Raw genomic sequence first — 57671 nt, 5'->3', positions numbered from 1 at the left:
CATTTACAGTTACAGTTTCATTTAAACTTGTACCACAATTATTGTTTCCAGGATAAGTACTCGCTTGATACCTTACTCTGTTTAAAGTATATGTGGTTGTAGATGTTGGGTTAACAGTTATAGTTGCAAATCCGTTATTGTCAAGTGTTAGCCAAGGTAAATTTCCAGAGCCGTCATTATAACGGATTTGAGCATTTGGTGTCCCAGAAAATGTAATATTAGTAGAATCTCCTTCACAAATTGTAACTTCGGAAGATGTTATTTCAGCCTCAGGTACTTCTAAAATATGAATTTGCATTGTGCTTTCTAATGGAGCACACCAACCAAAACTATCCGCTAACAATGAAATTGTTATCACATCTCCAGGTTGAGCTGAAGCAGGAATTGTATAAGTACTAGTTTCTGAATAATCATAAACATCATTACAATCATCATAACCATCAATACACCAAATCCAAAAATAATCTGTACAAATATATTCGCAAATTTCTCCAATATATTCCGTAGAAAAAGATCCTCCAGCACCATTGTCGTCCCAAGTCCATTCATCATAATTTAAACCACCAGCATCTCCATCCATGGTTACTGAAGTAGTTCCTGCACATACGTAAATGTCATTTCCAGCATCAATATCGTTTAATGAGAAATTTAAAAAGATAGTTTCAGAATTACTTGATGAGGTTCCACAATCATTAGTTGCAGTAACACTTATGGTTTCGAACAAAGCAAAACCACCATTTAATGATATTACCACTTCATTTGTACCTTGTCCAGAATCAATTGATAAGCCTGTAGTTGTTGACCAAGTATAAGTTTCAACGTTTGGATCTAAGGGTACTGAATAATTTAATTGAGCAACAGGACAAAATAAAGATGATGGGCCAGAAATTCCTGTTGGCTGATTGGGCACTCCATCATAAACTTTTATAATACCAGAAATCGAATCTCCTGGACCGCAACCTGTTGTTGTTGCAGTATAGTTGTAAATTCCTGACTGATTTGTTGAACCACTAATGGTGTATATTCCTGAACCACTATTATATGAACCAGTTAATCCAGCTGGTAATGCAGGTGCACTTGTTAAAGTAACTCCAGTAGCTCCTGTATTTAATTGAAATTGAATTGGAGACATTGCTGTGTTATCATTGCATAAACTTTCATTTTCTGAAGCAGAAATTAGTGAAATTGTAGCATCTGGTCCAACAGAAATTGTACCTGTAGCTGTAGCATTTCCACAACCAATTGGAGCAATTGTATAATTGAATACACCTATTTGAGTAGGTGTGCCACTAATTGTAAACGTTCCAGAATTATAGTTTCCTGTTATTCCAGCTGGTATTCCGGTAATTGAAGCATTAGTAGCATTACCGATTGTATAATTAATATCAGTCATTGCTGTACCATTACAAACGGTTTGTATATCGTTTCCAGTCAATAAATTAAAAGTGACATCTGGATTTACGGTCATTGTTATACTTTCGCTAGCTGTTAATGGGTTAGCACAAAGTAAGCTTGAAGTTACTTCAACAGAAATTACTTCGCCATCCGTAACGCTGGTCGAAGCGTAAGAGTTTGTGTTTGCACCAACAGGAATTCCGCCTTCAAACCATTGATAAATAGGTGTTGATCCTCCATTTGTCAAACCTGTTATAAAGAAAGTTAAATTGTCTCCTAAACAAGCTGGATTTGCTGAAGCATTCAATGTAAATGATACAGGCAAAAGCGGATTTACAGTCATTATAATCGTATTACTTGTAGTAACCGTATTACATGGGCCAGATGTGATTTCTACATAAACATCATCACCATTGCTTAATCCAGTAGTGGTATAAATTGTATTATTGTTTCCAACAGATGTACTTCCAACAAACCATTCATATTGCGGGTTTGTACCTAAATTAACTCCTGAAGCCGTAAAAGTAACAGATTCTCCTTGGCATATTGGTGACGCTGGATTAGAAGTAATAGAAGCTGTTGCGCTTTGTACATTATCTAAAACTGTTACAGTGGTGCTACAGCTAGATGAATTTCCATTACCATCAGTAACTGTAAGAGTTACGTTATTTACACCAATATTGGAACAGTTAAAATCTGTGGTATCAGTGTCAAAATTTAAACTTCCACAAGCGTCTGTAGATAGGTCGTTGATAGCATCTTCAGCTATGCTTGCATTCCCAGAAGCGTCTAGCGTTATTGTGATAGGTTGACAATCAGCAATTGGCGCTTCATGATCTTCAACTATTACATCAAAACTACATGTTGAAGTTAATCCGTTTCCATCATCAGCTATAACATCTACTGTAGTTGTTCCAATAGGGAAATCATATGGAAAACTAATCGTTGAACTACTAATCTCATAATTTATTATAGGTGAAGCATTACAATTATCGGTTGCAGTTGCAGTAAATGATAATGTTGCATCACATTCTCCAGCATCAGTATTATAAAATGCATTTGGAGTTGGACAACTTATTACAGGTGGATTATTATCAATAACTGTGACCAATTGTGTACATGTGTTTGTTAAACCAGCATTGTCTGTTACAGTCCAAATTACAGAATGATTACCAACAGGTAAAGGTAGTTGTGCTGCTAAATTGTTTGTTACAGTAGCAATACCACAATTATCATTTGTAACAGGTGTTCCTAAAGTTACACTTGTAACTTCACAGTTAATATCAGCATTAATAGTGATGTCTGTCGGACAAACTATTGTTGGAATTTCATTGTCAATAACAGTTATGGTGAAGCTACAAATAGAAGTGTTACCATGTCCATCATTAGCAGTATATTCTAAGGTTGTTGTTCCAATAGGAAAAAAGTCACCAGTAGTCAATCCAGTAGTATCAGTTTGAGTAACAGTTGTAGTTCCACAAGTATCAGTTGCTGTAGGGATTGTATAATTTACAATGGCGTTACAATTTCCAAGATCATTATTAACAGATGTATTTGATGGACAAGAATTAAATGTTGGTGCTGTCACATCATTAATAATGATATCTTGATCTTGAGTAACCGTGTTTCCGTGGCCATCGTCATAAGTCCAAGTAATAGTTGTAGTTCCTTGAGTAGTAATAGGAAGCGTTGCATTATTTGTAACAGTAACAATTCCACCACAATTATTAGTTGCGGTTGGAGGAATTAAAGAAGTGACTTCACATTCAGCAGTTACATCAGCTAAAGTTGCCAAATCAGGAATAGGATTTGTTATATCATCAATAACAATATTTTGATTTTGAGTTACTGTATTTCCATTACCATCATCATACGTCCATGTTATAGTTGTAGTCCCTTGAGCTGTAATTGGAAGTGTAGCATTGTTTGTTACAATGACCGTTCCACAGTTATCAGCAGCAGCAGGAGGTGTTAAGCTTGTAACTTCACATTCGACAGTTACATCTGTCAAAGTAGCTACGTCAGGAATGGGATTAGTCACATCATCAATAACAACATCTTGATTTTGAGTTGCTGTGTTTCCGTTTCCATCATCATACGTCCATATAATAGTTGTAGTTCCTTGAGTCGTAATAGGAAGCATTGCATTGTTTGTTACAGTAACGGTTCCACAGTTATCAGTAGCAGTAGGAGGTGTTAGAGCTGTAACTTCACATTCTGCAATTACATCAGCTAAAGTAGCCACATCAGGAATAGGATTCGTTATATCATTAATAACAATATTTTGATTTTGAGTAACCGTATTTCCGTGGCCATCATCATATGTCCAAGTAATAATTGTTGTCCCTTGAGTTGTAATAGGAAGTGTGGCATTGTTTGTAACTGTAACAGTTCCTCCACAGTTATCAGTAGCAGTAGGAGGTGTTAGAGTTGTAACTTCACACTCAGAAGTGATGTCAGCTAAAGTAGCTACATCAGGAATAGGATTCGTTATATCATCAATAACAACATTTTGATTTTGTGTAACCGTGTTTCCATTGCCATCGTCATAGGTCCAGGTAATTGTTGTAGTACCTTGAGTCGTAATAGGAAGCATTGCATTGTTTGTTACAGTAACAGTTCCACAGTTATCAGTAGCAGTAGGAGGTGTTAGAGTTGTAACTTCACATTCTGCAGTTACATCGGCTAAAGTTGCCACATCAGGAATAGGATTCGTTACATCATCAATAACAATATTTTGATTTTGAGTTACTGTATTTCCATTGCCATCATCATACGTCCAAGTAATGGTTGTAATCCCTTGAGTCGTAATAGGAAGCATTGCATTGTTTGTTACAGTAACAGTTCCACAATTGTCAGTAGCAGTTGGAGGTGTTAGAGCTGTAACTTCACATTCCGCATTGACATTAGCTAAAGTTGCAAAATCAGGAATAGGATTCATTATATCGTCAATAACAACATTTTGATTTTGAGTAATTGTATTTCCATTGCCATCATCATACGTCCAAGTGACAGTTGTTGTTCCTTGTGTTGTAATAGGAAGTGTTGCGTTGTTTGTAATAGTAATAGTTCCACTACAATTATCAGTAGCGGTAGGAGGTGTTAGAGTTGTAACTTCACATTCGGCAGTTACATTAGCTAAAGTAGCCACATCAGGAATAGGGTTAGTTATATCATCAATAACGACATTTTGATTTTGTGTAACCGTGTTTCCATTGCCATCATCATAGGTCCATATAATAGTCGTAGTACCTTGTGCTGTAATAGGAAGCGTTGCGTTGTTTGTAACGGTAATAGTTCCACTACAATTATCAGTAGCAGTAGGAGGTGTTAGAGTTGTAACTTCACATTCGGTAGTAACATCAGTCAAAGTAACAGCATCTGGAGTTGGTGCAATATTATCAACAACATTAACAGTAGCTGTACAAGTATCGGTATTTCCATTGCCATTATCAATGGTTAAGGTTACGATATGACTTCCTATATCTGCGCAAGTAAAAGCTGTTTGAGATAAGCTTAAACCTAATGTTCCACTACCACAAGTATTAGATCCGTCATCAATATCACTTTCTAATAATATAGCATTTCCACTAGCATCTAAGTTGATTGTAAAAGGAGCAGAAATACAAATAGCTATAGGTGGGCTTACTCCTCCATCAATAATTGACCAGCCATCTGAAGCTATCATATTAGCTCTAGCATTTGTTGCGGCAACCGAGCAGTATTTACTATTTCCTCCGTCAAAATTAACATTGTTTTGCAGAGTTAAGTTATTCCATGCGATTAGCATATTATCATAACTTGGGGTCGAGAGTGTAACATTTTCAAACATCGTTAGCATATCAGTAACATTAGATACATCCCAATTACTTAAGTCTTGATCAAAAGAAGTTGCATTCCTAAATGTGCTACGCATACCAGTAACATTAGACACATCCCAATTACTTAAGTCTTGATTAAAAGAAGATGCTGTAAAAAACATACCACTCATAAAAGTCAGACTAGAAGTAGTCCAACCACTTATATCTTGATTAAAAGATGTTGCAGCGTTAAACATCCTTGACATATTAGTAACATTAGACACATCCCAACTACTTATATCTTGATTAAAAGCACTTGCGAAACCTAACATATTTGACATATTAGTAACATTTGACACATCCCAATGACCTATGGGACTATTGAAATTAGTAGTGTTTCTTAGCATATCGCGCATAGAGGTCACATTACTTAAATCTGGTGCATCAAAAGGGAGGTAGGTGTTAAATTGTAAATTAATACACCCGCTAAATGATTCATACATAGTGTTCCAGGCAATAGTTCCCCATTGATTTACTTCAAGAATTTTCTCTCTATCTCCACCAAAATTGAAATGAATTGTTGGAAAAGCACCTCGTATTCGTATCGTTTTAATTCCGGCAGTTCCGAAATCATGAGTAATACCACCAGTAATTCCAAATTGATCAAAAATACCATCGTCATTCCAATCTACATCATAATTATAGCCTCCTCCTACAGTTGGAATGGTTATCGATGTAGCATTTGAAGTACCTGGATTGTCTGTTTTCCAAGTTGTTATAAACTCGTTTTGAGCAGTTAAACTTATAGAAAAAGTTAAAGCAATTAAACATTGAATTAACAAGAAGTAACTTTTTTTCATGATCGCAAAAGATTATTAATAGCTAATACTTATTTAGTCCTATACGTTTAGTCTTTAATTCAGTGGATTGATAAATAATAATTTTATAATTAACTTTTGAGGGAGTCAAATATATAATAATAAAAACTTTTTTCAAAACAAAATAATCGATAAAAAGCAGTTTATCATCGATAAAGTGTATTTAAAATGTAGATTTTTCGTAATTACTATTTGTTGTTTATATAGAATTACAGAGGTTATTGCGGTAACATCCTGTAAATTAATTCGTTAAAATTAATAAAATTGTATATGTTATAATAGAAAACTCGATTAAGAGCAATTATATACTTTGTATGAAAATAAAAACGTTTAATTGCTATCTTATTGGTTGAAAGGAGGTTAAATGTTATTGGAAACCTGAAGAGTAACTTTAATTATAAATTAGGATTATTAGTTATGTTTAAGAAATGATATCTCTTTATAATAATTATTAAGAGCAGGCTCTACAAATAGTATATAAAAAAAGTCCTACACTTTCGTACTAGACTTTCACTGTTGTAGCGAGAACGAGATTTGAATTCGTGACTTCTGGAAAAATTCACTTTATACTTAGTCGTGTTCCAAACGTGTTCACTAGTTATAAATAATAAATCTTAGATTAAATATAATATTGATAGTTGAGGGTGTCAATTTTATAAATTAATAATATATTGAGTTGGTGGCATTTTTACATTTTAATTAAATCTAGTTGAATACTAAATAAATTACGTATACAATTTAAAGCAAATAATCTCATTCATTTAGTCTCCACGGCTAAAGATTTTGGATTAATATAGACTTTAGTAATATACCTAATATTGGGTATGTGCAATAATTTTTTTTATAATTAGATTTCGAGTTGATTTTTTGAAAAGAATCAAAAATAGATTTAGCTAATAATTATGATTATTTCATTATTGAGTTTACGGTTTTCGGCAAAGTAAAACTATTGAATAGATTTATGTTTGTCGAATATTAGATCATATTGAAATAGTACCAATTAAAATAAAAAAGATACTTAAAAGAAATAACAAATCACTTAAGGTTATTAAACTAGCAATTATATGGCTATTGTTTCCTAGTATAATTGCTTTTATTTATATGAGTGCTTTTTATTAATGTTATTTTAAGGAATCTCAAACGATTTAATAGGGTAGTTTTTAACTTCAAACAGTTAAAAATTTGATTATCTGATCTTGATTTTTTTTAAGAAAAGAATCAAATAATGAATTAATCGATAATTAGATTCGTTTATCGAAAAAGATCCTTTCATAGATTTTATTAGTATAAATTGAAAAATTAATGTAAAAGATTAATCAGCAATAGGTTATGAAGAACAATAAATATGTTTATTTAGGAATTACTTTTTTTATTCTAGTAACTTCGGCAATTGCTTTTAATATAAAGTATGAGGAATCTTTATTTGCTCCTCCAGTAGTAGATTTTACATTCAACAATAATAATACTTGCTCAGGACAAAGTATATCTTTTACTTCTACAGTAACAGGTGATGGTCCTTTTGATTATGAATGGAATTTTGGAGATGGTTCAACATCTACACAACCAAACCCTAATCATGCATTTCAGACTTTTGGATGTGGAGGAACTCAAACTTTTAATGTAACTCTAACAGTAACTGATGACAACGGAGATTCTACTAATATTTCACATACCGTAACTGTAAAAAGAAAGCCAAATATTAGTTTTGAAGATCTTAATGCAGGGTTTGGTGTTCCATTTGAAAATTGTAATGCTGCTGCAATAGAGTATACAGTTTCTGTAGGGAATACTTCAAGTTCAGATAGCTGTGTTACTTCTTATTCTATTAATTGGGGTGATGGAAATTCTGAGAATAATGTGTCTTTTCCTATAACGCATACTTATACGAGTCTTGGTTCATTTAATATGGTGATTAGTGCTACTGGAGCTAATGGTTGCCATTCACAAATTACGTATACAGTAAAAAACTCTAGCAATCCGACTGGAGGTATAGTAACACCTGGAGCTACAGTAGATTTGTGTGCGCCTATTGTGCCATTAGAATTTGCTGTAAGTAATTGGGGATTAAACCCTCCAGATACTATATATGATATAGATTTTGGTGATGGTACAACTTTTGTATTAACACAAAGTGAATTAGAATCATCAACATATTACAACAGTTCTGACCCAGCAGCTTCGATAGATTATCCAATTCCACATGCTTATACAGCATCTAATTGTCCAAACTCAAGTTATACCGTTCTTTTAGACATAATAACATCATGTGGAACTTCTAATCTAACAGCAGGACCAATTACCATTCTTGAAAAACCAGAAGTGAGTTTTGATGCTGAAGATTCTACGTGTGTCAATGAAAATATACAAATAAGTAACACTTCTAGCAGTGGTTATAACCCTGGCTGTAGTACTGTTGTTGATTGGTTTTGGGATATGGGTGATGGAACATCTTATACTGATTTTGAACCTACCCATTCTTATTCAACTCCAGGCACTTATACAATTTCGCTATATGCGGTAAATTATTGCGGACAAACCAGTCCTGTCACACAAGAAATATGTGTAGAAGCACCTTTAACCCCTGAATATACTGTCAATAATATAGAAGGTTGTGCACCTTACACTAGTGTTTTTAATAACACTACAGATTTAACAGATCAATGCGGAGTACCAACTTTTGAATGGGTTATTAATTATATTCCAGGTTTTTGTGGTACAACAAGTGGTGCTAATTTTATTAATGGTACAACTGCTAATTCTGAAACTCCAGAAATTGAATTTACAAATTCTGGAACTTATGAAATTATTCTTCAAGGAACAAACTCATGTGGAGTGACGACTAGTTTACCTCAAGAAATATTTGTTAAATCGCCACCTCAAGCAGAGATTTCTGAAATAATAGATTTTTGTGGTTCATCAGCATTAGTTTCGCCAACATCTACCGTTGTTAGTTGTGGTCCAGATATGGTAACTTATAATTGGAGTCTTGATGTTGGCGTGTCTCCCACTGATTGGGAATTTATAAATGGTACTAATGCAACTTCTGAATTTCCTGAAATTAATTTTAATACACCTAACAGCTATATTTTGAGTTTAGAAGTGTCTAACAGTTGTGGGACACATATAGATATTGAAGAGTTTGTAATTTCACCAGTGCCTACAATCACTAATACAGATGTCAGTCAAACCATATGTTCTGGTGCAGATACAGTTGCTATAAACTTAATGTCTGATACAGCTAATACAACATATACTTGGACATCTAATAACCCTTCAGGATTAACTGGGTTTTTGACTTCAGGAGTAACAGATGAAATACCAGTGCAAACTTTAATAAATTCAACGAACGGTACGATAACACTTACATATACAGTTACACCACAAATTGGTAGTTGTATCGGAGCTTCTCTTGATTTTAGTATTATAATAGAACCTGCTCCTATTATAACGGTACAACCTATACCTGATGAAGTTTGCCTTAATGGTACAACTCTAGATTTAACAGTTGCTTATCAAGGTACAGGAACTCCAAATTATCAATGGTACGAAAATACTGTTGATAATACTGCTACAGGCACTCCTATTGCAGGTGCTACATCTCAAACATTTTCTCCTCCAACAGATACAGTCGGTGATACGTATTACTATATAATCATTACGTTTTCAACTGGTGGTTGTAATGAAATCATTTCTGAAACAGCATTAATAGAAGTTAAAGAAGTGTCTCAAATTGATACACAACCTATTAGTACGCAATCCATTTGTGTTGGTGGTCTGGCTGATGAATTATCAATAACGACTACTGGAGGAGCAGGTATTCCAACATACCAATGGTATAGTAATTTAACAAACAGTAATACTGGCGGAACCCTTATTGCAGGTGCTACAAATGCAACATTCACACCTTCTGCTTTTACATCATCTGGAACCTATTATTTTTATGTAGAAATTAATTATGGAGTAAGTGGTTGTTCAAATTTAGTAAGTGATGTCGCAGAAGTTATCGTTGTAGACGATCCAATAGTAACTAATCAACCAGAAGCGTCTCAAAGTTTATGTCAAAATTCAATACCTATAAACTTAGAAGTTACTATTTCAAATGGTTTGGGTAACATTTCGTATCAATGGTATGTAAATACAACTAATTCCACTGTAGGCGGAACATTGATTGCAGGTGAAACATCTAATCTATTTGCGCCTCCAACAACAGTAGTTGGAACATTGTTTTACTATTGCATCATCACTCAAGACGTATCAGGTTGTGAAGTTACCAGTTCAATAAGTGAAGTTGAGGTAACAGCAGCTGCACAATTTACAAGTCAGCCCATATCAGATGAATTATGTTTAGGTGAAACGACTGCAGATTTATCGGTGTCTTATGTAAATGGTTCTGGTACACCAACATATCAATGGTATGAAAATATAACGAATGATATAACTTCTGGAGTTCCTATAGCAGGTGCAACTACTTCCACATACAGTCCTGATGTTAGTGCCATTGGAACGACCTATTACTATTGTATAATTACACTAAGTTCAGGCGGTTGCTCTGAAATTAGTTCAGAGGTGTCAGAGATAATTATTAATGTAACACCAAGTATTAGTGATGCTGATGTTTTAATATGTAGTGATAATTCATTCGAATACATTCCAGATACGTCTAACGGAGATGTTGTTCCTGCAAATACAACCTATACTTGGACTACACCAATTATTAATCCAGCAGGAAGTATTACAGGCGCAACAGAACAATTAACAGATACGTCAAACATTTCTCAGTTATTAATTAATACCACTACAAATCCAGCTACTGTTACATATACTGTTACACCAACATCTGGAGATTGTATTGGAGCCGATTTTGAAGTCGTGGTAACAGTCAATCCTTCAATTTCAGTAACATCTAATGCAACAAATAATAATTGTTTTCAATCGAATAATGGATCTATTGAAATTGCAATAGTTGGAGGAGTACCATTCTCAACAGGAAACCCTTATAACATTATTTGGACTGGCCCAAATGGATTCTCTAGCACAGATGAAGATATCTCTAGTCTTGAGATAGGAACATATATCTTAAATATAGAAGATGATGGTGGTTGTCCATATTCTGAAACATTTACCATTACTGAACCTGATGAATTAGTGTTTAGTGCTATTGATTTTGACCCAGAGACGATTTCATGTTTTGGAGCTAATGATGGTGAAATAGGTATTTCTATTGAAGGAGGAACCTTACCATATACGTTCACGTGGACGTTAAACGGGTTGCCATTTTCCACAGACGAGGATATCTTAAACTTAGCTCCTGGAACGTATGAAATATCAGTAACTGATGATAATAATTGCGGACCAATAACTCAAAGTTTTTCAATCGTTGAGCCTCCACTTTTAGAGGTGACATTAGATATTCAAACTAATGTATTATGTTTTGATGAATCTACTGGTGCAATTGAAGTTAGTATAACTGGAGGGCGACCAGATTATATCTTTAGTTGGGTTGGGCCAAATGGCTTTACAAGTTTAAATCAAAACATTGATAATTTATCAGCAGGAACCTACCAACTTGAAGTAATCGATGCATCTAATTGTATAGATACTCTTGAGGTTGTAATCATTCAAAATGATGAAATTATGATTGATGTTACGGCTACAGAAATTGAATGTTATGGTGATAATGATGCGTCCATAACAATCAACAATATTTCTGGTGGAGTCTTACCTTATACTATTGCTTGGAGTAACTTCGGAACAGGAAATAGTCAAACCAATTTATCAGGAGGAACTTATACCATAACAATTACAGATGCCGAAAACTGCTCTAAAGCTTTTCCTATTATAATCAATGAACCTCCTATATTTTTAATAGATCCAGTCGTAACTCAAATGTCTTGTTCTGGCGAGAATGATGCAAGTATAATACTTAATTTTCAAGGAGGAATCGATCCTGTAACTGTAGTTTGGGATGATGATGCTTCAGCAGGTGTAGAGCGTAATAATTTAGCACCTGGTACCTATTCTGTTACGATAACCGATGGCAAACCTTGTACAATTCAAGATAGCTTTACCATATTTGATATTCTGCCACTACAAGTATCAGCAAATGTGACCAATGCGCTCGATTGTGAGGATACGAATAGTGGTGCTATTAATTTATTGATTCAAGGTGGTACGCCTCCTTTTGATGTGGTTTGGTCTAATGGCACTACAGCTGAAGATTTAGAAAATGTGCCTCCTAACAATTATACTGTTGTCGTTACTGATGCTAATGGTTGTGATATCGAAGGAAGTTGGAATGTTAGTAGGTTTGAACCTTTAGTACTTCAAGTCGATACACAATCTGAAGTAGATTGTGAAGCGCACACAGTAGATCAAACATTTGTTGCAGTAGCCAGTGGAGGAGTGCCTCCTTTTATGTATAACTGGTCTAGCGGAATAGTAAGTGGTTTAAATAATGAACTGATGACGACAGATGAAAATGGTCTAGTCATTTTAGAGGTGACAGATAGTTTAGGCTGCTCAATTAGTTATGATTTCAATGTGGAAACGCCTGTTCTTGGAGATCCCGATTTTGAAACAACTTCGTTCGGTTCTACTAATTATGGCATTTTTGCTATCCAAGACCCTATTCAATTTACCAATACTGCAACTGGTGACTATGTAAGTGTGTTATGGGATTTTGGAGATGGTAGTTTTACAGGAGATGAAAACCCAACACATACGTATTTACAAGTAGGAAACTATGTTGTAACTCAAACAGTGACCTATCCTTTTGGCTGTGTGTATACCAAAGTAGTCACACTAATTGTCGAAAAAGGATACAAACTCATCATGCCAAATGCTTTTACACCAAATCAAGATAATCTTAACGATTATTTTGGTCCTGAGTATATTGGATTAAACAGATTAGAACTTAATATATACGATACATGGGGAAGTCTCATTTATTCCGAATCTGGCGACGATATACGAGGTTGGGATGGTAAGGTTAATGAAGAGGAAGCCGAGAATGGAAATTACTATTACACGTTTTCTGCCAGTACATTCTATGACGATGTAATTAATCAACAAGGTGCTTTTGTATTTATTAAATAATCTAATTAGAATGAATTTAAAAACAATCCTCACTATAGCATTCTTTGCAATCGTATATTCAGTAAAAGCACAAGATCCTATTTTTTCACAATCCAATTATGTTCAAGAAACTTTAAATCCAGGGTTTTCAGGGTTTGAAGATAACGAGCGTATTTATGCTGGTGTTTTAAGTCGTTTGCAATGGCCTAGTTTAGACTTAAACTTAACAACACAATATGCATTTGTAAATAAATCTTTTGATTATGGGCCAAGTCTAGGCTTTGGAGTAGGTCTTAATGCCATTTGGCAACATGAAACGTTCAATAATTACAATTACACCCAGATAAATGCCAATTATGCACATCGTGTTAATTTAGATGGTGGCTGGTTTTTTAGACCTGGTATTGAAGTAGGTGTTGGCAGTAAAAGCAATCAGTTTGGCAATCTTACTTTAGCAGATCAAATAAATATTAATACAGGTGAAATTAGTTCAGTTTCTGTAGATCCATTAAGTAATAATACAAGAAATCGTTACTTCTTAGACTTTTCAACTGGAATTGTTTTTGAAAAAAAAGAATTTAATGGCATTACCTACTGGTTTGGTGCATCTGTAAAACATTTAAATCGACCAAATGTGTCTTTTGTAGAGGGTGAGAAGGTGCCCTTAAATATATTCTATTCGATACATGGAAATTATCGGTTTCCTTTCATGAATGATTATAGTATTATGATGACTGTTAATTATATGCAACAAGGACAATATAATCGCTTTGATATTGGTTCGCTTTTTCACGTTAATCAATTTCTTGTAGGACTAACTGCAGCTACAAATCCTGCTCGTAATGTTGATAACAGCCATATGTTAACGTCCATAAATGCCTTTTTTGGTTTAGAATATACCGAATTTAGATTTGGTTTATCCTATGACATGAACACCTCCAAGATTGGAAACACAAGAGGTGTTTACGAGTTTTCTTTAACTTATCTTTCTAGATGTCGTAGATGTAACACAGATCGTAGTAGGAAACGATGATGTGATGACTTATGATGAGTAATAAAAAGAGAAAACTATGAAACAGATAAGACTTATATTATTTATAGTGTCTATTGCATTTTCTACTAATGTGTTAGCACAAACAGTGTATACCACAAAAACAGGAGAGAAGTATCATAAAAGCACATGTAGATATCTTAAGTATTCTAAAAAAGAACTTACCTTAGATAAAGCAATAACATTAGGTTTCTCAGCCTGTGGTGTGTGTAAACCAACCAAAGAAAATACAAAAGCGAGTTCAGATGCTGAGGCTAATGCAATAGTTTACAAAGCTGAAGGTAAAGCACCTTCAAAAAAAGCTGTAGCAACACAATGCACTGGTAAAACCCAAGCAGGTAAGCGTTGTAAGCGCAAAACGAAAAATGCTGATGGTAGGTGTTATCAACATTAATATGTTTCTTGCATTATGGATTTCGTTAATATATCCATCGTAAAAGCAGAGGTGTTTTAGGACCAATCAGTTAAAAATAAAACTAATAAAAAAACACCAAAGCCATCGCCTTGAGGGATACAGTCCAACAGGAACTATACTTTGGTGCAAAGCGACTTAAAGTTAAACCTCCGCATCGCATAACAAAGCTAATAATTTTAGTGTTTTCATGTGGTATTTTTATGTAATATCACAGCTTATTTTAAATGTTTTTTAACTCAAAACCAATCAATGTCCTAAGACCAAAAACAAGCTGTACTTAAACATGCCCTCTGGAATATCGCCAACGATCTTCGTGGTAAGCACATCATGAGATCTTAAGTAATAGAAATGCGCAAATAAAATGAACATACAGTATATTTAGCTAAATCATTCGCAGTCTCGATCTTATCCACTATAAAGCGAGCTTTAAGCGTAACACATAAAAAAGTCTAGTACTTTCATACTAGACTTTCACTGTTGTAGCGAGAACGAGATTTGAACTCGTGACCTCTGGGTTATGAATTTTAAAAAAAGAGCTTTTTTAAATCGTAATTGATTGATTTGAAATCACTTAAAAATTCATCGTATTCTTAATCGTGTTCCAAAACGTGTTCAGTTTTGTGTTCACTTGTTATTATAATAATTAGTAATTAATCGTAATCAAATATAAGTGAAAATTTTGATGTTTTTAATTTTTGAAGATTGAAATTTTAGTATATAATAGTAGCTTATATATTCTAACTGCTTGACAGCTAGAAATAAAATTCAAAAAATATTTTAACTTTTTATTGAATCCTAAAGTTTTTTTATATCTTTAAAAACTCCCTTTTATATAATTCTTGTTGACGCATAATAAAAAAAGAGGAACATAAAGTCTCTATCTCCTTTACTTAAAGAGGTGTAGAAAAAGTTTACTTATTTATAAGTTACCCTATAACTTATAAGCGTCATTATGTAAGAATTGATTAACAATATATTTTGAAATTAATTATGAAATAAAGAGTCGTCTTTTTAGTAATATTTGAAAGGATTTATGACTGTTTTATCCACATATAACACGTTAGCGAACATTTGAAACAAGAAATTATATTTAAGACTTTAGACCATATTGAATTTCCAGAAATTCTCTTTAAATATCGTGATTGGAATAATAAATTCAATAAGAGGTTTATTATTGAAAGAGAAGTTTTCATGGCTTCACCAAATCAATTCGAAGATAAGCTTGATTGCAAATCACCTGTTAGATACGATTTAATGTCAGCAGAACAAGCAAAATCAGTTTATACACGAATATCAAATTTAGACGAAAATTTAAGCCGACAACAAAAAAGGAAAAGAGTAAGAGAATTATTAGATAAAAAAGATTATTTGAATCCTGAATTTAATGAAAATTATCAAAAAAAATATTTCAAAGGCTATTTTGAAAGATTAGGTATTTTAAGTCTCACAGCAGAAAATTGTTTAGATTCAATGTGGGAAAAATATGCTAACAATCATTCTGGTTTTTGTGTAGGTTATAATTCACGAATACTATTTAATTTTCTTGGTGGTGGTGGAAAAGTTGAATATCCGAATGAATTGCCTATTTTATTACCTGATCCAATTATGAGTCGAGAAGAAATGAGATGGAAACAAGTTTATTACAAAGAAAAAAAGTGGGAATTCGAAAAAGAATACAGAACTCAAAAATTTTGGGAACATCCAGCAACAATGTCTGACAGACAAATTCCACTTCCAAAAGAAGCTTTTAATTGTATAATTCTAGGTAAGAATATGAATGAATCTGACAGAACTGAAATAATTAATTCGATTAGAAATAACATTGGAGATATTGAAATTAAAGAACATAAAAGTGTTTGCTAGCAACTTGTATAGCCAATGGCTTGGTTATCGTCTACTTGGAGATTCCGCAGGAATTTCCTCCGGTTCGTTTTCTTTTGCTAACTTAGTTAATGCCAAAGCAACAAATCATACTCGAAAAAAATGTGTTCAAGCTTAAAATCTGTACTGATTAACATAATTATAAAATCTAAAAACTATGAGGAATTCAATTCAAATAATAACACTTTTAATTTTTGTCCTTTTTCTTTGGGCAATTAGTGGCTATCTAATAATTTGTTATACTGATGATTTTGCAGTTAGAGGACAAATTGGAGATATGTTTGGTGCTGTTAATGCCTTATTTTCTGGCTTAGCATTTGTCGGATTGATTTACACTATTTTTCAACAACAAAAAGAAATAGAAAAAAACAGTTTGCATATTGCTAATTCACAAGACTTAAATACACTATCAGTTTTATTAACCATTTATTCTAAAGAAGAAGAAAAATACATTTCAACTGATAAAAAAAAATCTGAAATTGCAAGAATTAAAAAAGAAAATATTCTCGATATAATAGAATCAAAAAGAAATGAATAAAAGAGATTATAGTTTTAGTGTTTTCGAATCTACAATTACTTATGCTGTAGACGAGTATAGTGATGAAAACAGATTTAGTATCACGAAAGATATTGGTTTGAATGAAAGCACTTTTTTTTCTGAAATATATTTAAATAGAGTAAAAAAAGAACAACAATTATTAAAGGAAATAAGAAAAGATCAAGCTCAACTTGTAATTTTAGGAAATCCTGGCACAGGTAAAACTACAATTTTGCGAAAAGTACTACATAGTCTAGTAGAAGAAGGGAATATATATTCTTTATATATTGATTTTAAGAAAGTCACTGGAATCAATGATGAGTCCAATTCTAAATATGAATCACTATCAAATTTTATTCAAAAGTATTTAACAACAAAATTACAGTCGTATTTTAACACAATTAATATTACTGATAATACAATAGTAGATTTCCTGGTGGAACAATCAGATTATTTATATTCAGAAGACTTTGATAACCCTGAATTCATAACAATTTTTAGGAAGTTACAAAGTATCTTTGACTTTGATAAAAAAGTTAATTCACAAGAGAGCTTTATTGAATGGTTCCGCACGCAAAGAAATGAAAGTAAATCTGAAGAATTTAGAAGTTTATTTCTAAAGCTATCAAATTCATTAAAACCAAATAATTATTTTAGGTACATCTCATTTAAATTGGATAAGCAATGTGTTTTATCATTTGACAATGTTGATAGTATAATTGATAATTCAATTAGAGATGAGTTTTGTGTGTTTTTTCGAAAATATCAAAGCGTATTAAAATCTTCTGTAAAAAGTATAATTTCAATTCGTTCTAAAAATGTTTCAATTAACGGATTGAGTGATATAGGTTCGTATATAGTTCAAGAATTCTCAATAGACTACAAAGATTTCATTGATGAGGAAATATTTGATGACAAAGTAAAATTAATAATCAATCAAAATGGTTTTTGTTCAGCAGACCAAAAAGTAAAAATCGAAAGTGATTTACTAAAAACGGGAAAAGAAAAATTTGCAAAATCAATGTACGAACAACGAATTGATTTTATAAAAAAATATGTAAATTCTTCAACGACAGAAAAAGTTGAGTCACAAAATAAAAATGAAACAATTCATATTGAAAGTGTTAAAGAGTTAGAAAGTTATTCTAAATTATTATTGGATACCGAAAAATTAAGAGTCGCATTTTTAGATTTAAGTAATTATGACCGAAGAGAAATGCTCATTAACATAATCAATTTTATTTATTATCTTAAAGAAGAAATAAATTTAAAAATTGATTTGCTTAACTCAAATAGAGATAGACAACAATTCATTTTGGAATCATACTTTTATGGATGGTCTAATACTAAAGGTATATTTATACCTCAAGATATATATAACATACCTCAAGATGTTCAAAATTGGTTAGAAGGTAATAAAAACGCTCTTGATTGCAGTTTAGATCATCTAATCTTAATATCTATTTTTAATTTAAGTAAACAAACAATAGTTAGGAGCGATTTTTCGTTCGATAGAAAAACATACGTTTCGCTTGTTGTAAAAAATTTAGAAGATTTAGGTTATGATGAAGAAACTATCAAGCAGAGAATATTTTATCTTATTAAAGACTCTCATTTGAACTTTGACAAAGGTATAATCGAATTATCTCATTTTATTGATATCAATTCTTATAACGATATAAAACTTGAAGATGAAATATCAATTACACCAAGAGCTTATTATCTTATAAGTTATTCCCATTTGAAATTTATTAGTATTATTTCTCAAATGCGCTCAAGTAAGATTAAGGTAAATGGTTCACGATTTAATTTTAATGATATTCAACCTATTACTGTAAAAACTATTTATGCTTTTTTACGATTGTTAGCTCATATGGCTCATATGCATTTAAACGGACTAAACAGCATTAAAACTAAACTAATAAATAAAGGTTACAAAGATTGGTTTATCCATTATAGAAAAACGTTTTGTCTAAAGTCAAACGGACATTATACACCATTGAATGACGATAATCCGAATTTAATGTTCTTAAATATCTTGAATAGTTGCCAAATATTTTTAAAAAGAGAATTTCGAATCGAAGAAGATTATGAATACTTTGATTATAATAAAGGTATTAATAATAAGTTAGAATTATTAGAAGATTATTATATCAAGTCAGTTAAAGAAATATTAAATAACTCATTTACGGAAAAAAATGGAGAAGATTTAATTAAGGAATTTAACATTGATAGTCTTAAACACAACAAAGCAAAAAAAAATAGAGGTTTAGGCGCTTAAATGAACTATACTTAATAAAATACAAATCCATTATAGATTGAAAATTAGTACTTAAAAACCGGCTACTTTCAATATAAAATCCCGTTGTACACAATTGTGTAAATGAAATAAGTATCACATTTTGAATATAGAAGCAAAAGGAGAAACGAGTTCTGTTGTAACTTCAAAAAAAATGGATCTCTATTTGATAGGAATCAAGTAAAATCTGATACTTCAGGAGCTTTATTGGCAACTATGAAAGTTATTTCAAACATGCCAGTTGGAAAGAAAACAAAAGGCGGAATTGCATTACCAGATACTAAAGAACATAGAATTGTAATTAATAAAATTATTCCAGCTGCTAACAACGTGTATAATTAAACATTTATTCTTTGTATACTCGGAAAATCCTAGCGGGTTTTCCTCAGGTTCGTTTTCTTTTATTAACTTAGACCTAGTCAACACAACTAGTCATACAGGAACACGTTGGCAACAAATTTGGCAAATAACAGAAAAAAACACAATCTGTGCGAGAAACAAAAACTGATTTAAGCGGCCTTAATGAAAAACAAAGGCAAGCAGTTGTAAGCGAATGCAGAAGACTGTTAGTTTTAGCTGGCGCTGGCTCAGGTAAGACTAAAACATTACTTCAAAACTGATATATCTAATTGAAGAAAAAGGTGTTAATCCAAGCAATATTCTAGCAATTACATTTACAAAAAATGCTGCAAATGAAATGTTAGATAGGCTAATCATTTCTGCCGATGACACAGAAGAATATGCTGAGATACTTGTAGACAAAAATAGAAGCATAAAAGAGAAAGATACTGAACGTCATTTTTTTACGAAGAAATACAAATGGATTGATAACCTAACTTTAAGAACATTCCATAGTCTCTGTTATAGTATTCTCAGGAATTTTGGAGTAAATGAATTTGATAATAAATTCAAAATTATTGGTGAAAACAAAGCAACAAATGATGAATTTGCAAGATATTCTGCTACAGAAACATCTTTTGAAGTAATTCATAAAATACTTATAGAAAATTGTGAATCAAATAAGTATTTGCTCGATCTTAAGAGGTATATTTTGGATTACATGATTGACAAAATTCATGTTGAAAAAAGCAAACGGTTTTCATTACCTAAAGATGGCAAGTTTTATACAACATTGAATGGAACTAAAGTTCGTTCAAAATCGGAACAGTATATTTCGGATTGGCTTTATCGACATAGTATTAAATTTGAGTATGAGCCCAAGGTGAATTTTAGAGATTTTGACTTTCGACCAGACTTTTTTATTCCCGAAGCAAATCTCTACATAGAACACGTAAGTAATAAAAGTTATCCAACGAAAGGAAAAGAACAACAATTTAATGAAGCAAATAAACTTTTAGTTAAAACCTTTGAGCATCAAACTAAAGATACAGCTCTTTTTAATTTGGTATTAGAAAGGATTGTAAAAAACCGACTTCCTTCAAATTATCACTTTTCAACTGCCTTATCATTTGAAGAAGAATTTAGCACTTATCATAAGGAAGTAAAGGATTTTTTACGCCAAACAATGAGAGTAGTTGATATGTTTAAAGTGGAAAACATTCCTACGCAAACTGTGTTGAATGAATCTCAAAAAGACCAACACGAACGTGTAAGAGATTTTTACAAACTAACTATTCCTATTATTGAACAATATCAAGCATATTGCACAAACAAATCATATTTGGACTTCAATGATATGATTACCAAAACCATTTCACTCTTTAAAAACCATTGTGAAATAGTAGAGAAATTTAGAAAAAAATACGAATATATCTTAGTAGATGAATTTCAAGATGTAAACAACTTGCAGGTTGAATTAATTAAGCTTTTACTTTCAGATAAAAATCAACTTTTCTGTGTTGGTGATGATTGGCAAAGTATTTATGGCTTTAGAGGTTCTAATGTAGATTATATAGTCAACTTTAAAGAACATTTCAAAGATTGTATTATACTGAAATAGGTTGACCTTTTTTATTTATTATTTCGACGTTCAAAAGATTTTTTTCAGCCGTTTATAAGGCAAAAAAATAGTTTGAACTAGGTCTGTTTTTAAATCGTTAGTTCAGGTAAATTTACATTATTTTTTCGATAGGATTTGTATTTGATGTTTGGATTTAAATGGACTTCGGCAGGTTTTCTTAGATCCAGGCTAAAATGCGTTCTCAGATTGTTATAAATATATACAGCTTGCTCGGTCATTTTTTGAGCTAGGTCAGTGTTTTTAATGGTTTGTTTTAATCCGTATTCATATTTAAGAGTTCTATTAATGCGTTCGGCAATAGCATTTTCATAAGGGTCGTATTGCTCGGTCATACTCAAGGTAATTCCATTGTTTTCAGCAAACTCGGTGTATTTTGGGTTACAGTATTGAAACCCTCTGTCAGAATGATGAATAAGTTTATGACTGGGATACTTTCTATTTTTAATAGCCATAGCGAGGGCATCTGTGCAAAGTGATGTTCTCATATGATTATCTATTTTGTAGCCCATAATTTGCTTAGAATACGCATCAGTTACGATTGCTAAATAATTATGACCGTCTTGGGTTTTAATGTATGTTATATCACTTACCCATAGTTGTTCTGGTCGAGTAGGAACGTGGTCTTTTACGATATTTTTGTATTTTCTGTACATGTGATTAGAGTTTGTGGTTGTGATGTAGTTTTTGCGTTTAGGAACCAGTAAATTATAATACCTTAAAAAGCGATAGAATTTGTCTCTACCAATTTTAATATCATCGTTAATAAAGTCTTGTTTAAGTTCAGTATGTAGTTTTATTCCACCAGTTTTGGAGCCTACTTTTTTACGGTAGTCTTTAACCATTTTAATAAGTTTTTGATGGTCTATTTCTTGTTTTTGTTGGGCTTTGAGTCTTTTGTAGAAGGCTTGTTTAGATATCCCAAAACATCCATAGAGCCATTTTCTTTTATACGCTGTTTTTTCTTTAGCTCTATCTCTTTTGCTAATGTTTTGGGTAATGACTTTTTTGACATATCGACTCCTGTAATGAGTTCCATATCAGCAATGATATCTTGCTGAAAGTCTTTTTGAAACTCTAGTTCTTCAATCTTTTCCTTAAGTTTTTTAATTTCCTTGTCTTTACTCATACCATTGTTTTGTTGTACTAAGGTACTGTATTTTCTCAACCAATAGGTAATGGTAGTTCTCGGAACATCATACTTTTTAGATGCGAAGTTGGTAGATACTTGACCGTTTAAGATTTGGTCAACAACTAAAAGTTTGGTTTCTAAAGTTACTTTTTGATAGCTTTTTTTTCGCCAGTGTTCATTTTGTGTTTTCATAAGTGACTATAATTAAGTGATTAATTTTTAGTCAACCTATTTCAGGAAAGTTCAGATTCAGAAACAATTAAGTTGAGTATGAATTACCGAAGTACTGAACATATTGTCGGAGCAAGTAATGAGGTTATTAAACATAATAAATTTAAAGTAGATAAAGACGTCAAATCCAATAAAAAATCCAGTAGTAAAATACATATCTACTCAGGGAAAGATCAATCTGAAAACTTAGAATATGTTCTTAACCAAGTGAATCAATTAAAAAATAAAGGTTATAATAAAGAGGATATATTGTTTCTTTATCGAAGAACCAAAATGTATAGTCCATATTTTGAACGATTTAAATAAGAAGGAGTATTTGTTTCTGGGAAGACTATTCACGCTTCTAAAGGTTTAGAAGCTAAAGCTGTTTTTATAATTGGACTTACCCAAGGTGCGGGAGGATTTCCTGACATTTGGATGGAGGATAGAATTTATCAAGTGATAAAAGAATCAAATCACGATATGTTACTTGAAGAAGAAAGACGACTTTTTTACGTAGCAATTACTAGAGCGAAAGATGAACTATTCTTGATAACAGAAAAAGGAAATGAATCTAGTTTTTTAAAAGAAATTCCAGATGATTTCACTTTCAAAACAAATGTTCCTTTTAAATCAGTAATAGAAGAAATAACACTATGTTCAGAATGTAGTAACAGGTTAGATGAAGGTTTTGCCTTTTGTCCATATTGCGGAGATGAACAGAATTTAGATTAAAACCATTTGCCAAAAACAGGTATAGATCATTACTCTGAAATTCCTATCTGAAGTTATAACACTACTGAACAATGGTTTAGTTTTAATTGCTAACTTGGTAATACCGTTATGAAACCATCGAACACGTTAGCAAACACATGAGCAACCATGAAAGAATGGACAGAAATTCCAGATATTGAACTCTTTTCAGATGGAGGAGCTTCACCAAATCCAGGTAAAGGTGGTTTTGGAGTTATATTGTCGTACAAAGGAAGAAGAAAAGAGTTTTTTAAAGGTTATGAATTAACTACAAATAACCGAATGGAATTAATGGGAGTAATTTTTGGTCTTGAACAACTAAAAACTAAATCTAATGTTCAGGTTTTTACCGATTCAAAATATGTGATTAACGGAATTACAAAGGGCTGGGCTGAAAAATGGAATAAAAATGGTTGGCAAAGAAAAAAGAATGTACCAGCAATTAATAGTGATTTATGGAATAGATTATTAAATGTGATATCTGAACATAATGTTGAATTTAATTGGATTAAAGGTCATTCTGGACATCTAGAAAATGAAAGGTGTGATACTCTTGCAAATAATGGAATAAACTCAAAAGAACTCATTGAGGACATTGGATATGAACCACAAGAAGTTGATAGTGAACAAACTTCTTATTCTAATAGGACATATACCGAAAAAAGTAAGGTTAAAATAGAAAACGTAGGGGACGAATGCAGAAAATGTGGTGAATCTGTAATAAAAAAGAAACCAAAAAAAAGAAAAATTAAAGCAAACCAATCATATTATTATGAATACTATTTATTTTGTCCATCTTGTAAAACAATGTATATGACAGAAGACGCAAAAAGAGAAATCATTAATGAAAAAAAATTATTTGAATAATAATAATAATAAGATTGCCACCAACGTGTATAATCAATTACTTAATTACCCAATCTTTAATGTACAGATTAAAAAAGTGACTAACACCTTCTTAATAGAATAACGTTAGGTATAAAAAAAGCTTAGCAAAGTCCCTTTTCAACAAACTGTTAATATCTTTTCAATCAACCCATTACATTTTTCATTATATTTAGATACTTCTATAATTGAGCTACTTAAGCTCATGAGGTTTAATTAATGTTGTTGACACCAACGATGTACACAAATAATGACACTGTGTATACCTTTAATTAATCGCATAACAATGTACCCTATATTGGGTATAGATCTACTTGTATGTGCTTGATGTTAGGTTAGCAATTAACTAAACCAATCATATTATGAAAAACTCATTAAAATTTATTGCAATTATTTTATTAATCCAGTTATCTGGATGTGCATCTGGAGTAGTCAAATTAAAAGGTGATACAACCGCTGGGTATATTCCAAATAGAATAAGTACAATTGATCCCAAAGGCTCATTTGGTACTTCTTATTTCGATGTTACAAAAAGAGTTGGTATATCAAGTATTTATATCGATAGCATATATAAAGTCAAATATCTAGCAGAAGAACAACCCGACGCTGGATTATCTATAATTAAAGAATTAACTGCTAATTTAAGTGCTAATAAAGGAAGTGATCTAACTGCAACCGCAGATATTACTAAAAATATCACAAAAAGTTTAGAGCAGATAACTTTAAAATCATATTCCTTAAATATCTTAAGAAGCGGATTGTATAGATTAAACGAAGCAGCTTATAATAATTTTATAACAAAAGACGAGTACAAAGTATTGTTTGAAGAATTAATAAATACTACTAAGGAATTACAATTACAAGAATTACAATTAATGGATAAAAAATCAGAAAATGATGATATTGATGATTCTGAAAATGAGGAGGATGTAAAAGAGAAGGAAAGTGAAATCGAGACTAAAGAAAATTAAAAGCATGAAAATCAGTAAATTAACAATTGCGCTTCCAATGATGTGCTTGATAAACTCTTTTGTAATAGCACAGAATGATACTTTAATTTCAAGAGATAAAATTGATTTAAAACAAATCAAACATGAAGAGACCATTTATAATATTTTACAAAAATCATGGATTGCCAATCAAGAAGTATCTTATTTATCAATATTACCATTAGTATCTTCAGTATCAGATCGAAGAATCCCATTAATAAATGGGGAAGGTAATAGTAGTAATAATTATTTAATGGAGGCAAACATAAATTTAAGCTTCCCATTATTTTTTGGAAGAAATACAGGATATCAAAGTTATAAAAGAAATAAGATCACTTTTGATTATAATGGTACTTTTCGAATGACTTTAGACGATTCAAAACCGCTTACTCCTGGTAATAATAAAGTAGGGTTTAGTTGGTATTTATCTTTATATAATAATTACACAGGATGGGTGTTTGGGAAAGATCAAACTCCAGAAAACCAAATGATTAATTCAAAAACTGAAAATTTAAAATTTGTAAATACTCTTTTAAGAGTACATCATTATAGTAATGGGCAACCTCCTGGGTTTTATTACTATCCAGATGATAATGATTTAACTTCATATAGAAATTCATATTTAGATGGTGATTTTTCAACAAATTATATTTATCTAGAGGCTACTAAAGGGACTTATGTTAAGTCAATAGGGTCTTTACGTCAAATTAGTTTAGGTTATAGATATGATTTTGGAGATGACACAAGTGCTTTAGCATATTCTAAAGAGCAAGAAGATACTTATGGGAGGCACAGAGTTTTGTTAAAGTATGATTATAGAACAAAAAGATTAGCAAAAAGATTTGAACATCATGCTAGAATTGATTTTGAATATATTTTGGATAATTTAGATAAGTTTAGTCCAAATTTAATTAATGACAATAATAAATATCGTCTAGGAGTAAAGGGGCTATTCGAAATTGCTCCTAAGAATCATAGAGCAATTGGTTACTTTATTTCTGCTTATTATGGTAGAGATTATTTAAATATTAGATATGATGATATTATATATTCAATTCAAACAGGTATTACTTTAAGTCTTGATAAGTTTAGCTTTTAATAAATTAAATTGTTTTATTAGATTTCTAATCTAATAAGGAATATCAGATGTCCATTAAATACATTAGTAAAAAGCATATAATAACTCATAGTAGCCATTCTTAAAAGTTTGGGCTTTTCAAAATATGACTCTAACTTGTGGTTTATTAAGTCCGTTTGGCTGTGAGACGAGAAGGGAATAAGCGGATTACTTCTAAAAAAATAAGCAAAGTGCAGCCATTCGTGAAACTTAAACATTAGACAAGTGTTATAAAGCGGGTGTCATTATCTATCTTGAAAGTGGAGGCATTCGTAAACGAATAAATTATAAGGAAGACTAACAAATAAAGACACCAAAGCCATCGCCTTGAAGGATACAGTCCAATAGGAACTACACTTTATTATGGAGCGCCTTGAAAATAAATCTCTGCATCGCAAATCAAAGGTAATAATTTTAGTGTTTTCCTTTTGCTTAATTCTTAAAGTTTCTATCTTTAAACTCTCCCTATATAATTAATTAGATTGTTGACACTTTTAATAATTAATTTATGATTGTATGATATCAATTATCATTTAATCGTACGAATATTTTTAGCTTTAAATGAATAAAAAAGACCTCTCAGAAAGAGATATATGCACAAAGTTTATCAATCCAGCTATTCAAAAAGCAGGATGGAATATGAGAACTCAGGTAAGAGAGGAAGTCTCTTTTACAGATGGTAGAATCATTGTTCAAGGAAACCTCTATACTAGAGGGAAAAATAAACGAGCAGATTACATTCTATATTATAAGTCTAATATCCCAATTGCAATTATTGAAGCTAAGGACAATAAAAAAGCAGTTGGTCATGGTATGCAACAAGCTTTAGAATATTCCGAAATTTTACAAATTCCATTTGTGTTTACTTCTAATGGAGATTCTTTTGTCTTTCATGATAAAACAAGAACAGACGGAACTTTAGAAGAAGAGTTAACTTTAGATAATTTCCCTTCTCCTGAAACTCTATGGAAGAAGTATTTAAAGCATGCAAATATTGAAACTCCAGAAGCTCAAGAAATTGTGCAAAAGGATTATTACGCAGATGATAGCGGAATGACGCCAAGGTATTACCAACAAAACGCAGTTAATAGAACGTTAGAAGCTGTTGCTAAAGAGCAAAATAGGATTATCCTAGTTATGGCAACAGGAACTGGAAAAACCTATACTGCATTTAATATAATTTGGCGACTATGGAAAACAGGAGTGAAGAAGCGTATTTTATTTCTTGCAGATAGAAATGCTTTATTAACACAAACAAAGAATGGCGACTTTTCTCCTTTCGGAAATGATATCATGCACATTATTAAAAACCGAAAGATTGACAAATCCTATCAAATATATTTCGCATTGTATCAAGGCTTAACAAGTACAGACGAGGATAAAAATGCGTACAAAGAATTTAGTCCAGATTTTTTCGATTTAATAGTTATTGACGAGTGCCATAGAGGAAGTGCTTCAGAAGCTTCAGCATGGCGAGATGTGTTAACATATTTTAGTTCAGCTACACAAATTGGATTGACAGCAACGCCAAAGGAAACTAAAGATGTTTCTAATATGGAATATTTTGGAGAGCCTGTTTATACATATTCATTAAAACAAGGAATTGATGATGGCTTTTTAGCGCCTTATAAAGTCGTAAGAATCACAACAAATGTAGATGATGGCTGGAGACCAACTGCTGGCTTGAGAGACAAGTATGGTAATGAGGTGGAAGATCGTATCTATAACCTTAAAGATTACGATAGAAAATTAGCAATAGATGAACGAACACAAGTTGTAGCACAAAAAATTACTGAATACTTAAAAGCAACAGATCGCTTCGCCAAAACTATTGTATTCTGTGTAGATATTGACCATGCTAACAGAATGCGACAAGCTTTAATAAATGAAAACGCTGATCTAGTTGCTAAACATTGGAACTATTGTGTTAAGATAACTGGTGATGATGAAGTTGGAAAACAGGAGTTAGATAACTTTACAGATGTTGAAGAACGTTTTCCAGTAATTGCTACAACGTCTAAAATGCTAACAACAGGTATCGATACTAAAATGGTAAAGTTTATTGTTTTAGAATCCAACATTCAATCGGTTACAGAATTTAAGCAAATTATAGGTAGAGGAACTCGCATTAGAGAGGCTGAAGGTAAAGTCTATTTTACTATAATGGATTTCAGAAAAGCTACTAACATATTCGCTAGACCAGATTTTGATGGAGATCCCGTTCAAATCTATGAGCCTGCTCCCAACGAACCAGTAGTTCCGCCAGATGTTATTGACCCAACAGAACCAGATATTGGAGATCCAAGTAAGCCTGATGTTTTTAAGCCAACAACTCCAGACATAACTATTGATGGAGAAGACGACGAAGTAAAAAAATACTACGTCAATCAAATACCTGTTTCCATAGTTAATGAACGCGTACAGTATTACGGAAAAGACGGTAAGTTAATAACAGAATCTTTAAAAGATTATTCTAGAAAAAATATAACAAAAGAGTTTGCTTCTTTAGACGATTTTATCCAACGATGGAACGACTCAGAAAAGAAAGAAGAGCTCATAAAAGAACTAGCCGAACATGGTGTGTTGTTAGAAGCTCTTCGTGAAGATGTTGGTCAAGATTTAGATGCATTCGATTTAATCTGCCACATTGCTTTTGATCAACCTGCTTTAACACGACAAGAACGTGCAAACAATGTTCGTAAGCGCAATTACTTTTCTAAGTATAGTGAAACAGCACAAAAGGTTTTAAATAGTTTATTAGATAAATACGAAAAAGAAGGCATTGTGTCTATAGAACAAGGTTCTGTACTCAAAGTACAACCTTTAAGCCAAATGGGTTCTCCAGTTGAATTGGTAAGAGCATTTGGTAAAAAGAAAGATTTTGAACAAGCGATTAAAGAATTAGAAAACGAAATATACAATATAGCTTAATGAGTAACATAACAACAAACATAAAAGGCATACGCGATATCATGCGTAAAGACACTGGAGTAGATGGAGATGCACAACGTATCTCGCAAATGGTATGGATGCTTTTTATGAAAATATTTGCCGATAAAGAAGAAGAATGGGAAATTACCATAGACGATTACCAATCGCCAATTCCCGAACACTTAAAATGGCAAAATTGGGCAGCTGATGATGAGGGCTTAACAGGCGATGCTTTAATGGAGTTTATAGAAACTGAACTATTTCCAGCTTTAAAAGAACTGGATATTACATTAAGTCCACAAGCTAAAATTATACGTTCTGTTTTTGATGATACGTATAACTTTATGAAAAACGGAACACTCTTCCGTCAAGTCATAAATGTGATTAACCAAATAGATTTTAACGACTCTAAAGAAAGCCACGTATTTAACGATATTTACGAAACCATATTAAAAGACCTACAATCTGCAGGTTCTTCAGGTGAGTATTACACACCAAGAGCTGTAACGCAGTTTATGGTAGATATGATTAATCCGCAATTAGGCGAAAGTGTATTAGATCCTGCTTGTGGTACAGGTGGTTTTTTAACTTGTACTATAGATCATGTTAGAAACCAAGTAAAAGGACATAAGGAAAGAGACGTATTACAAAAATCGATACGTGGTATAGAGAAAAAACCATTACCACATTTACTGTGTACCACAAATTTAATGTTACATGGTTTTGATTTGCCAGCCGTACGTAGAGATAATTTGTTAAGCAAACCCTATGCAGATTGGGGAGCCAAAGACAAGTTAGATATTATACTCTCTAATCCACCTTTTGGAGGAGTAGAAGCAGATGGTACCGAAACCAACTTCCCTAAAAAGTTTAGAACCAAAGAAACAGCCGATTTATTCTTAGCCTTGATTATTAAGCTATTAAAAAATAACGGTCGTTGTGCTATTGTATTACCAGATGGTACCTTGTTTGGCGAAGGGATGAAAACACGGCTAAAAGAAGAGTTACTAGATAAATGTAACTTACATACCATAGTGCGTTTACCAAATGGTGTTTTTAACCCATACACAAGTATTAAAACCAATTTATTATTTTTTGAAAAAGGAACACCAACTAAAGACGTTTGGTATTACGAGCACCAATACCCTAAAGGAGCCAAAAGTTATAACAAAAGTAAACCCATTAACGTTAAAGAGTTTGATGTTGAAAAAAAATGGTGGAACAAACGTGTGGAAAATGAATACGCTTGGAAAGTATCTATTGAAGATATTAAAAAGCGTAACTACAATCTTGATATTAAAAATCCACACCAAGAAGCAGATACTTTAGAAAGTCCAGAAATACTATTAGAAAAATTCAGAACTACAGAACAAAAAATTTCTAGCATACAAGACGAAATTATAAATGTATTAACCGAAGCTTTAAAGTAATATGCAACTACTACAACACTTTAAAGAATTAACCATTCGTCCTAAAAATGCCGAAGAATTAAAAGGATTGATTTTACAATTGGCAATTCAAGGTAAATTGACTGCAGATTGGAGAGCAAAAAATAAAGGTTTTGAACCTGCTTCAGAATTATTAAAACAAGTATCATTAGAAAAAGAAAACCTTGTTAAACAGAAGAAGTTTAAAAAAGATAAAGCTTTACCAAAGATTTCAAAAGAAGAAATACCTTTTGGAATCGCTAAAACTTGGGTTTGGACAAGACTTGGAGAAATCGGTACAACAAATGTAGGGTTGACTTATAAACCTGCGCATAAAAATGAAATTGGAGTTCCTGTATTAAGGTCTTCAAATATTCAAGAAGGAGAATTGTGTTTACAAGATTTGGTAAGAGTTAATACTGATTACAGAGAAAAAGATATTATAGAAGAAGGTGATTTACTTATTTGTGCTAGAAACGGAAGTAGGAGACTTGTTGGAAAATGTACAATAATTGGACAGATTGATGAGATTATGGTTTTCGGTGCGTTTATGGCAATTTTCAGGTCTAAATTCAATCCTTACTTGCAATTATTTATACAATCGCCTCAATATAGGTCAAAGTTAGATGGAGTTGAAACCACGACAATAAATCAAATAACACAAGGGAATTTAAAAGCTACAGCCGTTCCACTTCCACCAGTAGAAGAACAAAAAGAAATCGTAAAAGTAGTAGAAACCCTTTTTAAAGAAGTAGAGCAATTAGAGCAATTAACGGTAGCTCGTATTGGGTTAAAAGAAGATTTTGTTACGTCTGCATTAAACCAACTCACTACCATTAATGCTAAACAAGAATGGACTTTTTTACAAGACCATTTTAAAAGTTTCTTTAATGAAACAACCAACATTAAAAAATTACGAGAAGCGGTTTTACAATTAGCAGTACAAGGTAAATTGACAGTAGATTGGCGAGCAAATAATCCAGATACAGAAGATGCTAGCCAACTATTAAAGCGCATACAAAAAGAGAAAACGCAACTGATAAAAGACAAAAAAATAAAAAAGGAAAAAGCCTTGCCACCAATTACCAAAGATGAAATTCCTTATGATTTACCTGTTGGTTGGGTTTGGTGCAGGATGCAAGAAATAGGATTATTTGAAAGAGGTAAATCAAAACATCGTCCAAGAAATGATTTCAGATTATTTAGTGATGGTAAATATCCACTCGTCCAAACAGGTGACGTTTCTAGTGCAAAAAAAAATGGAGGCATTATTAATACTCATAAATCCCTTTATAATAATTTTGGTTTAGCTCAAAGTCGAATGTGGGACAAAGGAACTTTATGTATTACAATAGCTGCAAATATTGCTGAAACTGGTATACTAGGTTTTAACGCTTGTTTTCCAGATAGTGTTGTTGGGTTTACAGAAATAATAGATAATGGAAATTCTTTAGCTAGTTATGTTGAGTATTTTATAACAATTATGAAATCGGATTTAGAAAAGTTCGCGCCTTCAACTGCTCAAAAGAATATAAACTTAGGAATTTTATATCAACTTAAATTTCCACTTCCACCACTAGAAGAACAAAAGGCCATTGTAAAGAAAGTAAATGCTTTAATGGGTTTATGTGATAGGTTGGAGCAAGAAGTACAACAAAGCCAAGCACATAGTGAGATGATGATGCAGAGTGTTTTGAGGGAGGTTTTTGAGAAGGAAAGTAAAACGGTTGCGGTATGAGTTATAATATAGTTTTGATTGGAGCAATGGGTGTTGGGAAAACTACTATTTCAAAAGTGATTTGTGATGATAATGAAGCGTATTCAATTTTTGATTCTGATATAGAGAAACAGGTTTTAATTAACCAAACTAAAATTGATAGCAATCAATATGAAACATTATTGACTAATAATAGTTGGACAAAAGCGAATGATTATGCTCGGTCTTTCTTAAATCCTGATCACTTAAGAACTATTTTAGAAAAAGCTGGTACTAATCACATTATTAATATTGGAGGAGATTTAATCGATTGGAATAATTCAAAAGATTTTGAGAGTTGTCAAAAGATTTTAGAAGAATATCCTAATGTTATACTGTTATCTTACTCTAATGATATTATGGAAAGTTACAATGAATTATCAGAAAGAATAATGAATCGACCAAATCATGATAGTAATGAGGTTTTACAGGAGCAAGCTGATTATAATTTTCGTTTTATTAAAAGTAAATTGTTTAATAAGGTTGCAAGGCATATCATTGAAATAAAAGGAAAATCAAAAATAGACATAGCAAATGAAATAATTGCAATACTAATTGATTCAATGCCTAAAACGGATGAGGTTTGAGTGAAAAAGAAAAAACAATACACGCCGAAATAAAAAAGGTAAGTGCTGTATTAAATCAAGATTTACAAATACCAGTTTATCAACGCCCTTATCGTTGGCAACCAAAAAATGTAGCGCAGCTACTAGAAGATATTTATGGTAGTTGGCAGCAAGTAAAAAGCGCTTATAGAATTGGGAGTGTTATTTTATACGAAAATACAACGGATAGAAAAGAGGGATTTAAAATTATAGACGGACAACAACGTATAACTACGTTAATCTTAATTTTATGTCAGTTAGCCTCTCCAGAAGCTATAGCTTTATCTAAAAACCTAAAGTTTAACCATAGTGATTCCGAAAAATGCATTCGTACTAATAACGAATTTATAGCCTATTGGTTACAAGAAAATGTAGCACAGGAAAAAGCAGATTTTTTAAACTATATAACAAAGTTTTGCGAATTTGTTGAGGTGCGAGTAACTAAACTTTCCGAATCTTTTCAAATGTTCGATTCGCAAAATAGTAGAGGTAAAACTTTAGAGCCTTATAATCTCTTAAAAGCCTACCATATTAGAGCAATGGAAGACGAACAAGCTACCGATGCAGATAAAATGAATAGTGACCGTAGATGGGAAAACGCCACGCGTTTTGTTATAGATCCTTTAAATACAAAAGAGACACCACAAGATGTTTTAAAGCAGTTGTTTAATGAACAATTGTATAGAACCAGAATTTGGAGTAAAAAGCAAGCCGCATTTGGTTTTAGTAAAAATACTATTGTTGAGTTTAAAGGACACACCATTAAGTATAAAGAAGAAATGGAATACCCGTTTCATAATAGTAACTTATTGCATTCGGTTGCACTAAATTATTTTAACGGTTTACAAGTTCAGGTTAAAGGAATGAAATCTCGTTTTAACCAAAAACACCTATCTAACGTTAATGATTTTGTCTCTATTAATCAGCCAATTTTAAATGGTAAGTCTTTTTTCGATTATATAGAGTCTTATGTAGAGATTTACAAGCAACTTTTTATCCATAAAGACGATACTTCTTTCTTAAAAGCATTTAAATGTTTTTATGAAAAGCAATGTCATTATCCTAAAAGTTATAGAACAGGAGATCAATATTTAAGAGAGCTTTATAAATCGCTTATCATTTTACTATTTGATAAATACGGAGAAGAAGGCGTAAACAAATATTATAAAGTATTGTATGCCGTTGTATATCGTTTACGATTAGAAAAACAGCAAGTAAAATATGCTGCGGTAGCTAAGTATCCATCAGAAATGGAAATCTTTTCTATCATAGAACAAAGTAAAAACTATTTTGAATTAAGAGCACTTAATGAAATGGCACAAAAGGATATTGTTTGTGCGAAAGTAGAAGATGTTATTGTTTATTTCTTTAAAGGATTGAAGGTTAAAATTAAAAAAGCAGAAAAAGTTAAAATAGATTTATCAAAATTTAATCTTGATAGTTAATGGGAGTAAAGGATTTAAATAAAAGTATTCGCGAAATTTTTCAGTCTAATTATGTAGTGCCTTTGTACCAAAGAAATTTTGCTTGGACAGATGACGAAATACACCAATTACTAAGGGATATTTACGAGAACTATAATAAAGACCCAAAAGGCTTTTATTTTATAGGAACATTAGTCGTTTTAAAAAGAAAAAATGGAGATTTTGAAGTCATTGACGGTCAGCAACGATTAACTACACTTTCATTAATTGCTAAAAAACTAGATACCAGTTTACACACCTCAAAACTGCAATACGATTCTAGACCAGAAGTGGAGAGTTTTTTAAGCACTTATTACCAAAGAGGAGAAGTTGTTACAACAACCACTAATCATTTAGTTTCTCATTTTAATGAAGCTATTGAATATATAGAAACAGTAGATTTAAAAATAAAAGCACCTAATGAAACACTAAAGTTTATAGATTTTTTAAAAATGGATGCTATAAGTGGTTTTAAAGACTATTTTTTTAACCAAGTACAGTTAGTAAAAGTAGAAATACCTTCAGATATTGATGTTGCTCATTATTTTGAGGTTATGAATAATAGAGGAGAACAATTAGAAGAACATGAAATAATAAAAGCGAGACTTTTAGATAAGATTCAAACTAATAAAAGTGGTACAGCTCAATTTTCAAAAATATGGGATGCTTGTTCACAAATGAATCAACCAATACAGCGATTATTCAAAAAAGATAGAGCAGGTTTTTTTGGTAAAAACTTTAATAGTTATCATTTTAAGGCTGATGAAGACATCAATGAAGATGGTACTAAAGACACTTCTTTAAGTATCCATCAGATTTTATCTGGAGAATCAATTTTAGATACAGAGGAAAGTAACGATATAGATCAGAAAGAAGACTTTGAGTCTATTATCGATTTTCCTAACTTTTTAATGCATGTTTTAAAATTATACTTTGAAGATGATGAGGCTTTAAATATTCCTTTAAATGGTGATGAGCTATTAAAGTGGTTTGAAGACTTAGAGGATCAAATAGATCCATTGGAATTTATTGATTTTCTATTGTATTACAGAGTTGTTTTCGACCGATTTATAGTAACGGTTATTGAGGATGAAAAATCGGAAGATAATTCTAAATGGATTTTGCATAAGCCAGAAATGTATTATTACAAAAAAGGCAATAAAAAATATAAAAAGCTACAATATAAGAACACTTTTTCTGCATTTCAAGAGCCTATAATTAAATGTCTTTCTATGTTGCAAGTAACGTTTAGAACAAAGAAGTACAAAAATTATTTACAAGAAATACTAAGTTGGTTTACTGATGTAGAAGATTTAGAAATAGAGTCTAAAGACTTCTTAACAAAATTAAATGCTTTGGTAATTAATACATTTAATGATAATAGAAATTATGATAATCTAGTAAAAGAGCCGCATTATAATGAAGGCACAAGTACGCCACATTTTCTTTTTAATTTTATAGATTATTTATATTGGACAGAATGCCCAAACGAATATAGTTTTGAGTTTAAATATAGAAATTCAGTAGAACACCATTTACCACAATCATACAGAAATAAAGCGAATGCAGATGTTTTAGATTGTTTAGGGAATTTATGTTTAGTTAGTAAAAGTGGAAATTCTAAAATGAATGACGAATCTCCAAAAGGAAAAGCAGATAAAACAGGAAAATATTATAAAGCAAGTTTACCAGCAAAACAATTAATAATATATAACAAGACTAATTTAAAACATAAATGGGGAAAAGAAGAAATTCTAAATCATTATTACGATGTTTTAGGTTTATTAGCAAGAAAAGAAGAAATATTGAAAGCTTCATTAGATAAATAGAACTATATATTTCATATTAATTAAATGATAAAATACACTAAACAGTTAAAGTCTAAACTTTTTAATTTAATAAATAAAAACCCTAACGCTTTTAATGTAAAAGATGATGGTGATGGATGGGGTAATAATGGGATTATAAATTTTTTAAATAATATATGGGATTTAAAAGGGCTTCCTAGAGTTTCGAATGATGATAAATGGACAAGTGCTTATGACGATGCTGTTCAACATCTAGTAAATAATGAGGATTGGACTTACGAACAAACATTCATTGATTATTTCAAATTATTAGAAAATGATGAGGGCTTTACTAAGTTTTTAGAAACTTTAGTTCATCCTGATTTCAGAAATGACTTGCAGGAAATAGAATTGTTTGTGACTCTGATTAATGTTGAATTAGCGAGTATTAATTACACTTTGGCTGTTTCAGACTATAAAGAGGATTTACCTATTTATACTTTAAGGGAAAGTAAGCAAAATGATCATGTTCATATATTAGAGAATGAAATACCATTTGTAGTAGGTCATCATATCAACGAATATCCATATTTTTATTTACAAATAAATGATTGGGATGACTATGGAAGCGAAACTACCTTTAGATTGTTTTATTATAAGGGTATTGATGATCTTGAAAAAATAGGAGATGTAAAAATAACAAATGGTGAAAGTGATAAAACCAGAGAAGTAATAGATAAAGAATTTACATCTTTAAAGAATTCATTTTGTTCACTTGGTCAAGAAGATGAATATTATGAAAATCTTAAAAGAATTTTTAATCACAAATTGCCAAGTATTTTATATGCCCTAAAGGACGCTGCATATTTTATTGAAATTAATGATAAATTTTCCTCTAACAGCATATATAAGTATTCTTTAATAAGAGGAGATTATGCTGAGCAACTTTCAAGAAGCATTAGGTATGTTTTAGAGGGAAGAAGTCTTGATGACAAATACAGTTTTACTTATAGTTTTACACCTAATTACTCATCTACTCCTATAGAGATTGATTTAAAATTCAACGACACTTTAGAGTTCTCAGATAGAATTTTTGCTGTAATTGGAAAAAATGGAGCAGGTAAAACGCAACTAATTACAAATTTACCATTAGATATTTCTGAATCAAAAGAAGAGTCTTTTGAACCTCATAAACCAATATTCAGTAAAGTTATAGCTGTTTCTTATAGTGTGTTTGACAATTTTAAAAAGCCCAATCAAAAAGTTGATTTCAACTACGTGTTTTGTGGTTTATTGAATGATGACAAAAGTTTTCCTTCGAAAACAGAGAAGAACCAAAAAATTCTTGAAGCATATGGTAAAATAAAGTATCATAATAGAATTGAAAAATGGAAACAGATTTTATCAAAATTTATAGATGAAGACGTTTTAAATGATGTTTTTGTTATAAACGAATCACATGGAAATGGCGATGATAATGAGTTTGTGATAAACGAAGGTAGGTTTATCATTAATATTGATAAATTAAGCTCAGGTCAAAGTATCATGCTAGAAATAATGACGAAAATAATAGCAAATATTAGATTCGATTCATTAATTCTATTTGATGAGCCAGAAACGCATTTACACCCAAATGCAATTTCTCAACTTATAAGTTCAATTTATGAATTAGTCGAATCATTTGATTCGTATTGTTTGATAACGACACATTCACCAATAATCATTCAAAACATATTTGGAAAGAATGTCTATGTTATGGAGAAGGATAATAATACCCCTTTTTTGAGGAAGATTGGTGTTGAAAGTTTTGGAGAGAACCTTACGGTATTAACGGAAGATGTTTTTACGAATAGAGATATAGATAAGCATTATAAAGTAATACTCGATAAAATGATTGAGAATTATCATAACTATGAGTTTATTGTTAAAAAAATCGAAAATGAAAACATGCCTTTAAGTTTAAATGCGAAACTGTATCTAAAAAGTAAATTGTTGTGAAAAACATTAAGGTTTATTCAGGTGATGCATTAGACTTCTATAAAGATTTAAGAAAAAGTCTAAATACAGGAGAAACAAAAAAGAATTTGCTTGCTAATGAAGATATTATTTTAGAAAAATTTACTGATTACAAGCAAAAGTTTGATGATAACGATTTATATTCTTTAAATCCACATGGATTTGATGGAGAAGTTAAAACAAATCTTTTGAAGCTATATTCTTCTGAACGAAAAGCATTAATTGAATTAAAAAAAACTTTAACCACGAATGAGTTTGAGCAGAGAATAAATACGTGTCCTAATTGCACAATAGATAATGTGTCTTCTTTGGATCATTTTATACCTAAAGAGGAGTTTCCTGAGTTTTCTGTAAATCCAATAAATTTAATTCCATGTTGCACAATATGTAATTCGAAGAAAAAAGATAAATGGAAAAATGACAGTAGCCTATTATTTATAAATTTATATTCTCATATAATACCTTTAACCCAGTATTTATTTGTAGATATTACATCTAAAACAGAGTTTGAATTTAGGATAGAAAATAGAACAGGTATTGATAGTGATTTATTTGAAATAATAAAAAGTCATTATGGTCAATTAGGTTTACTTGAGCGTTTTAGAGAAAATTCAGATGGAGTTATTTCAGAATTAGATATTTTAATTTCATCATTTAAGCGTTTAATTAGTGATGACATAGTGCTTTTTAAAGAAATTAGTAATCATTATTCAACAAAAGAAGCCATAGATGGCATTAATAATTGGAAAATAGTACTTATTAAAGCAATGATTAGTAGTCCTGTGTATTAAATTTAAAATTACATCTTTCTTATGAAAGATTCAATAATGCCAAATTTATTATCATTTAAAATAAACCACAACACCCTCAACCATATCATAATAAGGATGCCTACCTAATGCATTTGGCGCCAAATTGGTAATCAAATGGTATCTACTATTTAGCTTTTCTAACAGTAAAGTTAGATCTCCTTTTGTAGCAGGCTTATTTTGTTCTTTAGTAAATAAAGCTTTTAACGCATCAGCTGCTAAAGTTCCAACTGCCGCATTTCCAATTCCTGTAGTCGACATTTTTTCTTTTGAAGGAGTAGGAGTGTTATTTGATAAAGATTCTTCTATTGATTTTGTAGCTAGAGCTTGCGACTTTGTTTTTCGAGCATGATACGCTTTAGACCGACAAGAATTACAACAATATACTTGCACACGACGTCGTTTTGGCTCAAATTCCTTAAAACAGTACTTACAATTGTATAATTCTTTTTCTTCCATTTAGCGCAAAATAAACGTTTGTTTTACGCTAAATTAGTGTTTTTACACTAGATAATATAATATTTCAATAAAAATTGAATTTAAAACTTACAATTCAACATTAAATACGGTTTGCAATAAAAAGAGATCAATATCCTCATCTTTGATAGACGCTTTGCTCTTTTGTAATGGTGTTAGCGTTTCTTTTTTTGAACTATTTTTGTTTTTAAAAATGTTGTTTTTTACTTCAGAAGTAGAGAATGTTGATTCTAAATTTTTGATAACATCAATCGTATCAAAATGACGATCCTCATTCTTTAATTGAAAATGTTGGTCTATTTGTAAGCTATGTGCAGCGAAATTTTGAGCTTGAAATTTGAATGCGTTAGCCAAAGTCTCGTCAATATCATGAAAGAACTTATTAATATGATTGTACATCCAAGAGGTAATATGTAGATGACACTTCAGGTGTTCTTGATAATCGTTTAGAATAATGTCAAATACAGCTTTGTTTAATGTAGTTTTCGCCTCTAATAAACTTAATAGATTGTTTTTTAAATCATCTTTTTTATTTAGAACCTTAAAAAGAATAATCTTACCTAAATTTGATGTCCTAATTTTAGTCTTGTCTTCGTAAAATACAATAGTGTCATATTCGTCTTTGGGAATAATGCCTTTAAATTCTGAATTTTCAACCATCGCATACATCGTACTAGGAATATAAAAGATATAGTTCTTAGAGGTGTTTTCAATTAAGGTTGCCGAGATATCAGTCATTGTCAAAATGTTTAGAATAATCGTTAGGCAAAGTAGCATCAACACCTCTTAAATATTTTTCAAGGGCATCCATTGAATTATGTCCTGTAATATTCATTAATTCACTTTTAGCAGCATGTGGTGATGACCCTTTTAGTAATGATTTGTATAATATGGTAATGAAAGTATGTCTAAAACTGTATAAGGTCTGATTCTTATCTAAATTAAAATGATCTTTTACAACCGTTCTATAGCGTTTAGAAAAGTAGGTGCTTTTATTTGTATCAGTAGTATTCCATTTACCTCCAATCTTTATAGGTGTGAATAAATAAAATTCAGGATCTAATTTTGATAAATCAGGAAGTTCATCAATTATTTTCTTCGGAATTAGTTTAGTTTTTAATGGACTGTTTTTGGCTTTAAACTGCATTGTTTTGTCTTCAAGATTGATATCTTTTATTTTTAATCGACATACTTCAACAGGTCTTAAAAAATTATAGCTAATAAACTTTATATACAGTAGGAGTAATGGGTCTTCTTTTTTTAGATATTCAAAAATCTTTGTATGCTCTTTTGTTGAATAAGACTTGTTCCGTTTTGGAATACTTCTTAAGGCATTGATTTTTTTGATTGGATTGGATGGGATAAGTTCATTATCCTCCAATACCTGAAATAAACTACTTAAATTAAGTCTATAATTATTTCTATTTCTAGCACTTGATCTGAGTAGTACTGCATTTAAAAAATCTAAAGCAGCTTTTTTATCAAACTGATTAATTGTTTTTAGTTTAGGGCGATTTTCTTTAATCCATTTAACCAATGCATTGGTTGTGTATTTATAATCTATATGTGATCTAGGGCTAATTTCCTTTTCTTTGATTTTTAAACTGAAGTCTAAGGCTTCTCTAAGCGTCATACCAGAATCATTAGTATCAACGTCTTCTATGGTTTTAGTCGTGCTATTAGTTTCAACTTTGTTAACAGTTGTCTTGGGATATTTAATTTGCGGAAGGAGTTCTTTTTTAGAACTGTCTTGAGAACCGTTAGCTGTGCCTTTCTTAATTAATTTAGACTTGTAGAGTTCCGTATTATTAAAAGATGGATTATAACCTTCCTGAAGCAGTTTTAAAAGCCGTCTGCGATAACGAGATAATAGAGCTAAACGATCTTCTTTATTTTTAAAAGAATTAGCATTTCCGTAAATATTTTTTTGTCGTTTTAGCTTTTTGGTCTCAGGGTCTCTAAATGAGAAATATACATACCAACGCTTCGATAAATCGCCGTTAGCGGTATAAATTTTTGGAGCCGAAAAATCTTTTTTGTGTGACAAATCGTGTTCTGAATCGTGTTCTAAATCATATTCAAAGGTAATGACTTTATTTAATGTAAGCATAAAAAAACGGTTTAGAGTGAACTAAACCGTTAATTTTCACATAATTAAGATGTTGTAGCGAGAACGAGATTTGAACTCGTGACCTCTGGGTTATGAATCCAACGCTCTAACCAACTGAGCTACCTCGCCATAATTTCGGGTGCAAATATAAAAACAAAATCTATGGCAACAAACATTAAATGATTAAAATATTTTTTTACAGTTTAGTTTTATACTCATCAATTAATTGTATATATTGAGCCTTATAATAAAAATACAAATGGAAGATAAAGTCAAGTTCGAAATGGAGTTTCCAATACATGCATCTCCTCAACTTTTATATCAATATATATCAACACCTTCAGGCTTATCCGAATGGTTTTCTGATAATGTAAATTCTAGAGGTGAAGTATTCACTTTTATTTGGGATGACTCTGAAGAAACGGCAAAATTATTGAGTAAAAAAAGTGGTGAACGAATCAAATTTAGATGGGTAACAGATGAAGAGGAAGGCGATAATTACTTCTTCGAAATTAGAATTCAAGTTGATGAAATAACTAAAGACGTGTCTATTATCGTTACAGATTTTACAGAAGAAGATGAATTAGAAGAGGCTAAAATGCTTTGGGATAATCAAATTTCAGATTTAAAACAAGTTTTAGGTTCCGCTTAAGACTTCTAACTTATATAAGTTTTATATTTGTCTCGATGTTTAATCGAGACTTTTTTTATGATAAATCTCAACGGTAATTTAATAGAAGATTCAAATTTTATCACTAGCGAAAATAGAGGTTATAAATATGGCGATGCTGTATTTGAAACTATAAAAGCAGTGCATGGTAAATTGTTGTTTTGGGAAGACCATTATTTCAGACTTATGGCTTCTATGCGTATTATGCGCATGGAAATCCCTATGAACTTTACTATGGAATTCTTAGAGTCCGAAATTTTAAAAACAATTGAAGCCAATGCACTTTTAAAGTCTTCAGCCAGAGTACGATTAAACGTCGATAGAGGAGATGGAGGGAAATATCTTCCAAAACTAAAAGCCATCAGTTATAATATCTCTGTTGAAGCCTTAGCAACTGATTTCTATTCAATATCAAAACAAGACAACTATACTGTCGATTTATATAAAGACTTTTTTGTTGCTCCAGGATTGTTATCTACACTAAAAACAAACAACAAAGCCATTAATGTTTTAGGCAGCATCTATGCTGATGAAAATGGTTGGGAGAATTGTTTATTGTTAAACACCAATAAGAACGTTGTTGAAGCGTTAAACGGAAACCTATTTGTTGTCTCTGGTGAAACCATAAAAACGCCACCTTTAGAAGATGGATGTTTAAAAGGAATCATGAGAAAACAGCTTATAGAAGTGATTGTGAATTCTGGTGATTACGTTATTGAAGAAGCATCTATTTCACCTTTTGAACTACAAAAAGCAGATGAGTTGTTTTTAAGTAATGTCATTACAGGAATTCAGCCCATACTAAAATACCGTAAAAAAGAGTTTGTAACAACAATTGCTGAAGATATTATAAGACGATTAAATATCAAATTAAGAGTATCTTAATTATAACTCGGATTTTCAGGAGCGTTAGACCATAATTGATAGTTGCCTCCTAATTCTAACATTTTTTCTTTCCAGAACGTCTCACAGCATTTCTCTATAAGTTCCTCTTTATAGACATTCTTAGTAATAATCCAAGAGTTCGAAAGTAATTCGTTTTCAAGTTGTTGAGAATCCCATCCTGAATATCCAAGAAAGAAACGTATATCTGAATTTGAGAGTTTGTTTTCTTCAAGTAATTTTAAAACAACATCAAAGTTTCCGCCCCAAAAAATACCTAAAGAAATCTCAATACTATCTGGAATTAATTCTGGTACCTGATGTATAAAATACAAATTGTCTTGTTCAACAGGACCACCATTAAATACTTTAAAGTCCGCTTGAGTTTCGGGTATTAAATCCTGAAGGGTGTACTCTAATGGTTTGTTTAAAATAAAACCAATAGAACCTTGACTGTTATAATCAGCAAGTAGTATAACGGATCTATTAAAAGATAAATCACCAATTATGGATGGCTCTGCAATTAATAAATCACCTTTTTTGGGCTTTATGGTAATCATAGCATATGATATATGTACTAAATCTAAAACATATTTCTTTAAAAACCAATAAATTTTATAACTAAACCAAATACTTGAAATTTCTTATATGGTAGAAGTTATATAAAAGAAAAAGCCCACTTTAAAAAAGTGGGCTTTAAATCTATTTTTAAGTGTTGCTTAGTTTACAGCTTTACCTAAATCAGAACCAGCTTTAAACTTTACTACGTTTTTAGCTTTGATTTGTATAGTCTTACCAGTTTGAGGGTTTCTTCCTTCTCTTGCAGATCTTCTAGAAACTGACCAAGAACCGAATCCAACTAAAGAAACTCTGTTTCCTTTTTGTAAAGATCCTTCGATGTCGATTAATAATGAATCTAATGCTTTCTTAGCAGCTGCTTTTGTAATTCCAGCATTTTCTGCCATTCCATTGATTAAATCTGTTTTGTTCATAAAAATTAAATTTTAAATTATTAATAAATAGTTGGGTTAAACATTTTTGTTAAATCCTCTTACAAATTTATATGTAAAATCCATCTACGCAAGTAATAGCAAGGGAAATACAGTTATTTGTTGATAACTTAGTTGATTTGTTAATAAAGGATGTGCATTTTATCGGATTTTTTATAATATCAATGGTAATAAGGGTTTAGAGCAGTTTTGCGTTTTTATCAAAATGATATCCATTTAATAAAGATTTTATATTCATTTTTCGTTTACCAGGTAATTGAATTTCTATGATATTTATAAATCCATCAGTTACAGCTACTTTCAATTCATTTTTATTACTGAGGAGTGTTCCAATATCTAAATGATGGGTTTCGACTTCTTTTTCAATTTTAAAAATCTTGACAGTTACTGTTTCATTTTCATTATTAAGGTCAGACCAAGCAGATGGAAACGGATTTAAGCCTCTAATTTTATTATAAATATCATCAATAGGTAAAGTCCAATCAATCTTGCAATTGCCCTTATTCAGTTTATATGCGGTTTTTAACTCTTCAGTATTTGGCTGAATCGTAGTTTCTACTGCGTCATCTTCAATTAACTGAACTGTTTTTAAAACAAGTTTACTACCAATCTCCATAAGCTTATCATGAAGTGTTCCAACTGTTTCATCGGGTTCAATCGTAATTTCCTCTTGAAGAATCATCGCTCCAGTGTCAATCTTTTCATCTATAAAAAAGGTTGTTACACCAGTTTTAGTTTCTCCATTAATAATGGCCCAATGTATTGGTGCTGCGCCTCTGTAGTTTGGTAACAGTGATGCATGAAGATTAAATGTGCCATGTTTAGGCATGCTCCAAACAACCTCTGGAAGCATTCTAAAAGCGACTATGATTTGTAAGTTGGCTTCTAAAGCTTTTAATTCTTCTAAAAAAGATTCTGCTTTTAGATTTGTAGGTTGTAAAATGTTTAGCCCTTCAGATTGTGCATACTTTTTAACAGCAGATTCGTTTAGTTTTCTACCACGTCCTGCAGGCTTGTCTGGAGCTGTAATGACTCCAACAATGTTATAATTGGCATCAACTAAAGTTTTTAATGTGGCAACAGCAAAATCTGGTGTGCCCATAAATACGATTCTTAAGGTGTCGTTACTCATAGTTATTTTATTTTGTAGGTGTTTGATGGTGTAGTTTCTATAATTTGATGTTCTAATAATAGTTTTAAAACGTCAAAAATTTCAGTGTCTTTATATGGTAAAGCTTCTGTAAGCTGTCTTGAATTACAATTCTTATTTGTTAATATTGAAATAATATGCTTCTGAATGGTTTTTATATCACTTGAATTTTTAGATTTTGAATTTGCGATACACACCGAGCATTTACCACAAGTTTCAACTGAATCTTCCCCAAAATAATTTAGTAATTGTAACTGTTTGCATACGGAATTATTTTCAATGTATTTTAAAACTTCATTTACCTGAAGCCTTTTCAAATCTTGTTGTTGCTCAACAATTGTTATTATTCTATTAATTGTTTTATCATCTTCTCTAGGCTGAAGGAACACAATTTCAGAATCTGTATTAGAATACATAAAGTCAACCACGTCATCTCTATCTAATTGTTGCAAAACTGCTATAATTTGTTTTTCTGTTGTTGCTGTTTTTCCAGCAATAAGTGTAAGGTTAATAGCTAATGTATGTTCGAAAATTCCACCATAGGTTCTAAGGATAGACTTAATAATAAGTTCAATATGTTTATGCCGTTCTAGATAAGCAAATAAAGCAGCACTACTGATAATGAATTGTAATGTCGTTTTATAATTAAATTGCTGTGATAGTTTTATGATACTATTTCTATCTAAAATTTGAAGTGTGTTAAAGGTCTGCGTTGTTTTGAAATCGTAAGTTTTACAAAAGGTGTTAAAATTAAATTGATGCGATGAAAATTCACCTTCACCATAAGAAATCTGAAAATAGTTACAGAGTTTTCTGTAGACTGCCTTAATATAATCTACTGATGGTAATGTGTTTATAAATTGACTTTTTAAACGTTGTTCGTCAGATTTGTTGGTTAGTAATATCGCGAATGCATTTTCATTGTTTCTTCCAGCTCGTCCAGCTTCTTGATAATAACTTTCGAGACTTTCTGGTAAATTAATATGAAAAACAGTTTTTACATCAGGTTTATCAATTCCCATTCCAAAAGCAGTCGTTGCAACCATAATTTCTTTTTGGTTGTTCATCCATTGGTCTAATCGTACTTGCTTATCTTTTGTTGGAATGCCTCCATGGAAAAACGTAGAACTAAATCCTAGTTTTTCTAACTGCTCATGAATTTCAATGGTTAATTTTCTACTTCGCACATATATAATTGAAGCCCCTTTGTGTGCTTTTAATAAACGTTCTAAATCATAGAGTTTGTCTTCACTATAAACAACTTTATAAGCAATGTTTGGTCTGCTAAAAGAGGCTTTGAAAATTTTAGGCGCAATAAAATCTAATTCAACTATTGTCTCATCAATGACTTTAGGTTTTGCTGTTGCCGTTAGTGCAATAATGTTAACACTTGGTTGTAATTCTCTTAATAAGCTAATGTTTTTATAAGCAGGTCTAAAATCATTTCCCCATTGACTAATGCAGTGTGCTTCATCAACAGCAATAAGGTTAACGTTCATTTGCTGAATGCGATGCTTAACAATATCTTGTTGAAGGCGTTCAGGAGATACATATAAAAACTTATAATTTCCGTAAATACAATTATCTAATAAAGTGTCAAGTTCTTTATAACTAATTCCGCTAGTGATAGCCATAGCTTTGATGCCTTTGTCCTTAAGACTTTTGACTTGATCTTTCATAAGAGCGACAAGAGGAGATACAACAATACAAATCCCTTCTTTTATTAATGCTGGAATTTGAAAGCAAATCGATTTTCCTCCACCAGTTGGTAACAAAACAAAGGTGTCTTCATTGTTCAAAACGGCATTGATAATATCTTCTTGAAGCGGTCTAAAAGACGTGTGATTCCAGTAACGCTCCAATATGTTTATAGGATGTGACATCACTTCAAATTTAAAGCATCTATGATAAAATCTGCACGTTTTTCTATACTATCAAAAGGAACGTCTATAAGTTTGTAACCAAAACGTTCATATGTATTTAATAAGGCATGATGGATTTCGACAGCTTGATCAAAATTTTCATAACGTTCGCTATCATTAACAAATATTTCTTGCCAAGGCGCTAAAACAAATACTTTGTCATATGCATGTTTTTCGCAAGTATCCACGAAGTGTTTTGGGTAGTCACTATTAAAATAGTCCATATAAGCTACGACATCTGGCAAACCTCTATCTAAAAACACAAGGTCTTTATCTAGTGATTCGGCTTCTATGTATTGCTTCGTTCTAGCTTCTAAAAGTAATTCACTAAAGAGTAGTGGTTTTTTCAAAAAAAGTTGCTCGATGCCATCTTTTCTTGCGTCAAGAATTACTTGTCTTGATATTTCTTCAAAGCAAGTATACTCACGTTTTATAAGTTCATTTATAATAGAAGATTTACCTGTTCCAGGTCCACCAGTAATGACTATTTTTCGTGTATTCAAATTGACAAGGTTTTGGTTGTAAATTTAACAATTAATTATGCAAAGCAAAATGTAAGTAAAGCGTATCTTTGCTTCCGAAGAAGAAATATTATGAGTTCAGATAAAAAAACAGAAGAATTTTACAACAAATTAAGAAGTCAGCTTTTTGAAACTGCGAGCTGGCCAACAGAATATTTGTATAAATTTATTGTACCAACGGATGAGCATAAAATAAATCAAATTGAAGGTTTATTTAACAATCTTGGTGCAGTAATAACAACTAAAGAATCAGGTAAAGGAACGTACACTAGCGTATCTATTAATGTAGATATGAAAGATCCAGATGCTGTGATCGCTAAATATAAAGAAGTTGCAGAAAAAATTGAAGGTGTTATTTCACTTTAATATTTAGATTGCTAACTATTTTTTTGTATTTTGCATCCATATGCAGAAGTACTTCATGCATGATTTACAAACACTACACAAATATATATTTTGATTGACGATATAGAATACAACACAGAGCGTGAACATTTAATTATTCCTGAATACGGAAGACATCTTCAAAAGATGGTTAATTACGCGAAAGGATTACCAACAAAAGAAGAACGCAATAAAGTTGCAAAATCTATCATTAATGTGATGGGTAATTTACAACCGCACTTACGAGATGTACCAGATTTTCAGCATAAACTTTGGGATCAGCTTTTTATTATAGCAGATTTCGAATTGGATGCAGATTCTCCTTATCCAACAACGACAAAGGAAGAGTTGAACGAAAAGCCGGAACCATTAAAATATCCACAAAATTTTCCTAAATATCGTTTCTACGGAAATAATATCAAGACGATGATTGATGTGGCAAATACTTGGGAGGAAGGTGAATTAAAAGAAGCACTTGTGTATACGATTGCTAATCACATGAAGAAGTGTTTCTTAAATTGGAATAAAGACACCGTTGACGATTATGTGATATTTAATCATTTATATGAATTATCTGATGGTAAAATTAACTTAAAAGAAGGTGCTGAAGACTTATCTGACTCTACAAGTTTGATGCGTAACAAGAAGAAATATTCTAACTCTAATAATAAGAAATCGCATCACAAAAAAAATAATTCTAACCGAAATAGGAAACGTTATTAATAGCTAGTACATGTCAACATTTATTATTGAAGGAGGTCATCAATTAAAAGGTAAAATACAACCTCAAGGAGCAAAAAATGAAGCTTTACAAATTTTATGTGCAGTACTTTTAACTGCTGAAGAAGTTAAAATCGACAATATACCAGATATTATTGATGTCAATAAATTGATTGCTTTACTTAAAAAGTTAGGCGTTAAAATCAATAAAGTAGGAAAAGGCTCTTATACATTCAAAGCAGATGACGTAAATCTAAACTATCTTGAATCAGCAGAATTTAAAGAAGACGGAAAAGGATTAAGAGGTTCGATTATGATTGTTGGTCCGTTATTAGGACGTTTTGGTAAAGGATACATTCCGAAACCAGGAGGAGACAAAATTGGTCGTCGTCGTTTGGATACACACTTTGAAGGCTTCATAAATTTAGGAGCAAAATTCAGATATAATAAAGAAGATTTGTTCTATGGTGTTGAAGCAAAAAAATTAAAAGGAGCGTATATGCTCCTTGATGAAGCTTCTGTGACAGGAACTGCTAATATTGTTATGGCAGCTGTTTTTGCAGAAGGAACAACCACAATCTACAATGCAGCTTGTGAACCATACTTGCAACAGCTTTGTAAAATGCTCAACAGAATGGGCGCAAAGATTAGTGGTGTAGGTTCTAACATGTTAATTATTGAAGGTGTAGATGAGTTAGGTGGAACAGAGCACAGAATGCTTCCAGATATGATTGAAATTGGAAGTTGGATTGGTTTAGCCGCTATGACTAAAAGTGAACTGACAATTACAAACGTAAGTTGGGACGATTTAGGTCAGATACCAAGCGTCTTTAGAAAAATAGGAATCAATATCGAACGTCAAGGTGATGATATTCATATTCCTGCACACATTAATGGTTATGAAGTACAGAATTATATTGATGGTTCAATTTTAACTGTTTCTGATGCACCATGGCCAGGATTTACTCCAGATTTATTGAGTATTATCCTAACGGTCTTAACTCAAGCAAGAGGCGCAGCAGTTGTGCATCAAAAAATGTTTGAAAGCCGATTATTCTTTGTAGATAAGTTAATAGATATGGGAGCAAAAATTATTCTTTGTGATCCTCATAGAGCGACAGTTATTGGTCATGATTTTAAATCGACATTGAAAGCGACAACAATGACGTCGCCAGATATTAGAGCAGGAGTCTCTTTACTTATTGCAGCGTTATCTGCTAAAGGAACATCAACCATTCATAATATTGAACAAATTGATCGAGGTTATGAAAACATAGACGAACGTTTACGAGCTATTGGAGCTAAGATTACTAGAGTAGAAGGGAATTGATTTCTATTCATAATAAATATTAAAAAAGCCTCGAATTTTCGAGGCTTTTTTTATTACTAATTAAGACTGTTATTCCATTGAATAAAAATACTGCTCACTTGCAATTTTGCCATCTTTTACTTCATATACGCATACTTCTTCCATCTTCTGTCTTCCGCGTTCTTTAAACGTGCAATCAAATCCCATTTTTGCTGTAAACCAGTTGCCAGCAACTACAGGTTCGCTAATAGAACTCGCATGAAAATCTTCAACACTATCTAACCACTCTTTGCTTTTATTCCATACATTTTGTTTTCCTGAAATAACTTCTCCAGGCATTCCAGGCATTTCTTTGCTTACAACATTATCTGCGTAAAGTTCGTTTATACAGTCTAGATTTTTACCTTCTCTGCACATTTGAGCCCATTTTTGAGCGACATCATTTGTGTTCATTTTTAATCGATTTTTAGATTGTCACTAAAATTAATAAAAAAGGAAATATGAAACTTAAAAAGAATGTTAATCTTGAATTAGCTAACAGCTTCCTTATACACTTTTAAACAACGCTCTCTAGCTTCTTTATGGTCGACCATTGGTCCTGGATAGGAGACGTCTTGATATTCTGGAACCCATTTTTTTATGTAGTTATGGTTTTTGTCAAACTTCTGTATTTGAGTAGTCGGATTGAAAATCCTAAAATAAGGTGAAGCGTCAACACCAGAACCAGCAACCCATTGCCAATTACCAATATTACTAGCCATTTCATAATCATGTAATTTTTCAGCAAAGTAAGCTTCGCCTAATCGCCAATCAATTAATAAATGTTTGCATAAAAAGCTGCCAACCAACATCCGAACTCTGTTATGCATAAAGCCAGTTTCGTTGAGTTCACGCATTCCAGCATCTACTAACGGATAACCTGTTTTTCCTTCACACCAATGCTTAAATTCAGTTTCATTATTACGCCATTGTATTCTATCGTATTTCGATTTGAAAGCATCTTTAACGGTATGTGGAAAATGCCATAAGATTTGCATGAAAAATTCTCTCCAAATTAATTCTTGCCAAAACACCTCATTGGATTCTGAAATAGCTTTTTGAACCATTTTACGAATGCTAACCGTTCCAAAGCGTAGATGAGGTCCTAATCGTGATGTAGCATCTTTCGCTGGGAAATTTCTTGTGGCTTCATAGTTTTGAATAAGTGATGACGAGACAGAATATTGAGCAATCTTTTGTTTTGATGCTGTAAACCCAATATCACTGAGACTTAGATTAGGGAACTCTGAATTTTTAATAAGGTTTCCGAAGTGAGATGTAGTATCATAGATTTCTAGATTTTGAGATCTGAACTGTGTCTTCCAAACTTTCATATAAGGCGTGTAAACCAAATAAGGTTTTCCATCTTGTTTTACAACGTCATCTTTTTCAAAAATCACTTGATCTTTGAATGTTTTGAATTCAATATTATGATTAGATAAAAGGGTTTTTATTTCTAAATCTCGTTGTTTCGCATAAGGTTCATAATCGTGATTTGTAAACACAGAATGAATTTCATAGTCGTTAATTAACTGCTTGTAAATATCAATAGGTTTTCCGTGGAATATAGCTAAACTACTACCATAGTCATTTTGAAGTGATATAAGCATGTTTTGTAAAGTGTCATGAATGAATGTCACTCTAGCATCATCTTCTGGTAATTCGCTTAAGATTTCTGAATCAAAAATGAAAATAGGTAATACAGGGTGTTCGTCTGTTAATGCGTTAAATAGTCCAACATTGTCATCTAAACGTAAATCACGTCTAAACCAGAAAATATTCAGTGGTTGTTTCATTAAAATACTATTGATTTATGAATTATAAGTTCCGTATATTTCTTCCAATTTTTTAGTCCGATAATTGAAAATTTCTTCCAATTTTGGTTTTACAATACATGGATGAACGAGTTGACCTAAAATTCCGAAAGGGACTTTATAATCTATAATGTCTTCCATTTCAACACCTCCATCAATTTCTTTTATAAAATGCTTGTGATGCCATAATGCATATGGTCCGAAACGTTGTTCATCAACAAAATACTTTTTGTCTACACTATGTGTGATTTCAGTCACCCATTTTGTTTTGATACCTAAAACTGGAGTGACAATATATTGAATGATTTGTCCTGCAAACATTGGCCTGTCTGCTCCTGAGAGAATATGAAATCCCATATAATCTGGTGTTATTGTTTTTAGGTTTTTTGGATTGGATAAAAATTCCCAAGCGGTATCAATTGATATAGGTAAATTTTGCTTTTTATGTAACCTGTAAATTTTCATTTAGAGCATATTAATTATATAATGAAATGTATAGATTGAGTGAAGTGGCAATGCATAGCCAAATAGCATAAGGTAAGATTAATAGCGATTTACCTTTTAAATCTTTAGCATAAGTAATGAGAAATGCAATCACAATTAAGGTAAGTAATATGATATTAACTAAAGCTAAATCAACTAATTTCAGATTAAAAAACAGAAGGTTCCAGCTTATATTAAGGATAAACTGTATGATAAAAAGTGTTATTACTTTTTTGGTGAATCGTTTTAAATACAGAAATGCCATATAAATTGAAAAGCAAATCATTATGATGGTCCAAGCGGCTCCAAAAACCCATCCTTCAGGAGTCCAAGGTGCTTTTTCTAACTGCATATACCAATCGCCTTTTGGACCATTAGCCATAAATAAAGAGCCAATACCTAAAGCACTAAAGTTAATGATTAAGAAAATGATGAATGGTTTGAAGAACTTCATGAGCATTAGTTTTGTAAGTGCTTTATTTGTTCTTGAATCTTCTCGGCTTCAGCGTATTTTTTATCGCTTTCAGATCTATTTGTAGTCGATAATGTATGCCATTCTTTCATAAGTTTTTTATACTTTTTTTGAAGTTTATCAGCTTCAGAACTTGTCTTAAATAATCCGAACATAATAGTAGCTATTTTAAGTGTTTAGTGATTTTTGAACTTGTTGGTGACGTCAACGAAAAATAATAGTTGATAAATTCACCTTGTGGACCAACTAGATATTTCTGAAAATTCCATTTGACACTAGAATTTGATGATCCATTCAATTGCTTTTGAGTTAGCCAAGTATATAAAGGGTGTTGGTTGGTTCCTTTTACATCTAATTTTTCGGTTATAGGAAAGGTGACACCATAATTTATTTCACAAAAGGATTCAATAGCTTTTGCATTTCCTGGTTCTTGTTTTCCAAATTGATTGCAAGGAATACCGATGACAACAAGCTTGTCCTTATAATTATCATATAGTTCTTGCAAGCTTTTGTATTGAGGTGTAAATCCACATTTTGATGCGACATTAACAAAGAGAATGTATTTGCCTTTAAAATTTGATAGTTCTAAAGGTTTTCCGTTAAGGTTCTTAATTTTGATATCGTAAATAGAAGTTTGATCCATATTATAATTTGAAACTCACGATTCCACAATCCATTTCAAAGATTTGTCCTGAAATTGAACTTGATTTTTCGGATAATAAAAATTCAGCCATACCAGCCACATCTTCTGGTTGTAAGAATTTTTTCATTGGATGACGTTCTGCAATATTTTCAATCATTTTGTCATTGCGTAATAGTTTTGAAGCTAAATCAGTATTCGTTACAGTAGGAGCAATAGCGTTTATTCTAAGTGTGGTAGCTAGTTCTGCTCCTAATGATTTTACTAAGCCTTCAACTCCAGATTTAGCAGCTGCAACACTTGCATGAAATGGCATTCCTAATTTAGCAGCAACTGTACTAAACAAAATGATAGATGGGTTTTTGCCATTTTTAATAATAGTCAAATACTTTTGAATCGCTTTTACAGCACCTATGACATTTATTTCATAATCTGATCTAAATTCATCTAAGTTTAAACGATTTATCGGTTTTAAATTGATACTACCAGGACAATAGACTAAGCCGTCTGCTATTTCTATTTCTGGTAAATCATCAGTAAGAATGTCACAATTGTAATGCATGAGGTTGTTGTGCACTAGCTCTGGTTTTGTTCTGCTAATATTAATCACCTTATGATGTTTAAGTAGCGTATGAACTATTGCGTTGCCAATACCTCGACTACCTCCAATAATGATATATGTTTTCAATTGAAGTTAAGTTATGCTGTTAATGGAGCGCCTTTTAAACGCTTTTCAACTTTTCTTTTGATTAGAGTTAAGCGCTTCATAAGGTCCATTATTTTTTGATCTTTACGTTCAATGTAAATTTTATTTAAATCTAATATCAAGGCTTTTGCTTCACGAGAAATTTTAACACGATCACTTGTTGAAAGTGACTTCATCTTTCTTTTCTCGAACTCTAAGGCTTTGTTTATTAATTCCATAATTTTATATGTTTATGTAGTTGTGTATTCTTGTTTTTTCAATCTAAAAAAATATTATCGTTTAGATATCGAGTTTTGGGTTATCTGTTTTTGTCTGGAACATTTAAATCTACCCTCTGAAAATGTTCGTAATTTTTCATGTTTTGTTTTACGACCTTGAACTCGTTTGCGCCACATTTTGAAACTTTTGGGTTTCATCTCTTTCCGCATCAGTTTAATGACGTTTTGTTCTTTTAAGCCAAATTGAAATTCTATAGCTTCAAAAGTGGTTCTATCTTCCCAAGCCATTTCTATGATTCTATCAGTCGTAATTAGATCTAATTTCATTACGTAAATTGAAAATTAAATTGCAGATACCTCATTTTAATTAATTATTTGGAATCCTGTAATCTAAAACCTGATGATTATAGATTTCATAATACTCAAATTTACAAAATGTTTAATGTTTATAATGTATGTTTAAACAAAAAAATAACATATCACTATAGATTTTAGTTATAGTATTGTGAATTAAGTAAAAATGAATTCATTAATGTCTAACTAAGATCTCTTAAACTGTTACAAGCTTGTTTATCATTCCTTTGAATATAAAACCATGAAAAGGTAATACACTATACCAATATAATCTGCCCCAAATCCCTCTAGGCCTGAAAGTAGCTGTTTGTTTGAGTAAACCCTCTTCAATTTTGAATTCTAACCAAGCTTCACCAGGAAGTCTCATTTCTGCATAGAGTAGAAGTTTTTGTTGTGCTTTGTCTGCATAAATAACTCGCCAAAAATCTAAGGCGTCACCAACTTCTAAATTGGTAGGACTTGTTCTACCTCTGCGTAAACCGATGCCTCCAAATAGTTTATCGATATAACCTCTTATTTTCCAAAGAAATGTACCGTAATACCAACCATTTTTTCCGCCAATACTCCAGATTTTATCAATAGTTTTTTCAGTATTTATGACTTTACGTTCTTTATAATCTGTAAAACAACCATATTTTGGTACATTGATATATTTATGAAGATTATTTCTAAGTCTTCCGCTGCTTATCATAGAGTCTTTCCAGCTAGAAACAATACTATTTTGTTCTATTTTTTCGAAAGCTAATTCAACAGCTTGTTTGTAAGTCATAGGATTGACCTCTAGAATTTTATTGATATTACTTGGTTTTCCAATGATTTGAATTCCCATACTATCTACCAATGAAGATGCTAATTTGTAAGACGTTGAAGTGACAAAATACAACCAATAGGAGGATAGTTTAGGAGTCATAATAGGAACCGTTAAAATGTACCGTTTTAGACTTCTTACTTCTGCAAATTGTAACAGCATTTGTTTATAGGTTAATACTTCAGAACCAAAAACATCATACGATTTATTATATAATTTCTCTTTTCCGGCACTTCTGTGTAAGAATGCCAAAACATCTCTAACAGCTAAAGGTTGTGTTTTTGTGTTTAACCATTTTGGAGCAATCATAAATGGTAATTTTTCAACTAAATCTCTTATAATTTCAAATGAAGAACTACCAGAGCCGACAATGATTCCTGCTTTAAAAATGGTGAGACCATAGGCATCAGATTTTAAACAGTCTTCCACATTTTTTCGTGATTGAAGATGTTTAGATAAATTAGTTTCATTGGTAATTCCACTAAGGTAAATGACTTGTTTGGCATTTGTGGTTTCTATGTAGTTTTTGAAATTAATAGCACAACGTTCCTCTAGTGATTCAAAATCGTTTGAAGAGTTGGACATAGAGTGAATCAAGTAATAGACAATATCAATATCTTTTGGAATATTGTGTAGTGTTTCAGGCTTTAAGAAATCGGCTTCAACAATTTCAATTAAATCTTCATTTGCATAATTTTTATCAGCACGAAGTTTATCTCTAATCGCACAAACAACACGATGATGGTCATTGAGTAATAACGGAATTATCCGTTTCCCAATGTAGCCTGTTGCACCTGTTACAAGGATTTTCATAACCTAATAGAAGTATTATAAGTTTCGAAAATTATTAATGGTAATAGCTTTCGCTTTTAAATCGAACATTAAATTATATAGGCCAAAAAATGTTCGATTCATATAGATGAAATGTTGAGAACCTCTATTTCCATTCATTTTGCGTAACTCCGTATTTTTAGAATATTTTTCACCTAATGCTGCAATTTTTCCGAAGAATGTATCATCTGAAAAATCAAAGATTTCAGCATGTAATGGTTGTGTAAAAAGACTCAACATTTCATGAAACATTGCTGTAAAAAAAACAATTTCTTCTTTTGAGTCATCTTTGCGTAAAATTTCAAGCTCGTAGAGTTTTGTTTCAAATTTTGCTTTGTTTACTATGTTTTCTGTTTCAGCCAATTCAAAATAAGGTTTGTAAAACTCTTCTGGAATTATCTTCATGCAACCAAAATCTAAAGCGATGAGTTTAGAATCCTCAGAAATAAGAAAGTTTCCTGGATGCGGATCTGCATGTACTTTTTTAAGATTGTGAATTTGATACATATAAAAGTCCCAAAGAGCTTGTCCTATTTTATTAGCGACTTCCTGATTTGTATTATGTGCTGCAAATTCTGAAAGATGTTCACCAACCATATAATCCATAGTGATGATTCTCTCATTAGAAAGTGCTTCATAATATTGAGGAAATTTTAGATTTTGAATATGACTGCAAGCTTCAACAATTTCTTTGCTTTGTTTTACTTCTAGAATATAGTCTGTTTCTTCTGCTAATTTATGTTCAACTTCTTTAAAATACTTATCAGAGCCTTTTCCTTTAATATTAAACATGCTCATGGCAATTGGTTTTACCATGGCTAAATCTGAAGCGATACTTTCTGCAACGCCTGGATATTGGATTTTCACAGCAAGTTTTTTCCCATCCTTAGTTGCCACATGGACTTGTCCAATACTGGCAGCATTTACAGACGTTGCATTAAAAGTATCATATAATTCCCTTG

47 protein-coding genes, 1 tRNA gene and 1 pseudogene (2 of these 49 running past the window's edge) are annotated in these 57671 nt (G+C 31.5%); 26 read left to right on the top strand and 23 right to left on the bottom strand.

Annotated elements, in window-relative coordinates; genetic code table 11:
- A protein-coding gene (locus MUN68_RS10965) for a BspA family leucine-rich repeat surface protein (RefSeq protein WP_249996251.1) crosses the window boundary here: on the bottom strand, nt 1–6055 show its 5' portion. Its footprint begins 3773 nt before the window's first position; 6055 of the gene's 9828 nt are visible here — the first part of the coding sequence; its start codon is at nt 6053–6055; its stop codon lies off the left edge, out of view.
- A gap of 1347 nt (nt 6056–7402) precedes the next feature.
- On the opposite strand from MUN68_RS10965, the gene MUN68_RS10960 reads away from it, so the two are divergent.
- From MUN68_RS10960 to MUN68_RS10920, 8 genes and pseudogenes are all read left to right on the top strand, one after another.
- A complete protein-coding gene (locus tag MUN68_RS10960; RefSeq protein WP_249996252.1) occupies nt 7403–13168 on the top strand; it encodes a PKD domain-containing protein in 5766 nt (1921 codons plus the stop codon).
- Nucleotides 13169–13178: 10 nt separating this feature from the next.
- Nucleotides 13179–14180 carry a PorP/SprF family type IX secretion system membrane protein gene (locus MUN68_RS10955; protein ID WP_249996254.1) on the top strand — a complete coding sequence of 334 codons (1002 nt, stop codon included), beginning with the start codon at nt 13179–13181 and terminating at the stop codon, nt 14178–14180.
- Between the two features lie 37 nt (nt 14181–14217).
- Complete coding sequence (locus MUN68_RS10950; RefSeq protein ID WP_249996255.1) at nt 14218–14592, top strand: hypothetical protein; 375 nt, start codon at nt 14218–14220, stop codon at nt 14590–14592.
- Nucleotides 14593–15684: 1092 nt separating this feature from the next.
- Nucleotides 15685–16476, top strand: coding sequence for a DUF2971 domain-containing protein (locus tag MUN68_RS10945; RefSeq protein ID WP_249996256.1), 792 nt, complete (start codon nt 15685–15687; stop codon nt 16474–16476).
- 175 nt (nt 16477–16651) lie between these two features.
- Nucleotides 16652–17032: a hypothetical protein gene (locus tag MUN68_RS10940; protein WP_249996257.1), complete on the top strand. Its 381-nt coding sequence runs from the start codon at nt 16652–16654 to the stop codon at nt 17030–17032.
- Nucleotides 17025–19313 (top strand): ATP-binding protein, encoded by a 2289-nt coding sequence (locus MUN68_RS10935; protein ID WP_249996258.1) that lies wholly within the window; start codon nt 17025–17027, stop codon nt 19311–19313. The genes MUN68_RS10940 and MUN68_RS10935 overlap by 8 nt, the downstream gene beginning before the upstream one ends.
- Before the next feature lie 234 nt (nt 19314–19547).
- Nucleotides 19548–19673 carry a hypothetical protein gene (locus MUN68_RS10930; RefSeq protein ID WP_272792366.1) on the top strand — a complete coding sequence of 42 codons (126 nt, stop codon included), beginning with the start codon at nt 19548–19550 and terminating at the stop codon, nt 19671–19673.
- Between the two features lie 146 nt (nt 19674–19819).
- A pseudogene (locus MUN68_RS10920) lies at nt 19820–21291 on the top strand (UvrD-helicase domain-containing protein).
- An 89-nt stretch (nt 21292–21380) separates the two neighbouring features.
- Here the strand turns inward: MUN68_RS10920 and MUN68_RS10915 are convergent.
- Together MUN68_RS10915 and MUN68_RS10910 are read right to left on the bottom strand one after the other, a co-directional pair.
- Nucleotides 21381–22229, bottom strand: coding sequence for an IS3 family transposase (locus tag MUN68_RS10915; RefSeq protein ID WP_249997590.1), 849 nt, complete (start codon nt 22227–22229; stop codon nt 21381–21383).
- Nucleotides 22175–22633, bottom strand: coding sequence for a helix-turn-helix domain-containing protein (locus MUN68_RS10910; protein ID WP_249997589.1), 459 nt, complete (start codon nt 22631–22633; stop codon nt 22175–22177). The genes MUN68_RS10915 and MUN68_RS10910 overlap by 55 nt, the downstream gene beginning before the upstream one ends.
- Before the next feature lie 78 nt (nt 22634–22711).
- Between MUN68_RS10910 and MUN68_RS10905 the strand changes: the two genes are divergently transcribed.
- The 13 genes from MUN68_RS10905 (at nt 22712) to MUN68_RS10845 (ending at nt 39171) form a co-directional block, all read left to right on the top strand.
- Complete coding sequence (locus tag MUN68_RS10905) at nt 22712–22978, top strand: 3'-5' exonuclease (RefSeq protein WP_272792364.1); 267 nt, start codon at nt 22712–22714, stop codon at nt 22976–22978.
- Between the two features lie 27 nt (nt 22979–23005).
- Nucleotides 23006–23386: a 3'-5' exonuclease gene (locus MUN68_RS10900; RefSeq protein ID WP_317134792.1), complete on the top strand. Its 381-nt coding sequence runs from the start codon at nt 23006–23008 to the stop codon at nt 23384–23386.
- Nucleotides 23387–23533: 147 nt separating this feature from the next.
- On the top strand, nt 23534–24271 hold the full coding sequence (gene rnhA / locus MUN68_RS10895; RefSeq protein ID WP_249996500.1) for a ribonuclease HI: 738 nt from the start codon (nt 23534–23536) through the stop codon (nt 24269–24271).
- A gap of 380 nt (nt 24272–24651) precedes the next feature.
- Entirely contained in the window at nt 24652–25260 is a 609-nt protein-coding gene (locus MUN68_RS10890) for a hypothetical protein (RefSeq protein WP_249996501.1), read from the top strand.
- A gap of 4 nt (nt 25261–25264) precedes the next feature.
- The gene (locus tag MUN68_RS10885) at nt 25265–26377 is read left to right on the top strand and encodes a hypothetical protein (protein WP_249996503.1); all 1113 of its coding nucleotides are present in this window, start codon (nt 25265–25267) and stop codon (nt 26375–26377) included.
- Nucleotides 26378–26956: 579 nt separating this feature from the next.
- Nucleotides 26957–29326: an EcoAI/FtnUII family type I restriction enzme subunit R gene (gene hsdR / locus MUN68_RS10880; protein WP_249996504.1), complete on the top strand. Its 2370-nt coding sequence runs from the start codon at nt 26957–26959 to the stop codon at nt 29324–29326.
- Nucleotides 29326–30756, top strand: a complete 1431-nt coding sequence (locus tag MUN68_RS10875) for a class I SAM-dependent DNA methyltransferase (protein ID WP_249996505.1) — start codon at nt 29326–29328, stop codon at nt 30754–30756. The genes hsdR and MUN68_RS10875 overlap by 1 nt, the downstream gene beginning before the upstream one ends.
- Nucleotide 30757: 1 nt before the next feature.
- On the top strand, nt 30758–32491 hold the full coding sequence (locus tag MUN68_RS10870; protein WP_249996506.1) for a restriction endonuclease subunit S: 1734 nt from the start codon (nt 30758–30760) through the stop codon (nt 32489–32491).
- The gene (locus MUN68_RS10865) at nt 32488–33096 is read left to right on the top strand and encodes a nucleoside/nucleotide kinase family protein (protein WP_249996507.1); all 609 of its coding nucleotides are present in this window, start codon (nt 32488–32490) and stop codon (nt 33094–33096) included. Before MUN68_RS10870 ends, MUN68_RS10865 begins: the two co-directional genes overlap by 4 nt.
- Entirely contained in the window at nt 33093–34559 is a 1467-nt protein-coding gene (locus MUN68_RS10860; protein WP_249996508.1) for a DUF262 domain-containing protein, read from the top strand. The genes MUN68_RS10865 and MUN68_RS10860 overlap by 4 nt, the downstream gene beginning before the upstream one ends.
- On the top strand, nt 34559–36406 hold the full coding sequence (locus MUN68_RS10855; protein WP_249996509.1) for a GmrSD restriction endonuclease domain-containing protein: 1848 nt from the start codon (nt 34559–34561) through the stop codon (nt 36404–36406). Before MUN68_RS10860 ends, MUN68_RS10855 begins: the two co-directional genes overlap by 1 nt.
- 24 nt (nt 36407–36430) lie before the next feature.
- Nucleotides 36431–38362, top strand: coding sequence for an AbiJ-related protein (locus tag MUN68_RS10850; RefSeq protein ID WP_249996511.1), 1932 nt, complete (start codon nt 36431–36433; stop codon nt 38360–38362).
- A complete protein-coding gene (locus tag MUN68_RS10845; RefSeq protein ID WP_249996512.1) occupies nt 38359–39171 on the top strand; it encodes an HNH endonuclease signature motif containing protein in 813 nt (270 codons plus the stop codon). The genes MUN68_RS10850 and MUN68_RS10845 overlap by 4 nt, the downstream gene beginning before the upstream one ends.
- A 51-nt stretch (nt 39172–39222) precedes the next feature.
- Here MUN68_RS10845 and MUN68_RS10840 read toward each other — a convergent pair whose 3' ends face one another.
- From MUN68_RS10840 to MUN68_RS10825, 4 genes are all read right to left on the bottom strand, one after another.
- Complete coding sequence (locus MUN68_RS10840) at nt 39223–39648, bottom strand: hypothetical protein (protein WP_249996513.1); 426 nt, start codon at nt 39646–39648, stop codon at nt 39223–39225.
- 87 nt (nt 39649–39735) lie between these two features.
- Entirely contained in the window at nt 39736–40404 is a 669-nt protein-coding gene (locus MUN68_RS10835) for a hypothetical protein (protein ID WP_249996514.1), read from the bottom strand.
- On the bottom strand, nt 40397–41776 hold the full coding sequence (locus MUN68_RS10830) for a tyrosine-type recombinase/integrase (protein ID WP_249996515.1): 1380 nt from the start codon (nt 41774–41776) through the stop codon (nt 40397–40399). The genes MUN68_RS10835 and MUN68_RS10830 overlap by 8 nt, the downstream gene beginning before the upstream one ends.
- Before the next feature lie 55 nt (nt 41777–41831).
- A tRNA-Met gene (locus MUN68_RS10825) sits at nt 41832–41905 on the bottom strand.
- A 130-nt stretch (nt 41906–42035) separates the two neighbouring features.
- Between MUN68_RS10825 and MUN68_RS10820 the strand changes: the two genes are divergently transcribed.
- Both MUN68_RS10820 and MUN68_RS10815 read left to right on the top strand, forming a co-directional pair.
- A complete protein-coding gene (locus MUN68_RS10820) occupies nt 42036–42428 on the top strand; it encodes an START-like domain-containing protein (protein WP_249996516.1) in 393 nt (130 codons plus the stop codon).
- Between the two features lie 57 nt (nt 42429–42485).
- Nucleotides 42486–43331: an aminotransferase class IV gene (locus MUN68_RS10815; RefSeq protein WP_249996518.1), complete on the top strand. Its 846-nt coding sequence runs from the start codon at nt 42486–42488 to the stop codon at nt 43329–43331.
- Here the strand turns inward: MUN68_RS10815 and MUN68_RS10810 are convergent.
- The 5 genes from MUN68_RS10810 to MUN68_RS10790 form a co-directional block, all read right to left on the bottom strand.
- Complete coding sequence (locus MUN68_RS10810; RefSeq protein ID WP_249996519.1) at nt 43328–43888, bottom strand: YqgE/AlgH family protein; 561 nt, start codon at nt 43886–43888, stop codon at nt 43328–43330. The two genes, MUN68_RS10815 and MUN68_RS10810, sit on opposite strands and share 4 nt — an antisense overlap.
- A 159-nt stretch (nt 43889–44047) precedes the next feature.
- Nucleotides 44048–44320 (bottom strand): HU family DNA-binding protein, encoded by a 273-nt coding sequence (locus MUN68_RS10805; protein ID WP_249996520.1) that lies wholly within the window; start codon nt 44318–44320, stop codon nt 44048–44050.
- Between the two features lie 196 nt (nt 44321–44516).
- On the bottom strand, nt 44517–45470 hold the full coding sequence (gene fmt, locus MUN68_RS10800) for a methionyl-tRNA formyltransferase (RefSeq protein WP_249996521.1): 954 nt from the start codon (nt 45468–45470) through the stop codon (nt 44517–44519).
- Between the two features lie 2 nt (nt 45471–45472).
- The gene (locus tag MUN68_RS10795; protein ID WP_249996522.1) at nt 45473–47371 is read right to left on the bottom strand and encodes a RecQ family ATP-dependent DNA helicase; all 1899 of its coding nucleotides are present in this window, start codon (nt 47369–47371) and stop codon (nt 45473–45475) included.
- Nucleotides 47371–47913 carry an AAA family ATPase gene (locus MUN68_RS10790; protein WP_249996523.1) on the bottom strand — a complete coding sequence of 181 codons (543 nt, stop codon included), beginning with the start codon at nt 47911–47913 and terminating at the stop codon, nt 47371–47373. Before MUN68_RS10790 ends, MUN68_RS10795 begins: the two co-directional genes overlap by 1 nt.
- A gap of 90 nt (nt 47914–48003) precedes the next feature.
- On the opposite strand from MUN68_RS10790, the gene MUN68_RS10785 reads away from it, so the two are divergent.
- The 3 genes from MUN68_RS10785 (at nt 48004) to murA (ending at nt 50365) form a co-directional block, all read left to right on the top strand.
- Nucleotides 48004–48297 carry a YbeD family protein gene (locus tag MUN68_RS10785; RefSeq protein WP_249996524.1) on the top strand — a complete coding sequence of 98 codons (294 nt, stop codon included), beginning with the start codon at nt 48004–48006 and terminating at the stop codon, nt 48295–48297.
- 90 nt (nt 48298–48387) lie between these two features.
- Nucleotides 48388–49038, top strand: coding sequence for a DUF4290 domain-containing protein (locus MUN68_RS10780; protein WP_249996526.1), 651 nt, complete (start codon nt 48388–48390; stop codon nt 49036–49038).
- Nucleotides 49039–49048: 10 nt separating this feature from the next.
- Nucleotides 49049–50365 carry a UDP-N-acetylglucosamine 1-carboxyvinyltransferase gene (gene murA / locus MUN68_RS10775; protein WP_249996527.1) on the top strand — a complete coding sequence of 439 codons (1317 nt, stop codon included), beginning with the start codon at nt 49049–49051 and terminating at the stop codon, nt 50363–50365.
- Between the two features lie 69 nt (nt 50366–50434).
- Here the strand turns inward: murA and MUN68_RS10770 are convergent, their stop codons facing one another.
- From MUN68_RS10770 to MUN68_RS10720, 11 genes are all read right to left on the bottom strand, one after another.
- On the bottom strand, nt 50435–50797 hold the full coding sequence (locus tag MUN68_RS10770) for a SnoaL-like domain-containing protein (protein WP_249996528.1): 363 nt from the start codon (nt 50795–50797) through the stop codon (nt 50435–50437).
- Nucleotides 50798–50874: 77 nt separating this feature from the next.
- Nucleotides 50875–52179: a cryptochrome/photolyase family protein gene (locus MUN68_RS10765; RefSeq protein ID WP_249996529.1), complete on the bottom strand. Its 1305-nt coding sequence runs from the start codon at nt 52177–52179 to the stop codon at nt 50875–50877.
- A 15-nt stretch (nt 52180–52194) separates the two neighbouring features.
- On the bottom strand, nt 52195–52662 hold the full coding sequence (locus tag MUN68_RS10760) for an SRPBCC family protein (RefSeq protein ID WP_249996530.1): 468 nt from the start codon (nt 52660–52662) through the stop codon (nt 52195–52197).
- A 10-nt stretch (nt 52663–52672) separates the two neighbouring features.
- Nucleotides 52673–53134: a TspO/MBR family protein gene (locus MUN68_RS10755; protein WP_249996531.1), complete on the bottom strand. Its 462-nt coding sequence runs from the start codon at nt 53132–53134 to the stop codon at nt 52673–52675.
- 5 nt (nt 53135–53139) lie between these two features.
- Nucleotides 53140–53307 carry a Lacal_2735 family protein gene (locus tag MUN68_RS10750; protein WP_249996532.1) on the bottom strand — a complete coding sequence of 56 codons (168 nt, stop codon included), beginning with the start codon at nt 53305–53307 and terminating at the stop codon, nt 53140–53142.
- An 8-nt stretch (nt 53308–53315) separates the two neighbouring features.
- A complete protein-coding gene (locus MUN68_RS10745) occupies nt 53316–53795 on the bottom strand; it encodes a glutathione peroxidase (protein ID WP_249996534.1) in 480 nt (159 codons plus the stop codon).
- A gap of 1 nt (nt 53796) precedes the next feature.
- Complete coding sequence (locus tag MUN68_RS10740; protein ID WP_249996535.1) at nt 53797–54480, bottom strand: SDR family NAD(P)-dependent oxidoreductase; 684 nt, start codon at nt 54478–54480, stop codon at nt 53797–53799.
- An 11-nt stretch (nt 54481–54491) separates the two neighbouring features.
- Entirely contained in the window at nt 54492–54716 is a 225-nt protein-coding gene (locus MUN68_RS10735; RefSeq protein WP_249996536.1) for a hypothetical protein, read from the bottom strand.
- Nucleotides 54717–54770: 54 nt separating this feature from the next.
- On the bottom strand, nt 54771–55043 hold the full coding sequence (locus MUN68_RS10730; protein ID WP_249996537.1) for a TIGR03643 family protein: 273 nt from the start codon (nt 55041–55043) through the stop codon (nt 54771–54773).
- 223 nt (nt 55044–55266) lie between these two features.
- Complete coding sequence (locus tag MUN68_RS10725; protein WP_249996538.1) at nt 55267–56691, bottom strand: SDR family oxidoreductase; 1425 nt, start codon at nt 56689–56691, stop codon at nt 55267–55269.
- A 15-nt stretch (nt 56692–56706) separates the two neighbouring features.
- On the bottom strand, nt 56707–57671 hold the 3' portion of the coding sequence (locus MUN68_RS10720; protein ID WP_249996539.1) for an ABC1 kinase family protein. Its footprint extends 346 nt past the window's final position; only the last 965 of its 1311 coding nucleotides appear in the window; the start codon falls outside the window, past its right edge; the stop codon is at nt 56707–56709.

Source organism: Psychroserpens ponticola, from assembly GCF_023556315.2.
Lineage (GTDB): Bacteria > Bacteroidota > Bacteroidia > Flavobacteriales > Flavobacteriaceae > Psychroserpens > Psychroserpens ponticola.
The sequence above is the reverse complement of the archived record's forward strand: the minus strand, read 5'-3'. Positions and strand labels throughout refer to the sequence as shown.

Bases quoted from the DNA above. Each gene is read 5' to 3' on its own strand.
- MUN68_RS10755 (WP_249996531.1), bottom strand. From the start codon at position 53,134: ATGAAGTTCTTCAAACCATTCATCATTTTCTTAATCATTAACTTTAGT.
- MUN68_RS10810 (WP_249996519.1), bottom strand. From the start codon at position 43,888: ATGATTACCATAAAGCCCAAAAAAGGTGATTTATTAATTGCAGAGCCA.
- MUN68_RS10890 (WP_249996501.1), top strand. From the start codon at position 24,652: ATGAAAAACTCATTAAAATTTATTGCAATTATTTTATTAATCCAGTTA.
- hsdR (WP_249996504.1), top strand. From the start codon at position 26,957: ATGAATAAAAAAGACCTCTCAGAAAGAGATATATGCACAAAGTTTATC.
- MUN68_RS10850 (WP_249996511.1), top strand. From the start codon at position 36,431: ATGATAAAATACACTAAACAGTTAAAGTCTAAACTTTTTAATTTAATA.
- MUN68_RS10795 (WP_249996522.1), bottom strand. From the start codon at position 47,371: ATGTCACATCCTATAAACATATTGGAGCGTTACTGGAATCACACGTCT.
- MUN68_RS10830 (WP_249996515.1), bottom strand. From the start codon at position 41,776: ATGCTTACATTAAATAAAGTCATTACCTTTGAATATGATTTAGAACAC.
- MUN68_RS10735 (WP_249996536.1), bottom strand. From the start codon at position 54,716: ATGGAATTAATAAACAAAGCCTTAGAGTTCGAGAAAAGAAAGATGAAG.
- MUN68_RS10760 (WP_249996530.1), bottom strand. From the start codon at position 52,662: ATGAAAATTTACAGGTTACATAAAAAGCAAAATTTACCTATATCAATT.
- MUN68_RS10875 (WP_249996505.1), top strand. From the start codon at position 29,326: ATGAGTAACATAACAACAAACATAAAAGGCATACGCGATATCATGCGT.
- MUN68_RS10855 (WP_249996509.1), top strand. From the start codon at position 34,559: ATGGGAGTAAAGGATTTAAATAAAAGTATTCGCGAAATTTTTCAGTCT.
- MUN68_RS10745 (WP_249996534.1), bottom strand. From the start codon at position 53,795: ATGGATCAAACTTCTATTTACGATATCAAAATTAAGAACCTTAACGGA.
- MUN68_RS10765 (WP_249996529.1), bottom strand. From the start codon at position 52,179: ATGAAACAACCACTGAATATTTTCTGGTTTAGACGTGATTTACGTTTA.
- MUN68_RS10770 (WP_249996528.1), bottom strand. From the start codon at position 50,797: ATGAACACAAATGATGTCGCTCAAAAATGGGCTCAAATGTGCAGAGAA.
- fmt (WP_249996521.1), bottom strand. From the start codon at position 45,470: ATGAGTAACGACACCTTAAGAATCGTATTTATGGGCACACCAGATTTT.
- MUN68_RS10730 (WP_249996537.1), bottom strand. From the start codon at position 55,043: ATGAAATTAGATCTAATTACGACTGATAGAATCATAGAAATGGCTTGG.
- MUN68_RS10865 (WP_249996507.1), top strand. From the start codon at position 32,488: ATGAGTTATAATATAGTTTTGATTGGAGCAATGGGTGTTGGGAAAACT.
- MUN68_RS10785 (WP_249996524.1), top strand. From the start codon at position 48,004: ATGAGTTCAGATAAAAAAACAGAAGAATTTTACAACAAATTAAGAAGT.
- MUN68_RS10835 (WP_249996514.1), bottom strand. From the start codon at position 40,404: ATGACTGATATCTCGGCAACCTTAATTGAAAACACCTCTAAGAACTAT.
- MUN68_RS10820 (WP_249996516.1), top strand. From the start codon at position 42,036: ATGGAAGATAAAGTCAAGTTCGAAATGGAGTTTCCAATACATGCATCT.
- MUN68_RS10840 (WP_249996513.1), bottom strand. From the start codon at position 39,648: ATGGAAGAAAAAGAATTATACAATTGTAAGTACTGTTTTAAGGAATTT.
- MUN68_RS10725 (WP_249996538.1), bottom strand. From the start codon at position 56,691: ATGAAAATCCTTGTAACAGGTGCAACAGGCTACATTGGGAAACGGATA.
- MUN68_RS10750 (WP_249996532.1), bottom strand. From the start codon at position 53,307: ATGTTCGGATTATTTAAGACAAGTTCTGAAGCTGATAAACTTCAAAAA.
- MUN68_RS10940 (WP_249996257.1), top strand. From the start codon at position 16,652: ATGAGGAATTCAATTCAAATAATAACACTTTTAATTTTTGTCCTTTTT.
- MUN68_RS10885 (WP_249996503.1), top strand. From the start codon at position 25,265: ATGAAAATCAGTAAATTAACAATTGCGCTTCCAATGATGTGCTTGATA.
- MUN68_RS10930 (WP_272792366.1), top strand. From the start codon at position 19,548: ATGAAAGTTATTTCAAACATGCCAGTTGGAAAGAAAACAAAAGGCGGA.
- rnhA (WP_249996500.1), top strand. From the start codon at position 23,534: ATGAAAGAATGGACAGAAATTCCAGATATTGAACTCTTTTCAGATGGA.
- MUN68_RS10935 (WP_249996258.1), top strand. From the start codon at position 17,025: ATGAATAAAAGAGATTATAGTTTTAGTGTTTTCGAATCTACAATTACT.
- MUN68_RS10870 (WP_249996506.1), top strand. From the start codon at position 30,758: ATGCAACTACTACAACACTTTAAAGAATTAACCATTCGTCCTAAAAAT.
- MUN68_RS10805 (WP_249996520.1), bottom strand. From the start codon at position 44,320: ATGAACAAAACAGATTTAATCAATGGAATGGCAGAAAATGCTGGAATT.
- MUN68_RS10960 (WP_249996252.1), top strand. From the start codon at position 7,403: ATGAAGAACAATAAATATGTTTATTTAGGAATTACTTTTTTTATTCTA.
- MUN68_RS10910 (WP_249997589.1), bottom strand. From the start codon at position 22,633: ATGAAAACACAAAATGAACACTGGCGAAAAAAAAGCTATCAAAAAGTA.
- MUN68_RS10905 (WP_272792364.1), top strand. From the start codon at position 22,712: ATGAATTACCGAAGTACTGAACATATTGTCGGAGCAAGTAATGAGGTT.
- MUN68_RS10950 (WP_249996255.1), top strand. From the start codon at position 14,218: ATGAAACAGATAAGACTTATATTATTTATAGTGTCTATTGCATTTTCT.
- MUN68_RS10955 (WP_249996254.1), top strand. From the start codon at position 13,179: ATGAATTTAAAAACAATCCTCACTATAGCATTCTTTGCAATCGTATAT.
- murA (WP_249996527.1), top strand. From the start codon at position 49,049: ATGTCAACATTTATTATTGAAGGAGGTCATCAATTAAAAGGTAAAATA.
- MUN68_RS10815 (WP_249996518.1), top strand. From the start codon at position 42,486: ATGATAAATCTCAACGGTAATTTAATAGAAGATTCAAATTTTATCACT.